Below are 57,671 nucleotides of genomic sequence, written 5' to 3'. Positions count from 1 at the left end.
TAACACCTTCAGCAATTACGTCACATTTCATAATTCCACCGAAAATGTTAACGAAAATTCCTTTAACTTGTGGATCAGATAAAATGATTTTAAATGCTTCTGTTACTTTTTCAGTTGTTGCACCGCCTCCAACGTCTAGGAAGTTAGCGGGTTGTCCACCATAGTAACTAATTGTGTCCATAGTTGCCATTGCAAGACCAGCACCATTAACCATACAACCAATATTGCCATCTAAAGAAATATAACTTAAGTCGTATTTCGATGCTTCAATTTCTTTTGGATCTTCTTCATCAAAGTCTCTTAATTCAATAATATCTTTGTGACGATAAAGGGCATTTGAATCAAAATTAAACTTCGCATCAAGTGCCATAACTTCACCATTACCCGTTACAACTAAAGGATTGATTTCTAAAATTGATGCATCTTTATCAATAAATGCTTCATATAAACCTAGCATCAATTTTGCAGCTTTATTTACTAGTTTTGATGGAATATTCATATTAAAAGCCATACGACGTGCTTGGAATGGTAATAGTCCTGTAACTGGGTCAATTACTTCTTTAAAGATTTTTTCAGGAGTTTTTTCTGCAACCTCCTCAATATCCATTCCGCCTTCTTCTGAACCCATTAATGTTACTCTAGATGTTGCTCTATCTAGAATGAAACTTAAATAATATTCTTTTTCAATATCTGATCCTTCTTCTATGTAAAGGCGTTTTACTTCTTTACCTTCTGGACCTGTTTGATGTGTTACTAGTATTTTCCCTAACAATTCTTTTGCGTAAGTTCGAACTTCTTCAAGATTTTTGGCAATTTTCACACCACCAGCTTTACCGCGTCCACCTGCGTGGATTTGAGCTTTCACTACAGTAACATTAGAACCTAATTCTTTTGCTACCTTTACAGCTTCTTCTGGTGAAAATGCAACTCTACCATTTGGTACAGCTACGCCATACTTTCTTAAGATTTCCTTACCTTGGTATTCATGGATATTCATGAAATACATCCTCCAATCAGCATTCGGAAATTATTTTATTAACACATTATATTCTAAACAAATATTCTGACAAAGTCTATAATTGTTATAAAATCATTTTTTTCATTGTATTATGACAATTTTATCTAGTTTTAATAGAAAAACCTCTATTTATTTAATTGTTATACAATACTATTTTTTAGAATTTTCTGTACTGTAACTGCGATCTAACCTATAAATAAAGGCGAATACTTCTGCAACAGCTTGATATAATTCTTCGGGTATTGACTCATTTAAATCTAAATTTCCCAATAACTCAACTAAATTTCTATCTTCATAAATAGGCACATTATGAAGCGTTGCTTGTTCTAAAATGTTGTCTGCTATTTTTCCTTTTCCTTTAGCAACAACTCTTGGACTACTCGATTTTTCTTGATTATACGATAGTGCAATTGCTTCTTTTCGAATATACTTTTTATCGCTCATATGCGGATATCAACTCCACTTTGCGATTTATGATTATCTTTCACTTTATTTATCATTTCTGCTTTTTGAGGAACTACTTTTTCAAATTGCTTAAAAAATAAACCAGAAAGATGATAATCTCTTTCTAATAGTCCGTTTTTCAACGCTTCTTTAAGATGTTCAGCATAGTTTTCTAAATAAGGATCTTCATTAAATACATTGATAGTTACAATTCGATTTTGAACCTGCATATCTACCATTGTTTCCTTTAAAGCTTCCATATTTAAATAAAATAAAATTCTTACAAAATCCGAACTAATCTTACCATCTTTGCCCATTCTACCATTCCACTGAACTGTTGCATCTGTATTTTTTCCGAAGAAATGTAGTGGAATATGCATCACAATTTGATGTTGATGGCCATTTTCGACTGAATGTAACTGCATTCCATTCAACCTTGATAAAATACCTTCTGCTGCTTCTTTTACTGTTGCAGAAACTGCCGAATCTTGAATTAATGATAACAACTGTGGTTTTAATGAATGGATTTGATCTTGTAAATTCTGAGATTTAGTATTTAATAATGCTTCATAACTTAACCCTAAGCTTTTTAATATCGTTTTTACTGCATGCTCCATTGATTTCCCATCAATTGAAGAACGTATTTCATCATCTACTTGAGCAACTATTTGTTGTATAAATGGCTCTTGTGATTCATTTGCAGTTTTTAGTAAGTGAGAAAATGTAGTATTTACATTCATTTGAGATTCTGGTTTTAACAGGAAGAGTAAATTATCATTTTTAGAATACCCGGGTTCACTTAGTTCAAACTTATTAATACTCTCTGAAAATGCTTTTATTAATTGCTCATGCAGTTGCTTCACAAAAAGCTCAATCGTTTGAGGTGTTTTAGGCAATACTTCAAATCTATTTAATAATTGATGTAGTTGCTCTTTATGGTTTGCTGATAGTGGTTGTTCTTGTAGCCATGTTTTTAAATCAGTTAGCATTTTCGGAATACTTTCTACGTTTGCATTTGCAATCGCGTGTACAATGTCACTAGAAACTCCTTTAAGAAAAGCAGTCGAATTTCCTAATTGGCCTTGTAGTTGTTTAACAAACTGTTGTATTGAAGTGTCATTCTTCGGTACATTTTCAAATTCGTTAATTAATTGAAGAATTTGTTGTTTATTATTTATGTTACCCTCTATAGATTTTATCTGTTGAAGAATATTCGGTATTTCTTCTACCTTTGCTGTAGATAGTGATCGAATTAATTCATTTAACTGTGCATTCTCTAAACCTTTATTCGCTACTATTTTTTGAAACGATTGTGATAACCAATTATTCACATTTGCATCTTTGGGTAATATATTTGCTTCTTTTAAGAGATTAAGAGCATCAACACGACTTTGTTGATTTGCATTTTTGTCCATTAATTCCTGTACTGCCTTCGATAAAATCATTCCACTTGATTCACTTTCAAAAGGTTGTGCAATCCTTTGTAATGAAGCAAGAATATTTGATTTCATTTGAGGTAAAATTGTTGAATCATCATTTAATAGTTTAGATAAATTTAATAATTCTCCAGTAAATCCACTTGTTTTAGCCCCATTTAACAATCCATTAAAAATTTCCTTCGTGAATGGCATTTTTGTTTCAACCATCTTTTGAATAATTGCCAATGCCTCTTGTTTCATTGCATTGTCGGGAATATTTTTTAAAAAAGCTTCTGTTTGTACTATAGTTTCTTTATTAATTGGTAGTTGATTTTTTACAAAATACGCTAATATTTTTTGCATCTCCGCAGTTTTCGGCAAATTCATTGATTCAAGCAATTGATTTAATTGTTGAGTGGTTTGTGCTTGTTGCATTGGCCCTGTAACAACTTTTAATTCAGCTTGGGGGTTCATGTTTGTTACTTGAAAAAAATGCGAATCTCCTGCTTTTAAGGGTGTTTCTAGCTTAGCATATAATTTATGACTTCCCACTTGTATTTCAGCCATCTGATCAGGATAAAGTTTTTTTACTGTACCATGAAAAACCTGTCCTTGCTTTAATGTTAGAGGTTGATTTGACTGTAGTGTTGCTTGTTGTGATTGAATAGGATTAAAGGATGTGGATGTCATAGGAGTAATTCCTCCTTCTTATTCATCATTGATTTTATTGGTTCAAAACTTTTGCGATGTTCTGCTATTGGTCCGAATTGACGTAAAGCATCAAGATGTTGCTTTGTTCCATAGCCAGCATTTTTATCAAACCCATACATAGGGTATTGTTCGTGTAATCGATCCATAAATTCATCCCGGGCACATTTTGCTAAAATAGAGGCGGCAGCAATGGTTAAGCTTTTTGCATCACCTTTAATAATAGACTTTTGTGGTATAGAAATATCTAACTCTAGTGCATCTAAAATACAAAAATTCGGACGAACACTTAAAGATTCAATACAACTTTTCATCGATTGTTTTGTCGCTTCATATATGTTAATCTCATCGATTACTTCAACGCTTTGAAAATGGATTGAATAAGCAATTGCATAGTCTTTAATTATTTTTGCAAAATTTTCTCTCGCTTTACGAGTTAATTGTTTCGAGTCATTAATACCGACCAATTCTTTACAATCCTTTGGTAATATGACAGCTGCTGTTACAACAGGTCCAGCTAATGGTCCTCTTCCAGCTTCATCTGCACCGGCAAGCAATGCTTCTTCAAAAGGTAAAAATGACTGGTCGAATTTTAATTTTTGCTCATGTTCTTCCATCACAATCCGTTGTTTGGCTCTTCTCTTTTCCCATTGTTGAAATGCTTTCTGGACTCCAGCACGAGAATCTGCTTTTACTTCGTCCATCCAACTTTCATACTCTGTAGCCATATTTAAAGCATTTGTAATTTCTTTTATTGTTTTTACCATCTATTACACTTCCCTAAACTTACTATTCTTTTTATCGGCTATTTAAATGTACTATGTATTTTTGATGCAAAAAAGGGCACCACTTTCCTATTACATGGTACCCAAAAATATATTATAAAGATTCTTTTTCAATTTGTTCATCAACAATGTCAAAAGTTAATTTACCAAAGTTTTGATTTCTAATATCTCTCACGATAATTAAAGCAACTTGTTCATAATCTATTTCTCCACCTGGTCCATAAACTTTTCTTTTTTCACCAATAAGATCAAAGGTTTCAACTAAATTCTCATGAACAAAAGAAATTCCATAACGTTCTTCCATTCGCTGTGGATAATGGAGTGATAGAAACTTTAAACCGTATACAGCTAAGTCTTCCATATTAATGATTGTATCTTTTATAGCACCTGTTAAAGCTAGTTTTAAACCAACTTCTTGGTCCTCAAATTTCGGCCAAAGAATTCCTGGTGTATCTAGCAATTCTATGTCTTTCCCAACTTTAATCCATTGTTGTGACTTTGTTACACCTGGAGTATTCCCTGTCTTTGCAATATTCTTCTTAGCAAGACGATTAATTAACGTTGATTTCCCTACATTCGGTATTCCTACAATCATTGCACGAATAGCACGTGGTTTCATACCTTTTAACTTCATGCGTTCCCATTTTGGAGCAAGAATCTCTTGAGCGGCTTTTGTTACTTTTTGCAGACCTTTACCCTCTAATGAGTTAATAGCAATGGCAGTTTGTCCTTTTTCCGCAAAATAGTCTACCCATTTACGTGTTTCAGATTCATCTGCCATATCCGCCTTATTTAATATTAATAATCTCGGTTTTTGATGTATTACTTCGTCAATCATTGGATTTCTTGAAGACAAAGGCAATCGTGCATCAATTAATTCGAATATAATGTCAACAAGTTTTAATTTCTCAGAAACTTCCCTTCTAGCTTTTGCCATATGTCCTGGAAACCATTGTATAGTCATTGAAACTTCCTCCTTGTTGTTGCAAAAAGAAAAGGAGATTATCAAAACCTCCCCTTAAAATGCTACGTTTTATTTTACAATTTTTATTTCATCAAATGGCCAAAATACAATACTTGTACTACCAATAATTTTTTCTTCACTTACAATCCCGATATGACGGCTGTCCTTACTGTAACGGCGGTTATCCCCCATTACAAAAACATAGCCCTCTGGAATGACTTCTAAAGTCGGATCAACATCCTGTAATGTAAAATCTTGAGTAAGGGTACCCTCAGTTAATTCTGATTTATATTGATCTAGATATGGTTCATCATAAGGTTTACCATTTATATATAATTGATCATCTTTATACTCAATATAGTCACCTGGAAGCCCTATTACACGTTTAATATAATCTTTTCCTTCTGGAGCGTGGAAAACAACAATATCAAACCGTTTAGGCTCTCCTATTGTATAGCCAATTTTATTAACAATCATACGATCCCCATCAACTAAAGTGGGCATCATTGAATCACCATCAACTACAATTGGGGTAAATAAAAAGTATCGAATTATAACTGCGATTCCAAATGCTATTAGAAGTGCTTTAATCCATTCCCATAATTCATTTTTCTCTTTCTTAGCTTTTTCCATAAGAAAAAAATCCCCCCTTAATAATCATATTAATGAAAAAGGAGCATATGCTCAAATTTTAGCGATATATTAGATAATATTCAAAAAAGTTTATGCTTATAAATCTTCAAAAAGAAAGGGAGCTTGCCTTACAAGCCCCCATTCTAAATCGATTATCGAATTTCTTTAATACGAGCTGCTTTACCACGTAGGTTACGTAAATAGTAAAGTTTAGCACGACGTACTTTACCACGACGAGTAACTTCTAACTTAGCGATTTTTGGAGTGTGTACAGGGAATGTACGTTCAACACCAACACCGTAAGATACTTTACGAACTGTGAATGTTTCGCTAATACCGCCACCACGACGTTTAATTACAACACCTTCGAATACTTGGATACGCTCACGAGTACCCTCTACAACTTTCACGTGTACTTTTACAGTATCACCAGGACGGAAAGTTGGTAAATCTGTACGAAGTTGTTCTTTTGTAATTTCTGCGATAATGTTTGACATAATTTTCTCTCCTCTTAACAGATGCTCTTATAGTCATTATTTGGCTACAGCGGAACACCGTAATATGAGCGCTTCACATAGAAGCACAGAATGTATAATATCATAATTGCTTTGGTTTTTGCAAGTTATTTTCATTCTTTAATTTATCAAGAAAGCTCTGTTGCCTTTTGGTTAATTCAATGTGTTCAAATAGGTCTGGTCTTCTCTCGAATGTACGCTTTATCGATTGTTCTTCACGCCATTCTTCAATTTTACCATGGTTTCCAGACGTTAATACTTCAGGTACTTTCATCCCTCTAAAATCAGCTGGACGAGTATAATGTGGATGTTCTAATAAACCTGTTGAAAAAGAATCGTGGATATGAGAATCTTCTTGTCCTAAAACACCTGGTAGGAGTCGAACTACCGCATCAATAACCGTCATAGCTGGTAACTCACCACCAGTTAAAACAAAATCACCAATCGAGATCTCATCCGTCACTAAAAATTCGCGTATGCGTTCATCATATCCTTCATAATGACCACATAAAAAAATTAACTCTTCTTCTTTCGCAAGTTCTTCTGCTTTTTTCTGAGTGAATCGTTCGCCTTGTGGACACATTAGAATAATTCTCGGTTTTCGCCCTTGCGTGATTTGTTCAACAGCTTGGAACATTGGCTCTGGTTTTAATACCATACCAGCTCCACCACCATATGGATAATCGTCTACTTGTTTATGTTTATTATCACTAAAATCTCGAATATCTGAGACGTTTAATGTGACTAATTCTTTTTCTTGAGCTTTTTTTAAAATTGAGGATCCAAATACACCAGTAAACATATCCGGAAATAAACTTAAAACATGAATATTCATTACAATAATCCTTCCATGACATGAATCGTAATTTTTTTCTCTTCCACATCAATGTTTTTAACAACATCCTCAATATAAGGGATATAGTGTTTTTTGCCATTAGATGCTTTTATTTCCCATACATCATTGGCACCGGTTTCTAAGATGTCACTTACCGTACCAATAAGATCCCCTACTTCAGAAAACACTTCACAGCCAATAATTTCGAAGTAGTAATATTCGTTTTCTTCAAGTTCATCATCTTCAAGTTGATCTTTTGTAACTTTTAGCATACCTTCTTTAAACGGCTCAACTAAATTAATATTATTGTATCCTTCAAAGGTAAGTAAAATAAAGTTTTTATGTTTTCTTGAGCTTTCTACAGTTACCCAAATTGGTTTTTTCTCATCTTTTTTAAATACTGCTAATTTACTTCCGGGTGCAAAGCGTATTTCTTCAAAATCCGTTGATGAAAGTACACGTACTTCTCCACGTATCCCATGTGTATTTACAATTCTACCTACATTAAACCATTCCATATAAAATCCACCTTTGTTAAAGTCAAAATAATTGATTGACATAATCATACTAAAATGAGTAATAAAAAAGAAGGGAAAGCCTATTAAAGGTCCCCTTCTAGTTTGAAAAGCTTTAAGCTAATTTGCCTAAGCAAGTGCCTTCCACTTTTCTATTAATCCAATATATCGACGTACGTCTTTTTCTTATGGTGACCACCAGCAGCTGAGTAAACAATTGTACGAATCGCTTTAGCAACGCGCCCTTGTTTGCCTATTACTTTTCCTCGATCTTGTGGATGTACAGAAAGTTTATAAACAATTCGACTTGAATTTTCGTCCGTCTCAATACGAACTTCTTCAGGAAAATCGACTAGTGGTTTTACGATTGTTTCAATCAGCAACTGCATAGTGGCACCTCCGATTATTTACTGAATTTTTGGTTGTGGAATTTTTCCATGATACCTTTTTCTGAGAAAAGGTTACGTACAGTGTCAGATGGTTTTGCACCATTAGCTAACCATTGAAGAGCTTTCTCTTCATCGATTGTTAAAGTAGCTGGTGTAGTTAGTGGGTTGTAAGTACCTACTGTTTCGATTTGACGTCCGTCACGTGGTGAACGAGAGTCAGCTACAACGATACGATAGAAAGGAGATTTTTTAGCTCCCATACGTTTTAAACGAATTTTTACTGCCATGTTTATTTGCACCTCCGAATAAGTTTCACACAAGATAGAATATTATCAAGTTTCTTGTTGTTTGTAAAGTGTTTTTTCTTAACACCTAATAATTTAACATAAAAATGTTATTTAAACAATGAATCTAGCCCAGGTAATTTCATTTTTTTCTTACCTTTTCCTTGGGCCATACCTGTCATTTGCTTCATCATTTTTTTCATATCTTCAAATTGCTTTAGTAATCTGTTTACTTCTTGAATCGTTGTCCCTGATCCAGTTGCAATACGCTTTTTACGGCTAGAATTAATAATTTCTGGATTCGTTTTTTCAGCAGGTGTCATTGAATAAATAATTGCTTCAATACGCCCCATTTGTTTCTCATCCACTTTTACATTATCTAACCCTTTAATTTTATTGGCACCAGGAAGCATCTTTAATAATTCGTCAAGAGGTCCCATTTTTTTCAATGCTTGTAATTGTTCTACAAAGTCATCAAATGTAAAGCTTTGCGACATGAATTTTTCTTCCAGCTCTTTCGCCTTTTCCATGTCCACATTCGCTTGCGCTTTTTCAATAAGCGAAAGAACATCACCCATACCTAAAATACGGGAAGCCATTCGATCTGGGTGGAAAGGTTCTAATGCATCCATTTTTTCACCCATACCAACATATTTAATTGGCTTATCCGTTACAGCACGAATTGATAATGCAGCACCACCACGAGTATCACCATCTAATTTTGTTAGTACAACACCCGTGATGCCAACAGTTTCATTGAAGCTTTGCGCTACATTAACAGCATCTTGCCCTGTCATTGCGTCTACTACTAAAAATACTTCATCTGGTTCTTTTAGCGCTTTAATATTTTTTAGTTCATCCATCAATTGTTCGTCAATATGAAGTCGACCAGCTGTATCGATAATCACTACATCATGATGTTCTTCTTTCGCTTGTTCAAGGGCTTGACGAGCAATTTCCACTGGTGAAACATCATTACCTAATGCAAAAACAGGAATCGATAATTGTTTCCCTAATGTTTGCAATTGTTGAATGGCTGCAGGGCGGTAAACATCGGCTGCAACAAGCAATGGCTTACGATTGTATTTCTTCCGTAAAACATTCGCTAATTTCCCAGTTGTCGTTGTTTTACCAGCACCTTGTAAACCAACCATCATGATGACTGTAGGTGGTTTGTTATTGAAATTGATAGGGCTTTGTTCTCCACCCATTAATGCAACTAATTCGTCTTGCACAATTTTAATAACCTGTTGGCCTGGTGTTAAACTTTTCATTACCTCTACGCCAACTGCACGTTCACTTACTTTTTTAACAAAGTCTTTTACAACTTTTAAGTTAACGTCGGCTTCAATTAATGCAAGTCGCACTTCTCGCATCATTTCTTTTACATCTTGTTCGGAAACTTTTCCTTTACCTTTAATCTTTTGGATTGTATTTTGGAGTCGTTCCGCTAATCCTTCAAATGCCATGTCTAGCCTCCTAATCCGTTTCCTTTAATTGTAATATCAATGCAAGACGTTCTTCCATAGTTGAAGATTCATCTTTGATTGCTTCAGTCAATTTTTCAAGGATTTGCTGACGTTGCCCGAATTTTTCAAATAGCTTTAATTTATCTTCATATTCCTCAAGCATCGACTCTGTACGACGAATATTATCGTATACAGCTTGGCGTGAAACTTTATAACTTTCTGCAATTTCCCCTAGGGAAAGATCATCTAAGTAATAAAGTTCCATATAACTACGTTGTTTATCTGTTAATAATGCTTGATAAAAGTCGAAGAGAAAGTTCATGCGTGTTGTTTTTTCAAGTAGCATCAATATCTCTCCAATCATAATTAGTCTACTGTATCATATATGCTTTCCCCAGTGTCTGTCAAGGGAATTCCCTTGTCCAATAACTATGTCAAGACTCATTTCGTTTACTCGCCTTTGATAATTGGAAACCAAAATAACCTCAATAGTGAGTGCATCAACTGTTTTTTAGGAAAAAGCCGCGCAATAACTACTATACAAGCTTAGCTTTTTATCCAGAATGCCCAATCACAAACTGAGAGAAGGTTTCTAGCAAACTATAAATATACAATATCAACAAAATGCCTTTTAAATTCACCAAAATTTTGCAGAAAAATCAAAATTATATACTAAGCTATTATAATCACTTCAAAATAAAAACTACTTCAGTATTATTTTACACATACTGAAGTAGCTTATTTTTTAATCTTCTATATTCTTAAGTTCTTTTTCTAAGCCTTCTGCGAATAATCCATAAACATAACGTTCAGCATCAAATGGTTGCAAATCGTCCATTTTTTCACCAAGTCCAACAAATTTTACTGGAATATGAAGTTTGTTACGAATTGCTAGTACAATACCACCTTTTGCAGTACCATCTAGTTTCGTTAAGACAATACCCGTTACATTTGTTGCTTCTTTAAATGTCTGTGCTTGAACAAGTGCATTTTGACCCGTTGTTGCATCAAGTGCTAGTAATACTTCATGGGGAGCATTTGGAATTTCACGAGATATTACACGATGTACTTTTTCTAATTCTTTCATTAAATTCACTTTATTTTGTAAACGTCCAGCAGTATCACAAATTAATACATCAGCTCCGCGTTTTTTCGCTGCAGCAATTGCATCATAGATTACTGCTGCTGGATCGGAACCTTCTGATTGCTTAATAACTTCACAACCTACACGGTCTCCCCATACTTGAAGTTGATCAATTGCACCTGCACGGAATGTATCACCCGCAGCAAGTACTACTGATTTACCTTGAGATTTCAGACGGTGTGCTAATTTACCAATTGTAGTAGTTTTACCAACACCATTTACCCCTACGAAAAGAATAACAGTTAACTCGCCATCTGGTTGCATATTTAACTCTGCAATATTTTCTTCGCCTGCTTCGTAAATTTCAACAAGCTTTTCTGAAATTATTGCTTGAATGCCTTCTGTGTCTTTTATGTTTTTTCGTTGTACTTCAAAACGTAATTTGTCCATTAGTTCCATCACAGTTTCAAATCCAACGTCAGCTTGTAATAATACTTCTTCTAACTCTTCAAAGAAATCTTCGTCAACTTTACGATAACGAGCAACTAAATCGTTTACCTTTGAAGTGAAAGAATCTCGTGTTTTCGCTAAGCCCAATTTGAATTTTTGTGTGATTGACCAAGCTGATGGTTTCTTTTCAACAACAGGTTCTGGCATTGTCTCTTCAACATCTGTAGAAAGGGCTGTAGATTCCTCTTGTGGTTGCTCTACTTCTTCAACTACTTCTTCTACAATTTCCTCTACCGGTTCTGTTACTTGATCTTGCTTAGCATCTTCTAAATCCGCATCAGATTCAGCTTCGTTCGTCAGGTCCGTTTCCTGAACCTTTTCTTCCTCCGAGCTACCACCAATTAGTTTTTCTTTTAAACGTTTAAAAAAGCTCATAATTCTCGCTCCTTTGATATTAAACAGAATATACACCAGTTCTATACGACTACCTATCTGCTAAGAAGGGCTTCTTCTTCAAGTTTTACTGACACAAGTTTTGAAACCCCAGACTCTTGCATCGTGATACCGTATAAAACATCTGCCCCTTCCATCGTTCCTTTTCGATGAGTGATGACAATAAACTGTGTATCATTACTTAATTTTCTTAAATATTCACTGTAACGTTGAACGTTTGCTTCATCCAGTGCAGCTTCCACCTCATCCAAAATAACGAATGGGACTGGGCGTGTATTTAGTATCGCAAATAACAAAGCGATTGCCGTTAATGCTCTTTCTCCCCCTGACAATAAACTTAAACTTTGAAGTTTTTTACCAGGTGGTTGCGCAACAATTTCGATACCTGTCTCTAAAAGATTGTCAGGATCCAGCAATACTAAATCAGCTTGTCCTCCACCGAATAACTCACGGAAAACAACTTTAAATTGCGATTGAATCATAGAGAACGTTTCGCCAAATCGAATTGACATCTCTTCATCCATTTCTTTAATCGCCTCATGTAAAGTTTCCTGTGCTTCCAGTAAATCATTGCGCTGTTCTGATAAAAACGTATGTCTTTCTAATACGCGTTCATATTCATCTATCGCTGTAAGATTAACAGGGCCGAGTTCTTCTATAGATTGTTTTAGTAGTTTTACTTTACGTCTTAATTGTTCCACATCAGTTATTTCTACTGCTATTTCTTGAGCCTCTTCGAAATCAAGTTCATATTGCTCATCTAACTGTACATGTAGACGATTCATTTCATACTCTATTCGACTTTTGCTCACTTCAATGGAGCGTAGACTTTCTAAAAAGCCTTTATGAATTCGTTGTAATTCTTTTAATTCGTTTTCAAGCTTAGACAACTTTAGCTGATGATTCGAACGGGCTTCTCTACTAGTTTGAATTTTATTTGTTAATTCTTCTTTTCTTTTTGTCCATTCTATCATCGTTTTTTCAATTTCTTCTTCAGATGGACTATTTAATTCACTATTTTCAATCCATTGAATTTCTTGAAGAATTGAATCAACTTGTTGCTTTGCTTTTGTACGTTTTAAAGCAATATCTGCTGTAGCAATTTGAATTTGACTCAATTGCTCTTGAACTACTGCAAGTTCTGCACGTTTTGAAGCCGACTGTTCACGTAAACTATCTTTTTCTGTTTCCGTTTGTACTTTTAATTTAGTCAATTGTTCAACTTTATCATTTAGTTCATGAAGTTCAAGCTTTAATTGTTGGAGTCGAATTTCCGATTGCTCCTTTTGCTGTAACAGTGTAGTTTTTCTTGATGTTACGGAGGATTGTTCGGAAGTTGCAACATTAACTGTCGCTTGTAGGCTCTTTTCCTCTACTTCTAATTCAACAATTTTTGAGCGGTGTTCTAACTCCTCTTTTCGAAGGGCTTCACCTTCTAGCTTAAGAATCTCTAGTTGTTCTCGTAGGGTGGAGATGCTTTCCTTTTCAACAGACAACGTTTTTTCTGCTTGGACTATGGAAACTTCCATTTGCTGAAGTTTAATTGTTAAATCATCAAGTTCAGCTTTACGAGTAAACAATGATGATTGTTGCTTCGAAGCCCCCCCTGTTAAAGAACCGCCAGCATTCACTATATCACCATCAAGAGTTACAACTCGATATCTGTATCCACAACTTCTAGCAATTTCACTAGCTCCTTCAAGATTTGAAGCAACTAGTACATTCCCTAATAAATTTTCAGCAATGGTTTGATTCGAATCCTCAAAACTTACTAAATCAACTGCAAGGCTAATAAATGCAGGGTGACTTTTGACTGTTGCATATTGATGAGGTTGGAGTAAGCGTGATTTCATAACTGTTTTCGGTAAAAAAGTAGCTCGTCCAGCACGTTTTACTTTTAACCACCCAATTGCTTTTTGTGCATGTTGTTCTGTTTCTGTAACAATATGCTGAGATGCTGCCCCAAGAGCTGTTTCAATTGCTTTTGAATATTTTCCTTCAACTTGGATTAATTCTGCAACGGCACCTTCAATTCCTAATAACTCGCCTCGATCACGGGCATGTAGAATATCCTTTACCCCTTGAAAGAAACCTGAAAAATCAGCTTCTAACTCGGCTAAAGTATCTTTACGACTTTTTAGTTGCTGTTGGTGCTGATAAGCTTGATACAACATCTTTTGTTTCTCTTCAAATGAATCTGTTTTTGACTTCAGCTTCATTTGAAGTATTTCATGTTGCTCTAAGCGGTCTTTTAATTTGTTTTCAATATCTAGTAAGATTGATTGAAGCTTTTTCTTTGTTTCTACGACAATTTCTAATTTTTTAACCATCTCTGAGGAACGGTCATTCATCCGCTCAGTCGTTTCTTGATATTGAGTTAGTTGTTGATCAATATGCTTCAATTCATTTTTGACTGTCGCTTCTTCATTTAATAAATCGATATATTTATTTTTCGATTGCTCAATTTCTTGTTCAATTTCAAGTGCTGATGAATTTAAAGTTAGCTCTAATTGCTTAAGTTCACTTTTAAGTGTTTGAACTTCTTTTTGTTTTTCAGCAAATAGTTGTTTATTCTGTTCCTCGTTGGTTGCAAGTTCAACCTGTTCTTCTTGAGCTTGCTTTAAAGAAAGTTGAAGTTGATTTAATTGCTTTTGTGCATTTAAACGTTTTTCTTTCATTAAAGCTTTTCGACCATCCCAACGTTCTACCTCAGAACTAGCTTCTACAAGTTGTTCTTGGGTAATGTCCAGGTCACTATCAAGTTTCTTTAATTGGCCGCGAATGTCAGATACTAGCGCTTCAATCTTATTGATTTCCAAATGATGTTGTTGTTCAGTTTGTTGCAAGTGTACAAATTCAGAATTAACTTGCTTTAAATTCTCACTATAATGTGATAAATCGTTAACAATTAAAGCTATATCAAATTCCCTTAGTTCTTCGGTCATTTTGACATAATCTTTTGCAGCAGATGCTTGAATTTTTAAAGGTTCGAGACGACTATCTAATTCATGTAAAATATCTAAAACACGATGTAAATTTTCATCTGTTTCGACTAGTTTATGCTCTGCTTTTTTCTTACGAATTTTATATTTTAATACCCCTGCCGCTTCTTCAAAAATGGTTCTACGGTCATCTGGGCGGCTATTTAAAATTTCATCAACACGGCCTTGCGAAATAATCGAAAATGCTTCTTTACCTAATCCCGAATCTAAAAATAAATCTGTAATATCTTTGAGGCGACATTGCTGATTATTAAGTAAATATTCACTATCGCCCGAACGATATACTCGTCTTGTTACACTTATTTCAGAAAAGGGTATTGATATTTTTTCATCTTCATTATCTAAAACTAATGTTACTTCCGCAAAGTTTAGCGGTTTTCGAGATTCACTTCCAGCAAAGATGACATCCTCCATTTTAGAGCCACGCAAACTTTTTGCGGATTGTTCTCCTAAAACCCAACGAATCGCATCCGTTACATTACTCTTCCCACTACCATTGGGGCCGACAACAGCCGTTACACCAGGTACAAAATCTATTCCAATCCGATCTGCAAACGATTTAAAGCCTATTACTTCAAGTCGTTTAAGGAACATATTATTCCTCCTTAATCGCGGACTGATTTAGTGTAATCATTGCATTTTGGGCAGCTTGTTGTTCAGCCTCTTTTTTCGATTTACCTCGACCAATCCCTAGTTCTTGATCGTTTAATAATACGCGAGAAACAAAAGTACGATTATGTGCAGGTCCTTTTTCATCTACAATTTCATAATGTAATACGCCATTGTTAGATTGTTGAACCATTTCTTGTAGTTGACTTTTAAAATCCATCACATGCGAAAAAGCACCGACTTCTACTTTAGGGAACACAATTCTTTCTAAGAAGGAAACGACAACCTCTAAACCTTGATCTAAATATAGTGCACCAATGAATGATTCAAACACGTCTGCAAGTAGTGCTGGACGCTCACGACCACCCGTAAGTTCCTCACCCTTACCTAACAAAACATATTTGCCGAAATTTAATTCATTAGCAAAAATAACGAGAGAAGGTTCACATACAATTGATGCACGTAACTTAGTTAATTCTCCCTCACTCATATGTGGATATCTTTCAAAAAGATATTTAGATACAGAAAGTTCAAGTACTGCGTCTCCTAAAAACTCTAGTCGTTCGTTGTCGGTAAATAGTTTTCGACGATGCTCATTCACATAAGATGAATGGGTAAATGCTTGGTATAACAATGTTTTATTACGAAAATATATATTTAATTCCTCTTGTAAAAATTCAAATTGATGTTTTACTTTCTCTGGTAAAACACCCACTTTTTGAATGTTACCTTTTTTTCTTATTGTCATGAACAATCTGCCTTCCTAATAGATTCTACCGTTTAGTTTACCTTGTTCAACTGTAGAAATTCAACTTTTCTTTCCAAATTAAAAATACTGTAATATGAAAAGAGGCACTTCTTGGTATTTTTTCAAATGCCAATGTGCCTCTTATAAAAGATTAGCCTAATTTACTTTCAATATAACTGATAGCATCGCCAACAGTTCCGATTTTTTCAGCATCTTCATCTGAAATTTCCATATCAAACTCATCTTCTAGTTCCATTACTAATTCAACAACATCTAATGAGTCTGCTCCTAAATCTTCACGGAATGAAGCTTCAACTTTCACTTCGCTTTCGTCAACACCTAAACGGTCAACTACTACTTTTGTTACACGCTCTAATACTGTAGCCAAGATGGTCACCTCCCCTCAATAGTATACATAAAAAACATAATTGTTCAAAGATTGACAGCAATATTATTCAATAAATAATATTTTTTTAAGGATTACATATACATTCCGCCATCAATATGCAATGTTTGTCCAGTCATATAACTAGAATCATCTGATGATAAGAATACTACTGCTTTCGCAATATGTTCTGGTTGTCCTAATGTTCCTAGTGGAATTTGGGCTAACATCGCCCCTTTAACATCCTCTGGTAAGGCATCTGTCATTTCTGTCGTAATGAATCCAGGAGCGATGGCATTTACTAATATATTTCGCGACGCAAGTTCTCTTGCAGTCGTTTTTGTTAAACCAATCACACCCGCTTTGGCTGCAACATAGTTTGCTTGTCCAGCATTACCTATAGTTCCAACAATTGATGAAATATTAATAATACGGCCAGCTCGTTGTTTCATCATTTGACGTGTCACAGCTTTTGTACAAAGGAAAACACCTTTTAAGTTCGTGTTAATTACATCGTCCCATTCTTCTTCCTTCATACGCATTAAGAGATTATCTCTTGTAATTCCAGCATTGTTTACTAAGATGTCTATAGAACCGAATTGTTCGATCGCAGCAGACATTAAATTTTGTACAGCATCAGCGTCACCAACATTACCTTGAACAGCGATGGCATTTGTACCAATTGTTTTTATCTCTTCTACAACTTCTAGTGCTTTTCCTTCACTTCCGCTATAGTTTACGACAACATTTGCACCTTCTCTAGCTAACTCTAAAGCAATTGCACGTCCAATCCCTCTAGAGGCTCCCGTTACGACTGCAGTTTTACCATCTAATTTCCCCAAATTATTCACCCCTTAATGCTTCGATCACTTCATTTAATGAAGTTTCGTCAAATACACAATAAGTGCTAACTGAACGGTCGATTTTCTTTACTAATCCTGATAGAACTTTACCTGGACCGCATTCAATAAATGTTGTAACACCTTGCTCAAGCATATAACGTACAGAATTTTCCCATTGAACTGGTGAATAAACTTGTTCAACAAGTTCATGTTGAATAGCAGATACATCTTCAATTTCTTTTGCCCATACATTTCCGATAACCGGAATGTCTGGTTGTGAAATTTCAATGTTCTTTAATGCATCACCTAATTTTTCTGATGCTGCTCGCATTAATTCTGAATGGAATGGGCCACTAACAACTAGAGGTATTGCTCGTTTTGCTCCTGCTTGTTTTGCTTCGACGCAAGCCTTTTCAACTCCTGCTTTTGTTCCAGAAATTACGATTTGTCCAGGACAATTTAAGTTTGCAATCTGAACAACATCGCCTTCATTTGTTACTTTATCAGTTACTTCCTTTAATGCATCAGCAGGCATTCCTAAAATAGCTGCCATTGCACCTTGTCCAGCAGGCACAGCTTCATCCATATATAGACCACGTTTATGAACAATTTGAACTGCATCTTCAAATGAAATGGAATTAGAAGCAACTAACGCACTATATTCACCTAAAGAATGTCCGGCAGTAAAATCCGGTACGATGCCCGCTTCTTTTAATTTTGCTGCTACCATTACCCCAGTAGTTAATAACGCTGGTTGTGCATTGTAAGTTAACGTTAATTCTTCTTGAGGACCCTCAAGCATTAATTTTGAAAGAGAAAAACCTAAAACATCATCAGCTTTATCATAAAATGTTTTACTATTAACATCATTTTGGACAAACTCTGCCCCCATACCTACTTGTTGAGAACCTTGCCCCGGAAAAATAAATGCAATTTTCGTCATGTCTATCCCCTTTTCAATATCCCTTATTGTTGAACTGGATTATCAGCAATTGTTGTTTTAATCACATCTGTAACATTATGTTCAACCATGATTGATGCCTGGCGAATCGCATTATAAATCGCCCTAGCATTGGAAGAACCATGTGCTTTTACAACAGGTGCTTGGAGACCAAATAATGCAGCTCCTCCATGTTCAGAATAGTCTAGTTTTGACTTTAAACCTTTCATTTCACCTTTTACTAATAGTGCTCCAATTTTCGTTTTCCCTGAAGCCATGAACACATCTTTTATCATGGACATTAATGCTCCAGCAGTTCCTTCGATTGTTTTTAGAACCATATTACCTGTAAATCCATCTGTTACAACAACATCAGCAACATTATCTAATAAATCTCTGGCTTCTACATTCCCAACAAAGTTTAGATCTGCTTCTTTTAATAAACCGAAAACAGATTTTGTAAGGTCATTACCTTTCTTTTCTTCCGTTCCAATATTTAATAAACCGATACGTGGATTATCAATACCACGTACTTTTTTGGCATAAATATTTCCCATAATTGCATATTGGACAAGATTTTCTGGCTTTGCATCAGCATTTGCCCCAAGATCAAGCATTAAAAATCCTTTACCATCAATTGTTGGTAAAGTTGTAGCTAATGCTGGACGTGAAACACCTTCTATACGTCCCACTTTGAATAAACCGCCAGCCATCAATGCTCCCGTATTTCCTGCAGATAAACAAGCATCTGCACGCCCCTCATTGACTGCTTCTAACATACGGGCCATTGAAGAATCCTTTTTTCGACGTACTGCACGAGCTGGATCATCCTCTGCTTCGACTACTTCTTCACAATGAATTACTTGTAGACGGCTATGTTCTTTTAACAATGGCTGTAATTCTCGTTGATTTCCATAGAGTTGTATTTCGATATTTGGAAACTCGTCTAATGCAAGCAGTACACCTTCTACTACCGCTTTAGGCGCATTGTCTCCACCCATGCCATCAATTGCTAATTTCATTATTGTACACTACCTTTCGTGCGATACATCTCAAATTCACCTTTAAACACTTTATCATTATTGACAGTTGATACGACATCTATATATGTTCTATTTTTTTCATCATCTTGACCACGAACAATTGCTTTTGTAATTACTCTATCACCAGCTTTTACTGGTCTAATAAAAGAAACATTCGCTTTTACTGTTAAGGCAAGTTCGTCATCAATAACAGCAACAGCAAGAGAGTTTGCTTGTGCAAATAAATGATGTCCCCTAGCAATCCCGTTACGTTGGAAAACATGCTCTTGGCCAACGTCAAAAATAGAAATTGCACGATTATCTAATTCGATATCAATAATTTCACCAATTACTTCATCTATCGGTAGAGATTTAACTTCATTTTCATAATTTTTTGCAGCAACATCTTTAATTCTTTCGCGTAATTCCGGAATGGCTAATTCCATTCGGTCAAGGCGAATCGTTTGTACACTAACATTAAATTGGGAAGCTAGTTGTTCATCAGTGACGAATGGATTTTCTGCAATTGTTTCTGTTAGAAGACGTTGCCTTTCTTTTTTCGTCCTTTTCATTCAATCGTCACCTACTTCCGAATTATTTAGCACTTGGTACTAATACCAGTATACATTTCCAAAAAAAAGAACGCAACATAAAGTTACGTCCATTTTAAGTTAATCCATTCGTTCACCTGAGAGTACTCCAGATTCTTCTAACATTTCTCTTAAAGATCTATACTCTTCATTTTCCCAAAAGTTCTTATCATAGATTATTTTTTCGGCATCTTGTCGAGCAACTTCTAGTGTTCTATAGTCATGTACTAAATCTGCCATTTTAAATTCAGGGAGACCACTTTGCTTTTTACCGAAAAAGTCGCCTGGTCCTCGTAATTCCAAATCTTTTTCAGCTAAACGGAAGCCATCATTCGTTTGAGTCATAGACATCATCCGCTCTTTTCCTTCATCAGATTTAGGATCGGCTAATAATACGCAATAAGACTGGTGTTGTCCTCGTCCAACTCGGCCGCGCAATTGATGTAACTGAGCTAGTCCAAATCGATCCGCATCGTATATTAACATGTATGATGCATTTGGAACGTTTACCCCTACTTCAACGACTGTCGTTGACACTAATACATGGATCTCTCCTTCAGAATAGGCACGCATCACTTGCTCCTTCTCATCAGGATGTAATCGCCCATGCATTAGTCCGACTTTATATCTTCCGTGGAATATGGTTGCAAGCTGCTCATACACTTCAACAGCATTTTGAACATCTAATTTATCAGATTCCTCAATTAAAGGACAAATTACATATGCTTGTCTACCTTGACTAAGTTCTATTTCCATTTTCGAAATAGCCGAATTCAATTGTTCCTTTTTTAGCCAGTGTGTTTCGATTTGCTTTCTACCTGCTGGCAATTCATCAATAATCGAAACATCCATTTCACCAAAAGCCGTTATAGCCAATGTTCTCGGTATTGGAGTTGCTGTCATAAAAAGAACATCAGGATTAATTCCCTTATCCCTTAATATACGTCTTTGCTCTACTCCAAATCGATGTTGTTCATCGGTAATAACAAATCCTAAGTTCGAAAAGACAACATCAGGTTGAATTAACGCATGGGTACCAATTAAAATATCTATTTCCCCATTATGTAATTGCTCTAAAATGACTTTTCGTTCTTTACTTTTTGTAGAACCCGATAGTAGAGCGACACGAACCCCAATTGGATCAAACCAACTTTTCAAACTTTCCGCATGTTGTTCCGCTAAAATTTCGGTCGGTGCCATTAAAGCGCCTTGAAAACCAGCTGTTACTGCTGCATAAAGTCCGATAGCTGCTACAATAGTTTTACCTGACCCTACATCTCCTTGCAAAAGTCGATTCATTCGATGAGGTTCTTTTAAATCTTTACAAATATCATTTACAACCCTTTTCTGAGCATTTGTTAATTCAAATGGAATTGTACTTATAAACTTTTTTAATTTCTTAAGATCATACTGTATTATCGTACCTTGTTCATCACTTTTACGAGCTTTACGCAATGCTTGAATTCTCAATTGAAAATGCAATAATTCTTCATAAACAAATCGTCTTCTAGCTTGTTTTGCATGCTCTGCATCTTTAGGGAAATGAACGCCTTCTAATGCTTCTAAAAGTGAAGGCAGTTTATATTTCTGTATTAAATGCAAAGGGAGAGTCTCCGCTAAGTTCTCTCCCGCTACATCTAACGCTTGGCGCATATACTTTCTAAATCTATTTTGACGAAGTGATCCACGTAAACTATAAACTGGTTCAAAATCTGTATTATCTGTTTTTGGACCAAAATGAATAGACGTACCATTGATAACTTGTCTACCTCGATCCCATTTGCCTGAAACCGTAATAATTGAACCTGGAGTTAATTTCGTTCGTAAATACGCTTGATTAAAAAAAACAACTTTCACTAAATGTCTTCCAGCAAGTACTGTTACTTGTATTCTCGTTTTATTTTTTCCAAGGTAAAGAACAGAAGGCACACTTTCAACTCTTGCTTCCACCGTCACTTTTTCATTGTGAGGTGTTTCAGCTAAATCCTTTAGTCGTTGATCTTCGTGACGAAAAGGAAATGTCCAAATCAAATCTTGAACTGTAAATATTCCCATCTCTGCTAAATGTTCTGCTGTTTCTTTTCCAATCCCTTTTAGTTCAGTTACTGCTTCAAACTCTTTAATTGTCAATTTACTGCACTCCCAAAAATCTTAGCAGCAATTTCCTTACCTGTCGGAGTAGCCGCCAAACCACCGCGAGCTGTTTCTTTTAAATTTGGATTCATTGTCTGGCCAATTCTAAACATTGCACCAATTACTTCATCACAAGGGATACGACTTGAAATTCCTGCTAATGCCATATCTGCAGCAACAAGAGCATTTGCAGCACCCATTGCATTTCGTTTCACACAAGGTACTTCAACAAGTCCTGCTACAGGATCACAAACTAAGCCAAGCATATTTTTTAAAGTAATTGCAAACGCTTCCGCACATTGAGCAGGTGTCCCTCCAGCCATTTCAACAATGGATGCTGCCGCCATACCAGCAGCAGAACCGACCTCTGCTTGGCATCCCCCAGCTGCACCAGAAATAGATGCATTATTTGCGACGATAAAACCAAAGGCACCTGCAGTAAATAGATAACGAATCATTTGTTCACGTGTTGGGTTTAATTTATTTTTCACTGCGAAAAGTGTGCCTGGTACAACACCAGCAGAACCAGCTGTTGGCGTTGCACAAATTGTACCCATTGCAGCATTTACTTCATTTGTTGCAACAGCTTTACTAACTGCATCTAAAAGTAAATCACCGGATAAACTATTTCCGGTCGCAATATAATTCTGTAGTAAAACCGCATCACCACCTGTAAGTCCTGATACAGAACGAACCCCTTTTAGTCCCCGTTCAACTGCTTGCTCCATCACAGTTAAATTTTTATCCATTTGTTCAAATATTTCTTGTCTTGACCGACCACTAATTTTCATTTCTTGCTCGATCATGATTTCAGAGATGAGCTTATTTTCTTTATCCGCCAATTCTACTAATTCTCGTACATTATGAAATAATACGTCCAATTCGCCCACTCCTTAATTGTTTATTTTAGATACCTTTGTAATATTAGGAATTAAAGAAATTTGTTGAATCACTTTCTCATCAATATTTTGATCGACTTCAATAACCATTAAAGCAGTCAATCCACGTTCAATTCGAGAAACTTCCATATGACCAATATTTATATTATGCATTGCTAAACAGTTCGCAACATTCGCAATACATCCTGCACGGTCATCATGTACAACGAGTAAAGCAGGCATTCCACCTGTTAAACGTAATTTGAAACCGTTTACTTCACTTACCTCAATTTTCCCTCCACCGATGGAAATCCCTTCAATAGACATTTCACCAGTGTCATCTCCCAAAACAATTCGTGCCGTATTAGGATGCTCTTTGTTTGCTGTTTCTGCAATAAATTCAAAGGATAATCCTATTTTCTTTGCATGTTCAAAAGATGTTTTTATTCGTTCGTCAAACGTATCAAAATCTAATAACCCACCAATAATCGCCACATCTGTTCCATGACCTTTATAAGTTTCCGCAAAAGAACCATAAAGATGGATTTTTGCCCATTTAGGCGTACGTCCGAATAAATCTCGTGCAACTCGTCCAATTCGTGCCGCACCTGCTGTATGTGAAGAAGAGGGGCCAATCATAACGGGTCCGATAATGTCAAAAACTGAAGTAAATTTCAACCTACTCTCTCCTTTAAAAAATATTTTACGAAATTATCATTATAGTACATTGTAAGCCTAGTTTAACATGAACATTCTTTAACAATCAAAATAAATAGAATTCAAAAAATAAAGACAGTACATGTAATTAAATACACAAGTACTGTCTTAAAGTTTTATTCAATTGATAAGATAAATGGATATAGTGATTGTTTACCTTCTACTATTTCAACTTCAGCATCTGGATAATTTTCCTCAATAAATTGTGATAGCTCTTCTGCTTCCTTTTCTGAAGCATCTTCACCATAAAGTACCGTGATGATCTCAGTATCTTCATCTACAAGGTGAGAGACTACTTTTTGAGCAGCATCCATTTTATTCGGCGTAGAAAGTACGATTTTACCTTCAGCTAGTGCCATATAATCATCTTTGTGAATTTCTACACCATCAATAGATGTATCGCGAACTGCATATGTTACTTGACCAGTTTTCACATGTGAGAATGCGTTCGTCATATTTGTTTTATTTTCCTCAACAGATGCTTCTGGATTAAAGGCTAAAATTGCCGCCATCCCTTGAGGAATTGTTTTCGTAGGAACTACTGCAGCTTCGATATCTAATAATTCAACCGCTTGTTCCGCAGCCATAACGATATTTTTATTATTCGGCAAGATTAATACACGTTCAGCATTAATAGCTTTGACTGCCTTCACAATATCTTCAGTAGATGGATTCATCGTTTGTCCGCCTTCAATCACATATGAAGCACCAATGCTACGTAATAAGTTTGCAACACCTTCCCCCATTGCAATCGTTACAACAGCATACGGATGTTTTTCAACTTTGTTTGAAGTGTTTGAAGTAGATTGATTAGAATCATCATTTACAATTGCTGAATGTTGTTCACGCATATTGTCTACTTTAATTTTAATTAGGCTACCATATTTTTGACCTGCAGTAAGTACAGCACCAGGTGTTTCAGAATGGATATGTACTTTTGCAATTTCATCATCAGAAACAACTAATAGGGAATCTCCCATTACATTTAGTTCTTCTCTGAATTTTGCTTCATCAAATGGTTCTTTGCCTTCTTCAAAACGAACCATAATTTCAGTACAATATCCAAATACAATATCTTCTGTACTCATGAAATCTTGAGCACGATGATGTTCCGCACTAATTAGATCATCTAATGAAGCTGTATTTTTTTCTGGTAATGCTTCACCTTTTAAAGAAGCAAGGAAACCTTCGTAGATGAATAGTAAGCCTTGTCCACCACTATCGACTACCCCAACTTCTTTTAATACAGGGAGTAATTCAGGAGTTCGGTCTAAGGAATTTTTCGCTTCCTTAACGACAACTTCCATCACAGAAATAACGCTTGTTTCCGTTTGAGCAGCTTCCACAGCTTTTGCAGCAGCTTCACGGGCAACAGTTAAAATTGTACCTTCAACCGGTTTCATAACTGCTTTATAAGCAGTATCAACCCCAGCTTGGAATGCACCAGCGAATTTTTGTGCATCAATCTCTTGTTCTTTTTCAATGAATTTCCCAAAACCACGGAATAGTTGAGACAAGATAACACCTGAATTTCCTCGTGCCCCCATTAATAATCCTTTAGATAAGCTTTGGGCAGTTTTCCCGATATGTTGATCTGCATTACTTTGCGTTTCCTTTGCACCGGAAGTCATGGAAAGGTTCATATTCGTTCCAGTATCTCCATCTGGTACAGGGAATACATTTAATGAATCAACGTAACTTGCATTTTGCGATAGATGGTGAGCTCCCATCTGCACCATTTCAGCAAATTTGATTCCGTCTAGTGACTTCATCCGATTTAAATCCTCCTCTTACACATTCATAACACGAACGCCTTGAACAAATATGTTAACTGAATTTACGCTCATACCTAATGTTTTATTTATAGTGTATTTCACTTTTGATTGGACCTGATAAGCTACTTCCGAAATTTTTGTTCCATAGCTTACAATGATATACATATCGATATTAAGGTCTTGTCCATTTTGACGAATAATTACGCCCTTTGCGAAGTTCTCTTTTCGTAGAATGTCTGTTAATCCATCACGAATTTGATGTTTTGATGCCATACCGACAACTCCGTAACATTCGATTGCCGCTCCACCAGCAATTTGAGCAATTACATCATTTGCAATATCAATTTGGCCAAAATCATTTTTAATTTCTAGTGACATAAATTTTTGCCTCCTTGGCTAATTTGGGATAAAAAGTTCTGTAGTTATCCGCTACTGTAACAAACATGTATCTCGATTTTAACGACAAACTTAGAGACTAAACTAAACTAAACTATATTGTACTACACAAAAATTGATTATAAAAGAAAACGTTGGTATTCGTCTACTTATTGTGCATTTGATTAACATCATTATGCAAGTATTGTTAATTTTGTTGGTATCATATTTATTGTAAAAATAACGAAATATATTTTTTGTTGTGTAAAGTATTTTTTCTTGAAAGGTTATGCGAAAATTGTTGCATAGAATCACGAGCTATGTTAAATTATTAAAGTATGTGAAATAACGAACTGAAAAACAAGCTTTCAGATTCATCTGTAAGGAGGGAATATACATGCCTAAACAATGTGCAGTAACTGGTCGTAAAGCTCGTTCAGGCAATAGCCGTTCACACGCTATGAACGCTAACAAACGTACTTGGGGTGCTAACTTACAAAAAGTTCGTATCTTAGTTAACGGTAAACCAAAACGTGTATGGGTATCTGCTCGTGCTTTAAAATCTGGTAAAGTTGAACGCGTTTAATACGACTCAATACCATTAAAAAACATCGATTTTTACATCATGTAAAAGTCGATGTTTTTTTATTTTATTATGAAGTGAAACAAGTATATTAATTTGCCCCCTAGTCACAACTTGCTTTAAAGTAAAAAGATTTATATAAATACAATACAACTTTGTGGCAAAAAAGTGATACAAAATTTCTTTCATATTTCAAAAATAATTCACAACTTCATAGAGAAACACATAAAGTTACTAGGATTATCTTAGAAAAAAGGAAAATATCAAATATTAAGAAGGAGGCGTCTCAATATAATATGAGACGCCTCCTTCTTCAGCTGAAAGTTTTAGTTTGTGCATCCAATAAAAATGACCGGCGTAATAAAATAACGAATAAAAAATATTATTATTCCTTGCGTTTTTTCTTCTTTCCGCCGCCGGTAAATAAATTGATGCAACTACGTGTAAGGCTACTAACAAACTTAGGTAACTGAAATGTATAAACTCGCAAAATTGGGCCCTCCTTTTTAATCACTGCTTCTTATCATTAAACATATGCCTGATGAAAAAGAGATATACCCCTGCTCGAGAATCAATTCATTACTTGTGAATCTAGAAGTTCCAATTTCAATTGTTTCATTTGTAGTCTCGTATTTTACCCCACGTAATGTTACATCTTCTACTGTTTTTTCAAAAGCAAAAAACGAAATATATCGAAACTTTTCATCTCGTAATATATTATGTTTGCCAGGCAATAGTATGCGAATTTCATTATGGGAGTTTATAATTTTTATTACAATATGAGGATTTTCCAATTGTAATCTATAAATTGAACGTATTGCCGCTTCAAAATGGTCAAGACGCCCTCCAGTAACCCCTGTTAAATAAATTTCAGTAGGTTGATAAGCAATTGCTCTTAATAAAGCTAGGTCAGTATCCGTTTCGTCTTTTTCTGCTTTTGCCTTATCAATATGTTTCACTACTTTTGTAACACGTGCCCAATCTTCATCAGATAATGAATCAAAATCACCAAGGATTTCTGTCGGGATGATTCCTGCATCTAATAAATGTATAGATCCGTAATCAGCGCCAATGAATACTACATCCTCAATGCTTTTAAAACGTTCTAATGGGTAAATATCTTCGTAGGGGCCGCCCGAGCAAATGACTACGATTGACATTACACTAATGCTGCCTCGCCAGCAGCTTTAATTTGTTGTAAGGCAGTAGCACGATCTTCTTGATTATAGATAGCTGATCCAGCAACAAAAATGTTCGCACCTGCTTTTGCACACGGAACAATTGTTTCTGCGTTTATGCCACCATCAATTTCAATTTCAATGTTTAACCCACGCTCTTTAATGATTCTAGATAGTGCTTCAATTTTAGGCACAACAGATGAGATGAATTTTTGACCCCCAAAACCAGGGTTTACTGTCATGAATAAAACAAAATCAACATCTTCTAAAATGTGTTGAATCGATTCAATTGGAGTATGAGGATTTAATACAACACCAGGCTTTATATTATATGAACGAATTAATTGAATTGTACGGTGTAAGTGTCTACAGGCTTCGACGTGAACAGAAATATAATCTGCTCCTGCTTTTGCAAATTGTTCAATATAGCTATCAGGATTTTCAATCATTAAATGAACATCAAGTGGTAATGTCGTAAGTGGACGTAATGCCTCCACTACGATTGGTCCCATTGTAATATTAGGAACAAAATGTCCATCCATTACATCAATATGAATAAGCTCTGCCCCTGCTTCTTCTACTTCTTTTACTTCCTGTCCTAGTTTTGCAAAATTTGCTGCTAGGATCGATGGTGCAATTTTAATCATTGTTAGTACCTCGGCTTTCGATCAATTATTTCTTGTAAAAATTGTTGGTAATGTTCGTAACGATGTGGCTGGATGTCCCCAGTTTCTAAGGCATCTTTAATTGCACATTTCGGTTCTTTTATGTGTAAACACCCTCGAAATTTACAACCTTCCCTTAATTCGGCAAATTCAGGGAAGCATAATGTTAGTTCTTCTTTCTCAATTGTGTCGAAATCGAAGGAACTAAACCCTGGTGTATCTGCTAATAACCCATTATTTACTTCAATCAGTTCCACGTGGCGTGTCGTATGCTTTCCTCGACCAAGACTTTGTGAAATAACCCCTGTTTGTAAATTTAAGTTTGGTAAGAGTGTATTTAATAATGTAGATTTCCCTACACCAGATTGACCTGCCAATACAGATGTTTTTCCTTCTAAAACAGGTTGTAATCTTTCTAATAATGTTGGGTCATTTTTATAAGTTTCAATGATTTCATATCCAATTGATTTGTATTGTTGGATATACGTTTGAATCGTTTCTTGATCTGTTTCAGTCAATAAATCCGTTTTTGTTAACACAATAATTGGAGTTACTTGAAATGATTCTAATACAACCAAGAAGCGATCTAATAAAATCGTATTAAAATCAGGTTCCTTTACTGAAAACACAAGTAAGGCTTGATCAATATTCGCAATAGGTGGGCGAACTAATTCATTTTTTCTTGGATGGATTTTCACAATCACTCCATCCGAGTCACCTTCTTTAGTAAAATCAACAAAATCACCGACAAGGGGAGATTCTCCGCGATTGCGAAAAACCCCTCGTCCGCGACATTGAATTAGTTCTCCGTTTTGCTCAACATAATAATATCCACTTAAAGCTTTACGAATTTGGCCTTGCGCCATCCTTTCACCCCTAGTTTACAGTCTCATATGGGATTGTTTCTTCTACGATATTAATGGAATCTCGTTCAATTCGATAAACCGCTTTAGAGCCTTCTTCAATTTCTAATGAAATTCGATACTTACGGTCTTCTGTAATTGTGAATTCATCAGTCGGTTCTCCCATTGATTGGTTTTTATCTTGAATAAATATGCGAATTTTTTGTTCTTCCCCTAGATTTATTGGTTCATACGGAATAACAATATCTTTATAATATACTTTTGATTGTTTTGCTGCTGGGCCCTTTGAAATATCAACTTCTATTGTTCCACCAGCTTCTATTTTGGCATTTGGTGCTGGATTTTGTGAAATAACTGTTCCCGCTTGTGCAGTATCATGATGTACAGTATTTTTCACTTTTACTTTTAACCCTGAAGTACGTTCAAATTCTTTTAATGCAGCTTCATTATAACCAATTAAATTTGAAACTGTTACAAAATTCTTTCCTTTACTTATCGTTAATTTAACAATTGTTTCCTTTGGATTAACTTCTTCCCCAGCTTTAGGTTCCTGTTCAAGGATAGTACCTGCTGCTTCAGGAGAATAAATTTCAGTAATTTCGTAATCTGCAAATTCAGCATTCTCAAGTATAGAAGTCACTTGGTTAATTGACTGACCTACATAATCACTCATCTCAATCTTTTCACTACCGATACTTTGAATTAAATTAATTTCAGTACCTTTAACACGAGTTAAGCCTGCTTTAGGATTTGTTTCAATGATGAGTCCCTCTTCAATTTCATCTGAGTTTTTCTCCCTTATATCACCAACAACAAAGCCTGCATCTTCTAACTTCTTCGTTGCCTCTTCAACATCTAGATTTGAAACATCTGGAATTTCAAATTTAGAAGGAGTGATTAAATTGATTACTAAAAAAGCGGAAAGAGCTATAATTGCAATAATAGCTAGAATAATGCTAACGATTTTCCCTTTATTATTTTTCTTTTTGGGCTTCGTTTTCGTCTTTGATTTATTTTTTGACTTCGTTTTTACTTCATCAACTACAGGTTCTTTCTCCTTTATCTCATGTGACAATACTTTGGTATTCGCAATTTCCGTTAATGGCATACGCTCTTTTATAATTGGAATTGCTTTCGTTTCATCATCATCAATTGGAGGAGTAAATTTCAGTTCATTTAGACGATCTGGTGATAAAACCGTTTGTAAGTCTTCTCCCATTTCTTCAACAGAAGCGTAACGATGATCTGGGTTTTTAGCTGTTGCTTTTAAAACGACATTTTCTAGACTTTGCGGTATTGATGCATCAAAAGCACGTAAGGAAGGAGTTTCTGTTTGCAAATGTTTTAATGCAATGGACACAGCAGACTCTCCCGAAAAAGGTAATTCTCCTGTTAGTAATTCATAGAGAACTATCCCTAAAGCATAGATATCTGATTTTTTTGTAGCTGAGCCTCCCCTTGCTTGCTCGGGAGATAAGTAATGTACCGTTCCAATTACTGAATTCGTCTTTGTATAACTAGTGGCACTTAATGACGTTGCAATTCCAAAATCCGTTACTTTAATATTTCCATCTTGGTCCATTAAAATATTTTGTGGCTTAATGTCTCGATGAATAATTTGATTTTCATGGGCATGGGCAATTGCAGAAGTTAACTGTTTCATAATCTGCACACTACGGGAAGGCGACAAAGGCGAAAACTCATTTATGTATTGCTTTAACGTTTTGCCTTTCACATATTCCATGACAATATAATGCATATCTCCATCTTCACCAACATCATAAATACTTACAATATTCGGATGAAGGAGACTCGTTGCAGATAATGCTTCCCTTTGGAAACGGCGGTGAAATTCTTCCTCATTGGATGCATCATAACGTAAAATTTTTACAGCAACTTCTCGATTTAAGATAATATCATGAGCTAGATAGACGTTAGACATTCCTCCGCCACCAATTAGTTGCAAAATTTTATATCGATCATTTATTCGTTTACCAATTAACATCGTTACACCTCCTCATCGCCTAAGGATAATAAAATGACAGAAATGTTGTCTTCTCCACCTGATTCATTTGCTAACTGAACAAGTTTTTTTCCTTTTTCCTTTAATGACATTGGCAAGGTTAAAATTGCTGCCATCTCATCTGTGGAAAGTTTATTACTTAGACCGTCAGAACAAATTAAAACATAGGATGGATTTTCCAACATCAGTTCATAAAAATCTGGTTCTATCGTGCTTTCTGTTCCTAGTGATTTTACGATAAAGTTTTTTTGTGGATGATTTTCTGCTTCTTCTTCACTAATTTCACCGTAATCAACTAAAATATTGACAAAGGAATGGTCTCTTGTCACAAGAGTAACAGCTTCAGGTGTAAAATAATACACTCTACTATCACCAATATGGGCAATAAAACAATTATTACCATCTATTAAAACAGCAATTAATGTAGAACCCATTCCCTTACAGCTTTCATGTGATAAAGAATGATTGTAAATTTTTGTATTTAGTTCTGAGATAACTTCATAAAGCCAGCGTTTTTTTGCTTCTGAGGAATTTATGTCTTCTGCTTTAATTTGCAAAAAACTTTTTTCCATCTCTTTGATAGCCATTTCACTTGCAACATCGCCTGCATTATGACCACCCATTCCATCAGCTAAGATAGCCAGCTTTAAATGATCAGGGCGCTCGAAAAAAGCAACCCGATCTTCATTTACTTTACGTTTGCGCCCTATATCACTTTCGACTGTATATTTCACAGTTGTCACCTCGTCTCTTGCGCTCTCTCTTTCGCTCTTAATTGTCCGCAAGCAGCATCTATATCTGAACCATGTTCACGACGAATTGTTACGTTAATCCCATTTTTCTTTAAAGTTTTTTCAAAGGCAAAAATTTGATTTCTTGGTGTTCTTACATAATCTCTTTCTGGTACATAGTTTACAGGAATTAAGTTAACATGGCATTTAATTCCTTTAATTAATTTTGACAATTCTTCTGCATGTTCAACCGAATCATTTTCTCCACCAAATAAACCATACTCAAAACTTACTCGTCTACCTGTTTTATTTGTGTAATATCGAATGGCTTCCATTAATTCTTCTAACTTATATGCACGAGCAATTGGCATTAATTTTTGACGTAATTCTTGATTCGGTGCGTGTAAAGATAGGGCAAAATTAATTTGTAATTGTTCATCAGCGAATTGATAAATCTTTGGTACAATTCCTGAAGTTGAAACAGTTATGTGACGTGCACCAATATTTAAACCTTTATCGTCATTAATTACTTTTAAGAAATTCATCATTGCATCGTAATTATCAAATGGTTCACCAATACCCATAATTACGATATGTGAAACTCGTTCATTCACTTCATCCAAGGCTTGTTGAACTTTTACTACTTGTTCAACAATTTCACCTGCTAATAAGTGACGTTTTAATCCACCTAAAGTTGATGCACAAAACGTACAACCAATTCGACAACCTACCTGCGTTGTTACACAAACAGAATTTCCATAATCATGACGCATTAACACGGTTTCAATAGAGTATCCATCTTGTAATTGGAACAGAAATTTAATTGTTCCATCTTTTGATTCTTGCTTAATAATTGTTGAAAGTGTTGTTAATGCAAAATTCGCTTCTAATTTTTCACGTAACGATTTTGACAGGTTTGACATTTCATCGAAGGTTTTTACTCGTTTTTCGTATAACCATTCGTAGATTTGGGTAGCTCTAAATGCTTTTTCCCCATTGTCTTTTAACCATTGTTGTAATTGATCTAATCGTAAAGAATAAATTGATTCTTTTAGTTGAGGTTTTTCCTTTTTCTCACGACGACGGGGCTTTTGTTCAGCCTCTTCTACTAAGTCTTGAATACGTTCGTTAAATTTATTTTCATCCATTTTTAATTGGATTCTCCTTTTGTTTATCTAAGTAGTTTTTTGAAAAGCTGCTACAAAAAATCCATCACTTCCAAAGTCTTGAGGAAATACTTGGATCATGCCATGCTGTCCACGTTGTAAAAGTTGTTCCGGTAAATTTTCGATTTCAACTAATTTCATCTCTGGATGAGACGCTAAAAACACTTGAACAGTTTCTTCGTTTTCACTAGTATTCACTGTGCATGTACTATAAACAAGTCGTCCACCAGGCTTTAATACTTTTACAGCATTATCTAATAACGCTAGTTGAATGTTATGCAGACTTTCAAAATCTTCTTCTCGTTTTGTATATTTAATATCTGGTTTTCGACGCATAACACCAAGACCTGAACAAGGTGCATCCACTAAAACTGCATCGAAGGATTCGTGTTGTAAATATTCTGCTGCTTTTCGCCCATCAATCGGTGCTGTTTGGATAATATCTAACCCTAAACGTTTACATGTTGCATCAACTAAATCCAGCTTATGTGGATGTAAGTCCGTTGCTAAAATTGACCCTTCATTATCCATCTTCTCTGCGATATGTGTTGTTTTACCACCAGGTGCAGCACACATATCGAGAATACGCCAACCTTTTTGTGGATTTAAAACATTGGCTGGCATCATTGAGCTTTCATCTTGAATTGTAATGTATCCTTCTTTAAACGCATTCGTTCTAGAAGCTTGCCCATTAACCAAGTGTATACATTCAGGAATCACACTACTTTGTTTTGCAGTAATCCCTTCATTCTCTAATAGTTGAAGTACTTCTTCTACTGATGCCTTTGTTTTATTTATTCGTACGGTTTGAGTAGGTGGAACATTATTTTCATGTAACATTTCAGTTGTTTTCTCTAAACCATAAGAATCAATAAATCGTTCAACTAACCATTCTGGATGACTTGTTTCAATGGCTAAACGTTTAATTGGGTCCTTAATTTCTTCGATAGATGGCGTACCTTGACGAAGTATTGAGCGTAAAATGCCATTTACTGTTGAAGAAATCCCTTTATGTCCTCTTCTTTTAGCGATTTCTACCGCTTCATTGACAGCTGCATGGTCTGGAACACGATCTAAGTAAACAATCTGATATACAGAAAGGCGCAGTAGCCATCTTACCCAAAGATCTAGTTTTCCACGAATAAATGGTTCTAAGTAATAATCAAGAGTGTACTTATGCTGTAAAGTACCATAAGTAATTTCAGTTAGTAAGGCTCTATCCTTTGAATCAATTTTATACTTATTGATTGTTTGGTTTAATAGTAAATTACTATAGGCTTGGTTCTTATCTACAGCTAAAAGTATAGTTAAAGCTGCATCTCTCACATTACCATCCCAAATAGTCGCTTTCTTTTTTGTCATTCAAATTGGTCCCCTATCGATAATTTCATTCCTGTGCCGCGCAAATAATCCTCTGAAGTCATTCGTTTCTTTCCTGCAGGCTGCAATTCGAGAATTTCAACTGTTTCACCATTTCCAGCCACAATTTCAAAACTTTCTTTATGGATTTTTACGACTTTGCCAGCTTGTTCTTTAGATGAAGTATTCCCCATTTTTGCTGACCATATTTTGATATTTTCGCCATTAAGAGTCGTATAAGCTACCGGCCAAGGAGAAAGACCACGTATTTGGTTAAATACCACTCTCGCATCTTTCGACCAATCAATTCTTTCTTGTTCACGTGAAATATTATGGGCAAAAGTTGCTTTTGAGTGATCTTGTTCAATTCGTTCATTGGTTCCATTAATAATTAATGGAAGTGTATCCTTTAATAAATCTCTTCCTAAAACGCTTAATTTATCAAACAGGATACCCGTATTATCTGAATCTTCAATTGTGATTTCTCGTTGGGAAATAATATCTCCTGCATCTAATTTTTCTGCCATATACATAATCGTTACACCTGTTTTTTCTTCTCCATCAATAATCGCTTGATGAATTGGTGCACCACCACGGTATTTTGGTAATAGTGAAGCATGAACATTCACACAACCTAAAGGAGGTGTGTCGAGTAAATTTTTCGGCAAAATTTGACCATATGCAGCTGTCACAATTAAATCTGGTTTAAGTGCAATGATTTCTTGTAATTCTTGAGAATCTCTTAATTTTTCTGGTTGTAAAACTGGTAGACCTAATTTCATCGCTTCTTCTTTTACAGGAGGAGGAGTTAAAACTCTTTTACGCCCAACTGGACGGTCTGGCTGAGTAACTACTGCTGCTACTACATAACCTTCTTCATGTATCATTCTTAAAATTGGTACACTAAAATCGGGTGTGCCCATAAAAACTATTTTCGTCAAGATTATTCCTCCTCTTCACCGTACATTTCAGCTAATTCTTCTTCTGTTACTATTCGAATTAATTTTGAATTAAATAATACGCCGTCTAAATGATCAATTTCATGAAGTATTGCACGGGCATCGAAACCACCCGCTTCTAGTTCATATACTCGGCCTTCTCGGTCACATGCTTCAATTTTTACGTATGTAGGTCTTTCTACTTCTCCAAAAAGATTTGGGAAACTTAGACATCCTTCTATATCAACTTCAGCACCATCTGTTTCGATTACTGTAGGATTAATCATTTCTAAAATGTCACGTTCTTCACCGATTTCTACTATTGCAACTCGTAATGGTACATTAATTTGAGGAGCTGCAATTCCAACACCATCATGTTCAACCATTGTGTCGTATAAATCATCAAGAAGTGTAATAATCTCTTCATTAATTTCCGTAACTTCTTTACATTTTTCCGTTAGTACCGTTGCAGGGTATTTTACTACATCTTTAATTGCCATAATTTTTTACCTCTTTCTACACTTCTATAATAAATTAAAGGAGTTGGAACTTTATATCGTTCCAACTTCAAATTAAATCATTGTTGGATCTAAATCGATGGATAACAATATGCCTTTTTTAATCCATTCTGAACGATAAAGTTTAATAAGTTGCATTAGTGTTGGAATCAACTCAGGTTCTATTTTGTATTTTATCAAACATTGATATCGATATCTATTTTGGAGGCGACTAATGCCAGCTGCAGTAGGACCGATAATCGATACGTTAAACGAAAGATTTGATCGTAACCACTCCACACATTTTTGAGCATAATCTGCAGCCATCATTACATCTTCATGGGATACTTGAACTAATGCTAAATAGTAATATGGAGGATATCCTGCTTGATGACGCATCATCATTTCGCGTTCATAAAAAGGTTCATAAAACTGGTCTTTAGATAATTCAATCGCATAATGTTCCGGTGTATAGGTTTGAATAACTACTTCACCTTTTTTCTCATGCCTACCAGCGCGGCCACTTACCTGTGTTAATAGTTGAAAGGTTTTTTCAGCTGAGCGGAAGTCTGGTAAATGTAGTGATGTATCCGCACTAAGAACCCCTACCAAAGTTATGTTTGGATAATCTAGACCTTTTGCAATCATTTGGGTACCTAACAAAATATCTGCCTTTCCTTCACCAAAAGCTTCTAATATTTGTTCATGGGAACCCTTTGTTTTCGTTGTGTCAACATCCATCCTTAATACCCGTGCGTGTGGGAAAAACTTATACAATTCTTCTTCAACTTTTTGTGTTCCAGTACCAAAAAATCTTATATGCTCACTTTGGCATTGTGGGCAAGTCTTCGGTACATATATTTCATAGCCACAGTAATGACATTTACATTTTTCATTTGAACGGTGGTAAGTTAATGAAATATCACAGTTTTGGCATTGCAATACAGTACCGCAATCCCGACAAAGAACAAAGGAAGAGTAGCCACGACGATTTAAAAATAATACAGTTTGTTCTTTTTTATTTAATCGACTTTCGATGGATTCTAATAATTCTTGTGAAAACATCGAACGATTCCCTTTTTTCAATTCTTCCCTTAAATCAACAATGTGGACAGTAGGTAAGGCTTGTTTCATCGCCCTTTCTTTTAAGGTAAGAAGTGAATAGACATTTTTCTTTGCCCGCGCATAAGACTCTAAAGATGGCGTTGCACTACCTAAAATTACTGGACACTTATGGTATTCTCCACGCCAAATCGCAACATCCCGCGCATGATATCTTGGGTTATCTTCTTGTTTATATGTTGATTCATGTTCCTCATCCAAAATGATAATACCTACATTTTCAAAAGGAGCGAAAATAGCAGATCTTGCCCCAACAACCACTTTTACTTTACCTTGATGCACTTTTCGCCATTCATCATATTTCTCTCCAACAGATAAGCCACTATGCATAACAGCGACAAGTTCACCAAATCTTGAGCGAAATCGTTCCGTCATTTGTGGTGTAAGGGAAATTTCCGGTACCAGTACAATCGCTTCTTTTCCATCATTTAAACACTTTGAAATCGCCTGCAAGTATACTTCTGTTTTCCCACTACCAGTAATTCCGTGGAGTAAAAAGGTCTCTGTTTGATGGTTTTCCATTGCAGTAGTAATTTTTTGAAGGGCTGTGGATTGTTCTTCCGTTAAATTTAACGACTTTGTATGACCCACTTCTTTTGAAAACGGGTCTCGATATACTTCTTCTTGAATAAATTTTGCAGCCCCAAGTTCTATTAATGCTTGTAACACTGCTGAAGAAGTATTCGTTTCTTTGTAAAGAGTATCAGGATCCATTGTTTCCCCAACGTGTTGCATCATCCATTCAATAAGTACTTTTTGCTTTTTTGCTCGATTAGAAATTTGATTTGAGATGTCTCTTAAAATCTCAGTGTTATCTGCAATTTGTACTTTCCGAACTTCCTTTATTTGTCCTTTTTGTTTCACCACATTTTCTAACACAACTAACTTTTGTTTTAGCGCCGTTTTTAAAGGATGCAATAAATTATTTTTCTCAAAATCTTTATAGTTCACCTTAGAAGTTTGACTAAAAAAAGGTTTAAGTACTTCTGGTAAGTTGTCGATATCCGTTTCAAGAGAAATGAATTTTTCGTATTTTGCCCGTAATGCGGAAGGTAACATAACTTGTAATGCATCTATCTCAAAACATATCGTTTCATGTTTTAACCATTTCGCAAGTTGTAGCATTTCACTTGTTAAAACAGGTTCAATATCAAGAAGCTGTGAAATAGGTTTAATTTTTTCGCTTGGAATATCTGTCTCTTCTTTTAATGCAACAACAAATCCTAACACATTTCGAGGACCAAATTGAACTTTCACACGGCTTCCTAACTCAATTAACGAAACCATCTCGTCTGGTATTAAATAATCAAAGGACCGATCTACAGGATAAGCTGCCACATCGACAATCACTTCTGCAACGGAAATTGTCATTGTGCATTCGCTTCCTCTTTAAAGTAATTCTCCACGATTTGCGTAATTTTTTCTGGTTCCTCTAAACGACCTTTCCCTACATAGCCACATGCTAAAAATCCTTCTGAAGGTTCAATAAAAGAACAACCGTCTTCCGCTAATTGGGCAATATTTCTTTTTACTGCAGGGTGATCATACATATGTACATTCATTGCAGGTGCTAACCAAACCGGACAAGTAGCAGCAAGACATGTAGTTGTGATCATATCGTCGGCAATCCCGTTTGCTAGTTTACCGATTACATTTGCTGTTGCAGGGGCAATGAGGATTAAATCTGCCCAATCAGCAAGATCGATATGTGCAATGACACTCGAATCTTTTTCATCGAATGTATCGTAATAAACATCATTTTTTGACATCACTTGAAAACTTAAAGGCGTTACAAATTTGCGTGCTGATTCCGTCATCATTACTTTTACATTAAAATTTGCTTGAGATAATTTACTCACGAGGGCAACTGCTTTATATACAGCAATTCCTCCAGAAACACATAGTAAAATATTTTTTTTCATGATGAATTCATCCTTTCAAATGACAAGCTCCCAAAGAAAAATTCTCCGGGAGCTACAAATTTTGTCATATCAACAAATATAAACTAATAAAACATACCGCATTTTACGAAAGATTAAACTTCATCTTCGTATACAGTTGATTCATCTTGCTTTTCTTTCTTCAGTACACCGACAGCAACTTCTTCTAATGCTCTTCCTACAGGTTTGTGTGAAACATAAACTTGTAGTTTTTCGTCACCTTGTTCTTGCATTTGGCGAGCACGTTTAGCAGCAAGGCTCACTAAAGAATATTTTGAGTCAATTTTACTTTTTAAAGCATCGATAGATGGGTATAACATAATAATTTATTCTCCTCTCAACATAGACAAATATTGTTTTTCAACGCGTTCACGTCTGCAATGTTCAGCAACGATTATAGCATTAATTTTGTCACACGCATTTTGAATTTCATCATTTTCAACAACGTAGTCATACAAACTCATCATTTCAAGTTCTGCACGAGCAGTTTCAATTCTCTTTTTAATAATCTCTTCCGTTTCTGTACCTCGACCTACTAAACGTTTTTGTAATTCCGAAATACTAGGTGGAGCTAAGAAAATAAATAAAGCTTCTGGTGCTTTCTCGCGAATTTGAGCAGCACCTTGCACTTCAATTTCTAAAAAAACATCACGGCCAGCATCTAGTGTTTGATTTACATATGCAAGAGGTGTACCGTAATAGTTTCCTACAAATTCAGCATGTTCTAATAATCCGCCTTCTTTAATTAGCGCTTCAAATTCTTCTCGAGTTTTAAAAAAATAATCCACACCATCTACTTCGCCTTCCCTAGGCGCACGTGTTGTCATAGAAATGGAATATTCATAATTTGTGCCGGCCTTTGAAAAAAGCTCTTTGCGTACTGTTCCTTTACCGACACCAGATGGGCCTGATAGAACAATTAACAAACCTCTTTCTTTTCTCATTGTTCTCTACTTCTCCCTCACTTACTGCTATTAAACAATATTTTTTGTTAATTAATAGTAACACAACTACACCTGATTAAAGTAAGCTTTTTACTTTATTAACTCGTAAAATGAGTCAATGATAATTTTTGATATTAGTTTATTCTATATTTTGTACTTGTTCACGCATTTTTTCTAAGATAGTTTTTGCTTGAACTACAGCAACAGAGACTTCCGATGATTGATTTTTTGAACCGATTGTATTAATTTCTCGATGCATCTCTTGCAATAAGAAGTCTAACTTTCTTCCTATAGAATTAGATTCCTCTAGGGTTCCTTCAAGTTGTCTAAAATGACTACTAAGGCGATCGAGCTCTTCCGAAATATCCACACGCTCTGCAAATATTGCAACTTCCGCAAGAATTCGTTCCTCAACCAATTCTCCACTAGCAAATTGCTTAATTCTATCTATTAACTTTTCACGATATTTTTCTACAGCAGTTTGAGAATGACTTCGGATAAACTCCACTTGTAACATCATTTCGTCTTTATATTGAAGAAGTGTTTGCTTTAATTGCTGCCCTTCTTTTTCTCGCATTTCAATTAAATGTGTTGCAGCTTCGATAACTGCATTTTCAATCGAACGCTGTAATTCTTCAGGTAAAATTTCTTGTTTTTCATAAATAAGAGCATTTTCAAGTGAAAATATTTCATCCATTGTCCACTTTTCTTCAATGGGCAACACTTCAATAAGCTGATTTTTTGCCTTTTTATAGCTTTCTATAAGTGGCCAATTAATTTGAAAAGTTTCAGCATCGTTTCCTATTGATTTTAGATTCACTGTGACATCTAGCTTCCCACGATGTACATATTGAGACAAGAGTTTTTTTGTTCCCATCTCAACTTCTGACCATTCTTTTGGAAATTTCGTATATATTTCGAGGAATCTATGGTTAACTGAACGAATTTCAACAGTTAGTTGATAATTTTCTGTCGTTGTGACACCCCTGCCAAAACCAGTCATACTTCGTACCAAGGTTCGTCACACCTTTCTTTGCATACTATTTTCGATTATAACACAAATTTTTCAACTTATTACCTATGAAGCACATAAAAGTTAATTTGGAGGGCAACTAAAAAAATGTGTAGTATAATTAAGATAAGATAGTTATTTATGAAGAAAATACAATAACTTCTTCCTTAATATAAAGAATTAGAATCTACAATAATAAAAATTAGTACTTTAAGTATAGTCATTCGTAATAACAATTAACAAAAAGAAATTATAACATCATATCGGAATTGATTTTAGAAAAGAGGAATACACATGGCTTTTGATGGATTATTTACATATGCAATGGCAAATGAGTTACAAAAACTTGTAACCGGTAGAATTACAAAAATTCACCAGCCAAACGCCTTAGAAATTGTACTGCATATACGTGCAAACGGGGAAAATGTTAGGCTACTAAGTTCTATTCACCCATCATACGCCCGAGTTCATTTAACCGAACACTCCATTGATAACCCTTCAGAACCACCAATGTTCTGTATGTTATTACGTAAACATGTAGAAGGTGGGTTTATTTCAGGAATTCAATTTGAACCTTTTGAACGGATGATTACGTTAGAAATTGAAAGTAAAAATGAAATTGGAGACTCTGTTACTCGTAAACTTACCATTGAAATAATGGGTCGTCATAGTAATATCATTTTAATTGATAGTGAAACAAACAAAATTATTGATAGTTTAAAACACCTTCCACCATCAATAAATAGTTATAGAACTGTTTTGCCAGGTCAAACATACATTGGTCCACCACCGCAAGATAAACTAAATCCATTAGAAATTTCTGATGCAGATATTATACAATTTTTCTCTGAAGAAAGAACACCAAAAGAAGTTGTTTCAGCGTTTAAAGGTTTTTCACCAATCCATGCTACAGAACTATTGCATCGAATGAAAGATGGAAATTTAGTAGAAGTATTTAGGACATTTATTAATGAAACTTTAACGAGCGCCTATCCATCTTATTGTGAAGTAGAATCGAAAAGTTATTTTTCTCCAACCAAGCTCACTCATTTGACAGGTCAAGAAACTACCTTTGAAAACTTAAGTAGCCTTTTAGACCGTGTATTTTATGCAAGAGCTGAACGAGATCGCGTTAAACAACAAGCGGGTGACCTTGAAAATTGGCTACAAAATGAAATTAATAAACTTAAATTAAAATTAAAAAAACTTCAAAAAGATTTAGAAAACGCATCAAAACTAGACAAATATCAATTATACGGTGAATTGTTAATGGCAAACCTTTACCAATTTGAAAAAGGAATGAAAGAAGTGACTGTTATTAATTATTACAGTGAAACTTCTGAACAAATAACAATTCCTTTAAGTGAACGAAAAACGCCTGTTGAAAATGCACAGAGCTATTACACGAAATATAATAAAGCGAAAAATGCATTAATCATGGTAAATGAACAAATTGAAAAAACCAAAAATGATATTCGTTATTTTGAAATGTTAATGGCGCAAGTGGAACAAGCTTCCCCAGCGGACATTGAAGAAATTCGTGAGGAACTTGCTGAACAAGGCTACCTACGCATGCGAGCAAGCAAAAAGAAAAAGAAACCGAAAAAACCTTTTCCAGAACAATATGTTTCTTCTACTGGTATTCAAATATCAGTTGGGAAAAATAATAAACAAAATGATTATTTAACCTTTAAGTTGGCTAATAGATTCGATATTTGGCTTCATACAAAGGATATTCCTGGTTCTCATGTAGTCATCCATTCAAATGAACCAGATGAAACGACACTATTTGAAGCAGCAACATTAAGTGCATATTTTAGTAAAGCACGTGAATCCTCTTCTGTCCCTGTAGATTATACGGAAATTCGCCATGTGAAAAAACCTAATGGCTCAAAACCTGGTTTCGTTATCTATTTCGAACAGAAGACACTATTTGTTACTCCTGATGAAGATATCGTATTAAAATTAAAGAAATAAATTAGTAAAACGTCCTTTTTTGGGCGTTTTTTCTTTATTTTTCAATTAAAGCCATTAGTTACTCGTAATTTAGTATAAATCCTTGAAAAATAACAAATTTTCTTTCAATTCAAAAAATCACTATTGACCGTACTAATAAATAGGAATAAAGTAGTTACATCCTAACTAAATATAGGAAATTTGATAATCCAATCAGGAGTGGAAATATGTCGATAGGGAAGAAAATTGGAATTGGTTTTGTAACTATTATAGTTGTAATTATCGCTTCACTAAGTATCATCCTGAATCAAATACATAATATTAATAAAAAAGTGGAAAAAGCAATTGATGAACAAGTGTATCAAGTAGAATTAGCTGAGGAGATTAAATTCGGTCTTGCAATGCAGGGAATCTATGTTCGTGAAGTTGCGATTGATAACACTCAAAAAACTCGTGAAAATCTTGAATATTATCAAAAGTATTTAGATGATAAAATTCAGGAACTTTCAAATGTAGCAAATACGAATGAACTAAAAGAATACACAGATGAAATTATTAAAAATAATAATCAATTTAATGCCGATGTAGAAACAATGTGGCAATACTATAATGCTGGTGATGAAGAAAGAGCATTTGAAGTAATTAATGTAGACGCAGAAAAATCAAATATTGGGATTTTAGAAAATGCAGAAAAGATTTTAAGTTATCAACTTGAAGAATTGGATAAAGTTACAGCTAGTGCGAAAAGTACGGTTTCTTTAACTCAAACAATTACGATTTCTGCAATTATTTTAGCAACGATTATTGCGATTATTATTCTTATCTATGTACGTAGAGCAATAACTAATCCTTTAGTAAAAGTCGTTGAAGCTGCAAATCTTATTGCAGAAGGTGACTTAACTCATGAAGATATGAAAACTCGTTCCAAAGATGAAATTGGACAACTTTCTCTTGCTTTTAATAAAATGAAAACCAATCTACATGTATTAATAAAGAATGTACAATCGAATGCAGAACATTTAACAATGGCTGCAGAAGAATTATCTGCTAGTACAGAGGAAATGACAGCAACTTCAGAAGATATAGCATACCGAATAAGCGAAACTGCAGAAACTGCTGCTACTTCTGCATCTGCTTCAAATGAAAGTGCTAAAGCAATGGATGAAACAGCAGCAGGTATTCAAAGAATAGCAGAATCAACTCAAGCATTAAATCAAAATGCTGAAGAATCAGCAACAACTGCATTAAATGGTAGTAAAACTGTTGAAAAAGCACAAAGTCAAATGAAAGTTATTAAAGATTCAACAACATTAGTAAATGATTTAGTGCAAAAACTTAGTAAACAATCCGAAGAAATCGGGAATATTACTCAAGTAATTACAAACATCACAGATCAAACTAACTTACTTGCGTTAAATGCCGCTATTGAAGCTGCTAGAGCGGGTGAACATGGTAAAGGTTTTGCCGTTGTAGCAGATGAAGTAAGGAAATTAGCTGAGGAATCAAAAGTTTCAGCTAGTAAAATAGTTGAATTAACAAATATTATTAAAGCAGATACTGAAAATGTAGAAAAGGCAGTTTCAAATTCCTTATCCTCAGTAAGTGAGGGTGTCGAGATTATTACTGAATCAGGCATTGCTTTTAATACAATCCAAGATGCAATCCACTCCATGAATGACCAAATTAGCGATATTTCTGCTGCTTCTCAACAAATCTCTGCAAGTGCAGAACAAGTAGCAGCATCCATTGTAGAAATTTCAAATGGTTCAACTAGTGCTTCTGATAATGTTCAAATGGTTGCAGCAGCAGTACAAGAACAAACTGCTACAATGGTAGGTGTAAACGATGTTGCTGTTGATTTGGCGGATAAATCCATTGAATTACAGGAACTTATAAAGAAATTTAAAGTTTAAGTAAAAAAGATGTCTAGTAGTAATAAACGCTACTAAGACATCTTTTTATTATACCTATCAATAGTATTATCTAGCCTCTTAAAATTTGAAATATGAAAAACGTAAGAATGATTATTAAATCACTCTTACGTCTTAATACTTTAAGGAAATTAATTATTCATATAGATTCTAATATATTAGTTTCGCGGTGTGGCTGTCGCTACGCTTTCGCCACAGCTCTAGTTTAGAATAAACTTAAAATCCCCGCAATTTGATTTTCACTAAGAAATTATAACTCTCCCGCTTTAAGTTTCGCGTGCCACTCTTTTAGGAATGGGATGTGTTTTTCGTCAATTGCGCCTGATTCTGTTGCAGCTTCTACTAAGAAATCAAAATTTGTTAAGCTTACGTATTTAACGCCTGCTTCTTCAAATGCTTGTTCTGCTCTTGGTAGGTTATATGTATAGACACACACAACGCCAACTACTTCACAACCAGCTGCACGTAAAGCTTCTACAGCAGTAATTGAAGAGCCACCCGTTGATACGATATCCTCAACAACTACTACTTTTTGACCTTCTTTATATTTTCCCTCAATTTGGTTGCCACGTCCATGGCCTTTTGCTTTTGAACGTACATATACCATTGGTAATTCTAAAATATCAGAAACCCATGCGGCGTGCGGAATACCAGCAGTCGCTGTACCAGCAACAACTTCTGTTTCTGGGAAGAATTCTTTAATATTTTGTGCTAAGCCATTTGCAATTTGTTTACGAATTTTCACATCTGAAATTGTTAAGCGTGTATCGCAATATATTGGCGATTTAATGCCTGATGCCCATGTAAATAAATCTGTTGGGTTTAATTCTACTGCACCTACTTGTAACATTCCTAATGCGATTTCTTTTTGTAATGACATCTTATTGTTCCTCCCATAATTCACGTACTATTTTATAAGCTGCTACTGGATCCTCTGCATTTGTAATCGCGCGTCCTACTACGATTAATGAAGAACCATCTTTTCTTGCTCCATCAGGTGTTGCGATTCGCTTTTGATCGTGAGTTTCTCCACCTGCTAAGCGGATTCCAGGTGTTACTCGTAGAAACTCTTCTCCACAAACTTCTCGAATCGCTCCTGCTTCATGGACAGAACAAACTACCCCATCTAACCCTGCTTGTTTCGTAATACTTGCATAATGTAAGACGGAATCAAGCAACGATAAATTGATTTTTTGTTCATTTTGCATTTGTTGTTCCGTTGTCGACGTTAATTGGGTAACAGCAATTAATGCCGCTCTTTTTTTCCCTGCTAGCGTTCCTGCTTCTAGCCCTTCAAGAGCACCCTCCATCATATTAATACCACCTGCTGCATGAACATTTACTAAGTCAACACCTAACTTTGCTAACCCCTTCATTGCAGATTTTACAGTATTCGGAATGTCATGAAGTTTTAAATCTAAGAAAATATCGTGACCTTGCTCTTTTACTTTGCGAACAATGTCAGGACCTTCCTGCATATAAAGCTCCATGCCAATTTTAACGAATAACGGTTCGCTAAATTTGTTTAGAAAATTGAATACTTCCACTTCACTAGGAAAATCTAGTGCAATGATCGGTTTATTGTTCATTTAACGGTGGCTCCTTCCAATAATTTCTTTAATATGAGTAACACCTAAAGCTTCTAATTTTGCCGGTAATTCTTCAATAATGTTTGGACAAACAAAATGATCCACAAAGTTTGCAGTTCCAACCGCTACTGCAGATGCTCCTGCCGACATAAAATCGATAACATCTTGAGCATTTGTTACGCCACCCATCCCAATAATAGGAATTTCTACCGCCTTATACACTTCATATACCATACGAATCGCAACTGGTTTCACTGCAGGACCAGAAAGACCACCTGTACCATTTGCAATGACTGGTTTTCCTGTGCGTTCATCTAAACGCATTCCTACTAGCGTATTGATCATCGTAATACCATCTGCTCCACCAATTTCAACAGCTTGAGCAATTTCTACGATATTTGTTACGTTTGGTGACAATTTCACATAAACAGGCACCTTTGAAACTGCCTTTACTGCTTCCACTAATTCGCGAGCAATGACTGGGTCTGTACCAAAAGTAATTCCTCCATGTTTTACATTTGGACAGGAAATATTTAATTCAAGAGCCTTCACGTTAGGTGCAGTTGAAATACGGCGTGCAACTTCAACATAATCTTCCGTTAAAGTACCAGCAACATTGGCGATAATTGGTACATCATAACGTTCTAACCATGGAAGCTCTTCACTCATTACTTTATCTAAACCAGGATTTTGTAATCCAATTGCATTTAACATACCAGCCGGAGTTTCCGCAACACGTGGAGTTGGATTTCCTAAACGTTTTTCAACTGTTGTTGCTTTAATCATAATTGCACCAAGCTTAGATAAATCATAAAGCTGTGCATACTCACGACCAAATCCAAAACAGCCAGATGCAGGCATAATTGGATTTTTCAATTCAAGACCTGGAAGTTGAATATTTAATTTACTCATAGTTGTACCACTCCTTTCGGGAATACTGGTCCATCTGAGCAAACTTTTACATAGTCTTTTTCTTGTTGTTCAGTTGTTTTACAAATACAAGCAAAACATGCACCAATGCCACAACCCATTCGCTCTTCAAAAGAAAGGTATCCAGGTTTGTCTGGATAGAAATTTTCTAATGCACGTAGCATTGGTAGTGGTCCACAGCTATAAAACACATCGAACTCAGGATTTAGTTCTTCTAATAAATCTGTTACAAAACCTTTTGTTCCCTTTGTTCCATCAACTGTCACAAAATGAGTATCACCTAATGTAGAGAACTGATCTTCATAAAACGTTACATTTTCAGTTGCAAAACCAAAAACATGTATTGTTCGTACACCACGAGCATTTAATTGTTTAGATAATTCATATAGCGGTGGTACACCAATCCCCCCACCAACTAGTAAAGCAGTACCTTTTTCTGGAGTGGCTTCAACTGGGAACCCATTACCGATTGGACCAAGAACATCTACCTCATCACCAACTTGTTTTGTTGATAAAATCGACGTTCCTCTACCTTCTGCACGATAAATAACTGTAACTTCCCCTGCTTCTTTGTCGATATTTGCTATACTGATTGGTCGTCTAAGGAGTGGCTCAAATGAATCAGACACACGGATGTGGACAAATTGTCCAGGATTCATTTCCTGAACAATTTGACCTTGTAATGTAAGTTCAAAAATATGATGAGCAATTTCACTTTGACGAACGACAATCATTCGTTCTTGTTGAATCATTAGTGAAATACCTCCGCTTTTGGCATCTCTTCTGCCGTAAATGTCATAGACTCAATTACTTCTAACATTGCTTCTGCAGTATCAAGTGATGTTAAACATGGTACACCATTTTCTACAGATTCACGACGAATACGGAATCCATCACGAGCTGGTTGTTTACCTTTTGTTAATGTATTCACAACAAGTTGAGCTTCGCCATTTTGGATTACATCTAATAATGTTTTTCCTTTTGAGCCGATTTTCTCAACGATATCAGTTTCGATGCCTGCTTCTGCGAAAGCTTTTGCAGTTCCTTCTGTTGCCATCACACGATAGCCAACTGTATTGAAACGTTTTGCCAATCCAATTGCTTCTTCTTTATCTTTATCAGATACAGTAAACAATACTGTTCCGTGAGTTTTAATTTCCATTCCAGCTGCAACAAAGCCTTTGTATAACGCTTTTTCGAATGTTGCATCTTTACCCATTACTTCACCAGTTGATTTCATTTCAGGTCCTAATGTAATATCCACACGGCGTAATTTTGCAAAACTGAATACTGGTACTTTAACAAATACACCTTTTTGTTCTTTTGCAAGACCTGTTGGGTATCCTTGTTCAACAATCGATTGTCCTAGAATAGCTTTCGTTGCAATATTTGCCATAGGAATATTCGTAATTTTACTTAGGAATGGTACAGTACGACTTGAACGTGGGTTTACTTCAATTACGTAAATTTGACCTTGTGAAAGTACATATTGAATATTCATTAATCCCACAATGTTTAAGCCTCTTGCTAAACGAGTTGTGTAATCTACTAAAGTTGCTTTTTGTTCTTCAGTTAATTTTTGTGGTGGGTATACAGAGATAGAGTCACCAGAGTGAACACCCGCGCGCTCAACATGTTCCATAATACCTGGGATTAACACATTTTCACCGTCACAAATTGCATCTACTTCAATTTCTTGACCAGTTAAATAACGGTCAACTAAAACTGGATGATCTGGTGATGCTTCTACTGCATTTTCCATATAGTGTTTTAATTCTTGCTCATTATAAACAATTTCCATTGCACGTCCACCAAGTACATAAGAAGGACGAACTAATACTGGGAAGCCTAATCGTTTACCAATTTCTAATGCTTCTTCAGCAGATACTGCAGTCTCACCAGCTGGTTGTGGAATATCTAATTCGTGTAAAGCCTGTTCAAATTTATCACGGTTTTCTGCACGGTCGATATCTTCTAAGCTTGTTCCTAGAATTTTCACACCATTAGCTGCTAATTTATCTGCTAAGTTAATTGCTGTTTGACCACCAAATTGAACTACAACGCCTATTGGTTTTTCTAAATCAATAATGTGCATAACATCTTCAATTGTTAGTGGTTCAAAGTAAAGCTTATCTGAAATTGAGAAGTCAGTTGAAACTGTTTCTGGATTTGAGTTAATGATAATCGCTTCATAACCAGCTTCTTGGATTGCCCATACTGAGTGAACTGTTGCATAGTCGAACTCAACACCTTGTCCAATACGGATTGGACCAGAGCCAAGTACAATAACAGATGGTTTATCAGAAACGATTGACTCGTTTTCTTCTTCATACGTACCGTAGAAGTATGGTGTTGCAGATTCGAATTCAGCAGCACATGTATCAACCATTTTATATACTGGTACAATACCATGTGCTTTACGTGTTTCGTAAATTTCTTGTGCTGTTGTATTCCAAAGTTCCGCAATTTTTTGGTCCGCAAAGCCCATACGTTTTGCTTGGTGTAGAACTTCCATATCATTAACATTTTGAGCTAATGTATCTTCCATTTTGATAATGTTTTGAAGTTTATTTAAGAACCATAAGTCAATTTCAGACCATTCGTGGATTTGTTCAATTGTCACGCCACGACGTAATGCTTCAGCGATGAAGAATAAACGTTCATCACCAGCTTTTTTAATTCGTTTTTCAATCCAGTTATCTGAATTATCTTCTGCGTGTTTTAATTCGATATGAATATGACCAGTTTCTAATGAACGAACTGCTTTTAAAATTGCTTCTTCAAACGTACGACCTAAAGCCATAACTTCCCCAGTCGCCTTCATTTGTGTTCCAAGGTTACGTTTTGCTGATTCAAATTTATCGAATGGCCAACGTGGAATTTTCGCCACGATGTAGTCAAGAGCTGGCTCGAAGTCTGCAAATGTTGAACCAGTTACTGGGTTTTTAATTTCATCTAAAGTTAAACCTACTGCGATTTTAGCCGCTAATTTTGCGATCGGATATCCTGTTGCTTTTGAAGCAAGGGCAGATGAACGTGATACACGTGGGTTTACTTCGATTACATAATAGTTAAAGCTATGTGGGTCAAGTGCTAATTGTACGTTACATCCACCTTCAATTTTAAGTGCACGGATAATATCTAATGAGATGTTACGTAACATTTGATATTCACGGTCTGATAAAGTTTGAGATGGTGCTACTACAATTGAATCCCCTGTATGGATACCAACTGGATCAAAGTTTTCCATGTTACAAACCACGATGGCATTATCCTTTGAGTCACGCATTACTTCATATTCAATCTCTTTATAACCAGCGATTGATTTCTCTAATAAACATTGTGTTACAGGACTATACTTTAATCCACTAGCAACGATTTCTTCTAATTCTTGTTCGTTATTACAAATACCGCCACCAGTACCTCCTAAAGTGAATGCAGGACGTACGATTACTGGGTAACCAATTTTAGCTACGAAATTTTTCGCTTCTTCAATAGTATGAATAATGTCTGATTCAGGAACTGGTGCTCCTAATTCATACATTAAATTACGGAATAAATCACGGTCTTCAGCTTTATGGATGGCATCAAGTTTTGTACCTAAAATTTCAATTCCTAATTCATCTAAAATCCCAGATTCTTGTAACTCAATTGCCATGTTTAATCCTGTTTGACCACCTAATGTTGGAAGGATTGCATCTGGACGTTCTTTACGTAAAATACGAGAAACAAATTCTAATGAAATTGGCTCGATGTATACTTTATCTGCAATTTCTGTGTCCGTCATAATTGTTGCAGGGTTTGAGTTGATTAAAATTACTCGGTAACCTTCTTCTTTTAATGAAAGACAAGCTTGTGTACCTGCATAGTCAAATTCTGCTGCTTGTCCAATGATGATAGGACCTGATCCGATTACTAAAATAGTTTCTATATCTGTACGTTTAGGCATGTTGTTTCTCCTTCCCTGCTTCTACTTCCATTAATTCAATAAATTCATCAAATAAGTGATTTGAATCTTCTGGCCCAGGTGAAGCTTCTGGGTGATATTGCACTGTAAATATTGGATATTTTTTATGACGTAACCCTTCTACAGTACCGTCATTTAATGCGACATGTGTTACTTCTAAATCTGTACCTTCTAATGAATCTGCATCAATTGCATAGCCATGGTTTTGTGATGTTAATTCAGTACGGCCTGTACGTAAATCTTTAACTGGGTGATTTCCTCCACGGTGTCCAAAAGGTAATTTAAAGCTTTTTGCACCACAAGCTAACGCAAATAATTGGTGTCCTAAGCAAATACCGAAGATTGGCACTTTTCCTACTAAATTGCGAATTGTTTCAATTCCTTCTGCAACATCTGTTGGGTCCCCAGGTCCATTTGAAAGCATAATGCCATCTGGATGCCAAGCTAAAATTTGTTCCGCTGATGTATTGTAAGGTACAACCAGTACATCACAATCACGTTTATTAAGTTCACGTAAAATTCCGTGCTTCATACCGAAGTCGATCAGAACAACGCGTTTTCCACGTCCTGGGCTTGGATATGCCGCTTTCGGTGATACTTCTTTTACGTGATTTGTAATAAGTGGCGTTGCAACTAACTTTTCTACTACTTCTTCAACATTTACTTCTTCATCTGCTGCAGTAAGAATCGCTTTTACAGCACCTTTTGAACGAATAATTCTTGTTAATTTACGTGTATCAATTCCTTCGATACCAGGAATATCTTGTGAAATTAGATAGTCATTTAATGAAAGGTCTGAACGGAAGTTAGATGGTTCTTTTGCTAATTCACGACAAACCATTCCACGAATTGCTGGTGTGATGGATTCAAAATCATCACGGTTAATACCGTAGTTACCAATCAATGGATATGTAAATGTTACAATTTGTCCATAGAATGAAGGGTCTGAAAGTGTTTCTTGATAACCAGTCATACCTGTAGTAAATACAACCTCACCTTGTGATGCACGCTCACTACCAAATGCTATTCCATTAAATACTGTACCGTCTTCTAAAATTAATTGTCTTTTCTTCATTATTGTGCCTCCTCATAGACGATGTTGCCTTCAAATATTGTCATTACTGGCCATCCTTTTGCTGTCCAACCATTGAATGGTGTGTTACGACCTTTCGAAACAAATTCTTCAGCATTTACTGTTTGTTCTTTATTCAAATCAATTAATACTAAATCAGCTGATGCACCCACTTCGATTGTTCCATACGGTAAATCGAAAATTTTTGCAGGTTTTACACTCATCCAGTCAACTAATTGCTTTAAAGTCCATTTCCCTGTTTCTACAAATTGTGTGTATAACAGTGGGAAAGCTGTTTCAAATCCGACAATACCAAATGGTGCTCCTACCATACCACAACATTTTTCTTCTACAGTGTGTGGTGCATGGTCTGTTGCGATACAATCAATTGTTCCATCTAGTAATGCTTGGTGTAATGAATCTTTGTCATCACTTGCACGTAATGGTGGATTCATTTTCCAATTTGCATCATCACTTGGAATATCCATTTCTTCTAATAATAAATGGTGTGGACAAACTTCAGCGGTAACGCGGATTCCTGCAGCTTTTGCATCTCTAACTGCTCGTACAGATTCTTTTGTTGATACGTGACATACATGGTAGCGAGCTCCTGCTGCTTCAGCTAGTAATACATCGCGCGCAATTTGAACCGATTCACAAATTGATGGGATACCTGGTAATCCAAGTTCTTTATTTCGTTTTCCTTCGTGCATTACACCATCATAGATTAAAGAATTATCTTCACAGTGAGCAACGACTACTGCATCTATTTTAGCTGCGTCTTTCATTTGCTCATACATTGTTGAAGCTAGTTGAATTCCTACTCCATCATCTGAAAAGGCTACTGCACCAAGTTCTTTTAATTCTTGAATATTTGTACGTTCTTCACCAGCTTCGGCTACCGTTAAAGATCCGTACGGTAATACACGTACAATTGCACTTTCTTTTATTAATCCTTTGATTAATTTCATATTTTCTGCTGAATCTGGTACAGGTTTCGTATTCGGCATTGCACAAATTGTTGTGAAACCACCCTTTGCTGCTGAACCTGAACCAGTTGCAATCGTTTCTTTATGTTCGAAACCAGGTTCACGTAAATGTACATGTAAATCTACAAAACCTGGTGCTAATAGATTGCCTTTTCCGTCAATCACTTCTGCACCTTCTGGAAGTTCAGCTCCAATTGCAACGATTTTTCCATCTTCTATTGTTACTGATGATTCAATTAATTCACTGTTTTCATTCAGTATTTTGACATTTTTCAAATATTTCATCATGTTTATCTTCCTTTCAAAATCGTTTCAATGATAGCCATTCTTACAAAAACACCATTTCGAACTTGACTAAATATTCTTGAACGTTCGCACTCTACTAGTTCCGATGCAATTTCTACATCACGGTTAACAGGTGCTGGGTGCATTATGATTGCATTTTTCTTCATTTTTGCTTCACGCTCGAAAGTTAAACCATATTGTTCGTGATAACTTTCTTTTGAGAAACTTTTATTTACAATATGTCGTTCATGCTGAATACGTAGTAACATCACGACATCACTGTCTTCTAACAGCCCATCCCAAGAATGATGTGCCTCAAAATCTCCTGCCCATTCTGGTGGACATAGGAAACGAACATTTACACCAAGTTTTCTTAACGCCGTAGCATTTGATTTTGCAACGCGACTATGTGAGATGTCACCGACAATCGTAACATTTAATCCTTCAAATGATCCGAACTCTTTATAGATTGTGTATAAATCTAACAAACTTTGCGACGGGTGTTGTCCTGCTCCATCACCGGCATTAATAACTGCTACATTAATTCCCTCAAGAAGTTCGTTGTAGTATTCATCCTCCTTCGCACGAATAACTACAGCATCCATCCCAATCATTTCTAATGTCTTCACAGTATCGTACATTGTTTCACCTTTTAATGCACTTGAAAATCCTGCATCAAAAGGAATCACTGTACAACCTACTTTTCTTTCTGCCATTTCAAAACTTGTTTTCGTCCTTGTACTTGGCTCGAAAAATAAGTTTGCAACATGATAAGTTCGATTTAAAACACTTTGTTCACCAGCTTCAAATTGAGCTGCTCGTTCAATAATCTTCATTACTTGGTCATTTGTTAAATGTTCCATTGAAAGTAAATTTCTCATTGTCTCTTCCTCCTTGTAAGAAAAGCATTCGCTATTTATGAAAAATGCCTCGTGACTATCACGAGGCTCTAGGAGGTATGACAAAATTAGTACGTCAACGTACGGCTGTCATATTTCCCCTTTTTTGCCTCTCTGGACAACTTTTAAAAGGTTATATTATTTTATTCAATATCTTTCACTTCTTTATCTCTTCCTGGTAATAGAAGGTTTAATAATACACCAACAATTGCAGCTAAAGCCATACCTTCGATTGCAAAGCTGTCAGTAAATCTTAAAGCTGCACCACCAATACCGATAACTAAAATTACAGATGAGATAACCATGTTGCGGTTGTTACCGAAATCAATGTTGTTTTCAACAAGCATTCTTAGTCCACTTGAAGCAATAATCCCGAATAGTAGTATTGAAATACCACCAAGTACTGCAGTTGGAATTGTTTGAACTAATGCCATTGCTTTTCCAAAGAAGGAAAATAAGATGGCAAGTACTGCTGCACCTAAAATTACATACACCGAGAAAACTCTTGTGATTGCTAAAACCCCAATATTTTCACCATATGTTGTTTTTGGCGGTCCACCAATAAAAGCACTAACAAGTGTTCCTAATCCATCACCAAGTAACGATCTATGTAAACCTGGGTCTTTCACATAGTTACGATTTACTACTTTACCTAATACTAATTGATGCCCAATATGTTCTGAGATTGTTACGATTACGATTGGCACCATCGCTAATAAGATTGCTGATGTTACTTTAAATTCGTAATGTACACCTGGAATTAAGAAGTCAGGGAAAGCAAACCAAGATGCTTCTTTAACTGGTGTAAAATCGACAATCCCAACGATAGCAGAATATATGTACCCAACAATTAACCCTAAAAGAATAGGCATTGTACTTAAAACATTTTTAAAATATACATTAAAGATAATTGCTGCAAATAATGTAACTAGCGCAGCTGTGAAATGTAAGAAGCTATATTCACCATTTACATTCATTGCCATATTAACGGCTGTTCCTGCTAACCCTAATCCAATAACCATAATAACTGGAGCTACAACAATCGGTGGTAATAGACTCATTAACCATTTGTAACCTGTTTTCCAAATTAATAAGGAAACAATTCCGTATACTAATCCGACTGCCATTGCACCAATCATTGCATTACCAGGGTTTACACTTTGACCATTTTCGTTTAAGCCGCCAGCTGCTAAAAGTATTGGCGCGATAAAGGCGAAGGATGAACCTAAATAAGCTGGTACTTTAAATTGTGTAATTAACAAGAAAACAATTGTTGCTAGTCCACTTGTTAAAAGTGCGATTGCAGGACTTAATCCTACTAATTGAGGTACTAATATTGTTGAACCAAACATTGCAAACATGTGTTGGAAACTTAATGTAATCAACTGTCCTGTGGTAGGTTTATCGTTAATGTCTAAAATCGCTTTGGACATATTTATTTTCCTCTCTCATCTGATGAATTAATCTATTTTGTGTAATGTAACATTATCTTCGCCATCTACTTCTTGTAAGCGAACAACAATTCTTTCTGTTCCTGCTGTTGGAATGTTCTTCCCAACATAATCAGCTCTAATTGGTAATTCTCGATGACCCCGGTCTACTAATACTGCTAGTTGAATTTGCGATGGCCTTCCTAAATCCATGACTGCGTCTAAACCAGCTCTTACTGTTCTACCTGTATAAAGAACATCATCAACTAATACGATTTTTTGATTTGTTACTACGTAGTCGATATCTACTTGTTGTACAAGTGCTTCATCATTATCGTTTTTTGAAGATAAGTCATCACGATACAATGTAATATCAAGTTCCCCTGTACGGATTGGTTTGCCTTCAATTCTTTCGATTTTTTCTGCTAGACGCTTTGCTAAGAATGCCCCTCGAGTTTTAATACCAACTAAAATACATTCATCAATCCCTTTATTACGTTCAATGATTTCATGAGCGATTCTTGTTAGAGCACGATTCATTGAAGGTCCATCTAATAATTCGGTAATATTCGACATACCATTTCCTCCTCCCCTGAATATTTATTGTTTTGTTCACAGTCCCATGAGGTATAACTTTTTCAAAATAAAAAACCTCCTAAGCACCAGCTTAAGAGGTTGGGATATACAAGTTGAAAAAGCATGTTTGGTCGTGTTTTCATTTCATAGGCATACCTAAATAAGCGTTTTATCGTGCAAAGGACACAATAAGCCTATGTTAGAAACGCATGAAAACTCCGTTACAATTCATCTTATACCTTCTCAGCCTCTCTGGACTGCCATTAAAGGTGAATATTTAATTTTTTTACTATTCCCTATCACAGTAGGTTTTATTCACTGTTGTCAGTATAGTCTTATCTATAACTCAAGTCAACACTGTTTTAATAAAATAATTTTTTTAAATTTCTTCTGTTCTTAATTGTTCAAGCAATTGTCGAAAATCGTCAGGTAATGGCACTTCAAACTCTAAGTATTCATTACTCGTTGGATGGTTAAAACCAAGAACACCAGCATGTAGCACTTGTCCACCAAAATCAATTGTTTTCTTTGGTCCATATTTTGGATCTCCCACTAAAGGAAAACCGATGTAATTCATATGCACACGAATTTGGTGTGTACGACCTGTTTCAAGTCGACATTCCACCAATGTATACTTCCCGATTCTTTCTTTCACATGAAAATGAGTTACCGCATGCTTCCCATTATCGACAACAGCTTGTTTCTGACGATCTTTTGGATCTCTTCCAATCGGTGCATCAATTGTCCCTTTATCATGGGCAATATGGCCATGAACTAATGCAGTATACTTACGTGTTACTGTTTTATTCACCAATTGTTCTACAAGTGAATGATGGGCGTGGTCATTTTTTGCAACCATAAGTAAGCCAGAAGTATCTTTATCGATTCGATGGACAATTCCTGGTCTTAATACACCATTTATTCCAGATAGATCCTTACAATGGTACATTAAGCCATTAACTAAAGTTCCTGTCATATGTCCAGGCGCAGGGTGAACAACCATTCCTTTAGGCTTATTTACTACGATTACATCTGCATCTTCATAG

53 protein-coding genes and 1 pseudogene (2 of these 54 cut by a window edge) are annotated in these 57,671 nt (G+C 35.5%); 3 read left to right on the top strand and 51 right to left on the bottom strand.

The features are described 5' to 3' along the window. The 26 genes from sucC to D8M03_RS01665 form a co-directional block, all read right to left on the bottom strand. Window positions 1-997 carry the 5' portion of an ADP-forming succinate--CoA ligase subunit beta gene (gene sucC / locus D8M03_RS01790; RefSeq protein WP_121212964.1) on the bottom strand. The gene continues 164 nt to the left of window position 1, outside the view, so the window shows 997 of its 1,161 coding nt (coding positions 1-997); the start codon lies at window positions 995-997; the stop codon falls past the left edge of the window. A gap of 171 nt (window positions 998-1,168) precedes the next feature. Beyond that, entirely contained in the window at window positions 1,169-1,462 is a 294-nt protein-coding gene (locus tag D8M03_RS01785) for an EscU/YscU/HrcU family type III secretion system export apparatus switch protein (protein ID WP_121212963.1), read from the bottom strand. Further along, the gene (locus tag D8M03_RS01780) at window positions 1,459-3,570 is read right to left on the bottom strand and encodes a hypothetical protein (protein WP_121212962.1); all 2,112 of its coding nucleotides are present in this window, start codon (window positions 3,568-3,570) and stop codon (window positions 1,459-1,461) included. Before D8M03_RS01780 ends, D8M03_RS01785 begins: the two co-directional genes overlap by 4 nt. Next, on the bottom strand, window positions 3,567-4,355 hold the full coding sequence (locus tag D8M03_RS01775; protein WP_121212961.1) for a ribonuclease HII: 789 nt from the start codon (window positions 4,353-4,355) through the stop codon (window positions 3,567-3,569). The genes D8M03_RS01780 and D8M03_RS01775 overlap by 4 nt, the downstream gene beginning before the upstream one ends. Before the next feature lie 112 nt (window positions 4,356-4,467). Further along, the gene (ylqF, locus tag D8M03_RS01770) at window positions 4,468-5,337 is read right to left on the bottom strand and encodes a ribosome biogenesis GTPase YlqF (protein ID WP_121212960.1); all 870 of its coding nucleotides are present in this window, start codon (window positions 5,335-5,337) and stop codon (window positions 4,468-4,470) included. Between the two features lie 69 nt (window positions 5,338-5,406). Beyond that, window positions 5,407-5,970 (bottom strand): signal peptidase I, encoded by a 564-nt coding sequence (gene lepB / locus D8M03_RS01765; RefSeq protein ID WP_121212959.1) that lies wholly within the window; start codon window positions 5,968-5,970, stop codon window positions 5,407-5,409. Between the two features lie 152 nt (window positions 5,971-6,122). Continuing rightward, the gene (gene rplS / locus D8M03_RS01760; protein WP_121212958.1) at window positions 6,123-6,467 is read right to left on the bottom strand and encodes a 50S ribosomal protein L19; all 345 of its coding nucleotides are present in this window, start codon (window positions 6,465-6,467) and stop codon (window positions 6,123-6,125) included. A gap of 100 nt (window positions 6,468-6,567) precedes the next feature. Next, entirely contained in the window at window positions 6,568-7,320 is a 753-nt protein-coding gene (gene trmD / locus D8M03_RS01755; RefSeq protein ID WP_121212957.1) for a tRNA (guanosine(37)-N1)-methyltransferase TrmD, read from the bottom strand. Continuing rightward, window positions 7,320-7,838, bottom strand: coding sequence for a ribosome maturation factor RimM (rimM, locus tag D8M03_RS01750; RefSeq protein ID WP_121212956.1), 519 nt, complete (start codon window positions 7,836-7,838; stop codon window positions 7,320-7,322). Before rimM ends, trmD begins: the two co-directional genes overlap by 1 nt. A gap of 152 nt (window positions 7,839-7,990) precedes the next feature. Then, window positions 7,991-8,224, bottom strand: a complete 234-nt coding sequence (locus D8M03_RS01745) for a KH domain-containing protein (protein ID WP_121212955.1) — start codon at window positions 8,222-8,224, stop codon at window positions 7,991-7,993. A 14-nt stretch (window positions 8,225-8,238) separates the two neighbouring features. Then, on the bottom strand, window positions 8,239-8,511 hold the full coding sequence (rpsP, locus tag D8M03_RS01740) for a 30S ribosomal protein S16 (RefSeq protein WP_097072112.1): 273 nt from the start codon (window positions 8,509-8,511) through the stop codon (window positions 8,239-8,241). 107 nt (window positions 8,512-8,618) lie between these two features. Further along, the gene (gene ffh / locus D8M03_RS01735; RefSeq protein WP_121212954.1) at window positions 8,619-9,977 is read right to left on the bottom strand and encodes a signal recognition particle protein; all 1,359 of its coding nucleotides are present in this window, start codon (window positions 9,975-9,977) and stop codon (window positions 8,619-8,621) included. 10 nt (window positions 9,978-9,987) lie between these two features. Further along, window positions 9,988-10,323 (bottom strand): putative DNA-binding protein, encoded by a 336-nt coding sequence (locus D8M03_RS01730; RefSeq protein WP_121212953.1) that lies wholly within the window; start codon window positions 10,321-10,323, stop codon window positions 9,988-9,990. Window positions 10,324-10,722: 399 nt separating this feature from the next. Beyond that, entirely contained in the window at window positions 10,723-11,946 is a 1,224-nt protein-coding gene (ftsY, locus tag D8M03_RS01725) for a signal recognition particle-docking protein FtsY (RefSeq protein ID WP_121212952.1), read from the bottom strand. A gap of 53 nt (window positions 11,947-11,999) precedes the next feature. Next, the gene (gene smc, locus D8M03_RS01720) at window positions 12,000-15,560 is read right to left on the bottom strand and encodes a chromosome segregation protein SMC (RefSeq protein ID WP_121212951.1); all 3,561 of its coding nucleotides are present in this window, start codon (window positions 15,558-15,560) and stop codon (window positions 12,000-12,002) included. Window position 15,561: 1 nt separating this feature from the next. Continuing rightward, complete coding sequence (rnc, locus tag D8M03_RS01715) at window positions 15,562-16,323, bottom strand: ribonuclease III (protein ID WP_121212950.1); 762 nt, start codon at window positions 16,321-16,323, stop codon at window positions 15,562-15,564. Between the two features lie 151 nt (window positions 16,324-16,474). Further along, entirely contained in the window at window positions 16,475-16,711 is a 237-nt protein-coding gene (acpP, locus tag D8M03_RS01710; RefSeq protein WP_097072105.1) for an acyl carrier protein, read from the bottom strand. 92 nt (window positions 16,712-16,803) lie between these two features. Then, entirely contained in the window at window positions 16,804-17,550 is a 747-nt protein-coding gene (gene fabG / locus D8M03_RS01705; protein WP_121212949.1) for a 3-oxoacyl-[acyl-carrier-protein] reductase, read from the bottom strand. 1 nt (window position 17,551) lies between these two features. Then, window positions 17,552-18,493: an ACP S-malonyltransferase gene (gene fabD, locus D8M03_RS01700; protein WP_121212948.1), complete on the bottom strand. Its 942-nt coding sequence runs from the start codon at window positions 18,491-18,493 to the stop codon at window positions 17,552-17,554. A 23-nt stretch (window positions 18,494-18,516) separates the two neighbouring features. Continuing rightward, a complete protein-coding gene (gene plsX / locus D8M03_RS01695) occupies window positions 18,517-19,512 on the bottom strand; it encodes a phosphate acyltransferase PlsX (protein WP_121212947.1) in 996 nt (331 codons plus the stop codon). Beyond that, the gene (gene fapR / locus D8M03_RS01690) at window positions 19,512-20,084 is read right to left on the bottom strand and encodes a transcription factor FapR (RefSeq protein ID WP_121212946.1); all 573 of its coding nucleotides are present in this window, start codon (window positions 20,082-20,084) and stop codon (window positions 19,512-19,514) included. The genes plsX and fapR overlap by 1 nt, the downstream gene beginning before the upstream one ends. Before the next feature lie 99 nt (window positions 20,085-20,183). Further along, entirely contained in the window at window positions 20,184-22,232 is a 2,049-nt protein-coding gene (gene recG / locus D8M03_RS01685) for an ATP-dependent DNA helicase RecG (protein WP_121212945.1), read from the bottom strand. Further along, window positions 22,229-23,116 (bottom strand): L-serine ammonia-lyase, iron-sulfur-dependent, subunit alpha, encoded by an 888-nt coding sequence (gene sdaAA, locus D8M03_RS01680; protein WP_121212944.1) that lies wholly within the window; start codon window positions 23,114-23,116, stop codon window positions 22,229-22,231. Before sdaAA ends, recG begins: the two co-directional genes overlap by 4 nt. Window positions 23,117-23,128: 12 nt before the next feature. After that, on the bottom strand, window positions 23,129-23,791 hold the full coding sequence (gene sdaAB / locus D8M03_RS01675) for an L-serine ammonia-lyase, iron-sulfur-dependent subunit beta (protein ID WP_121212943.1): 663 nt from the start codon (window positions 23,789-23,791) through the stop codon (window positions 23,129-23,131). Window positions 23,792-23,946: 155 nt separating this feature from the next. Next, a complete protein-coding gene (locus D8M03_RS01670) occupies window positions 23,947-25,602 on the bottom strand; it encodes a DAK2 domain-containing protein (protein WP_121212942.1) in 1,656 nt (551 codons plus the stop codon). Between the two features lie 18 nt (window positions 25,603-25,620). Further along, the gene (locus tag D8M03_RS01665; protein WP_121212941.1) at window positions 25,621-25,983 is read right to left on the bottom strand and encodes an Asp23/Gls24 family envelope stress response protein; all 363 of its coding nucleotides are present in this window, start codon (window positions 25,981-25,983) and stop codon (window positions 25,621-25,623) included. A gap of 394 nt (window positions 25,984-26,377) precedes the next feature. Here D8M03_RS01665 and rpmB point away from each other — a divergent pair, with 394 nt between their 5' ends. After that, window positions 26,378-26,566, top strand: a complete 189-nt coding sequence (gene rpmB / locus D8M03_RS01660) for a 50S ribosomal protein L28 (RefSeq protein ID WP_097072095.1) — start codon at window positions 26,378-26,380, stop codon at window positions 26,564-26,566. A gap of 503 nt (window positions 26,567-27,069) precedes the next feature. Here the strand turns inward: rpmB and D8M03_RS01650 are convergent. The 14 genes and pseudogenes from D8M03_RS01650 to D8M03_RS01585 all read right to left on the bottom strand — a co-directional run bounded on the left by D8M03_RS01650 (window position 27,070) and on the right by D8M03_RS01585 (window position 41,004). Beyond that, window positions 27,070-27,723 (bottom strand): thiamine diphosphokinase, encoded by a 654-nt coding sequence (locus tag D8M03_RS01650; protein ID WP_121212940.1) that lies wholly within the window; start codon window positions 27,721-27,723, stop codon window positions 27,070-27,072. Beyond that, the gene (gene rpe, locus D8M03_RS01645) at window positions 27,723-28,388 is read right to left on the bottom strand and encodes a ribulose-phosphate 3-epimerase (protein ID WP_121212939.1); all 666 of its coding nucleotides are present in this window, start codon (window positions 28,386-28,388) and stop codon (window positions 27,723-27,725) included. The genes D8M03_RS01650 and rpe overlap by 1 nt, the downstream gene beginning before the upstream one ends. A 2-nt stretch (window positions 28,389-28,390) precedes the next feature. After that, window positions 28,391-29,272, bottom strand: a complete 882-nt coding sequence (gene rsgA / locus D8M03_RS01640) for a ribosome small subunit-dependent GTPase A (RefSeq protein WP_121212938.1) — start codon at window positions 29,270-29,272, stop codon at window positions 28,391-28,393. A gap of 10 nt (window positions 29,273-29,282) precedes the next feature. After that, on the bottom strand, window positions 29,283-31,274 hold the full coding sequence (pknB, locus tag D8M03_RS01635; protein ID WP_121212937.1) for a Stk1 family PASTA domain-containing Ser/Thr kinase: 1,992 nt from the start codon (window positions 31,272-31,274) through the stop codon (window positions 29,283-29,285). Window positions 31,275-31,276: 2 nt separating this feature from the next. Then, the gene (locus D8M03_RS01630; protein ID WP_121212936.1) at window positions 31,277-32,026 is read right to left on the bottom strand and encodes a Stp1/IreP family PP2C-type Ser/Thr phosphatase; all 750 of its coding nucleotides are present in this window, start codon (window positions 32,024-32,026) and stop codon (window positions 31,277-31,279) included. A gap of 5 nt (window positions 32,027-32,031) precedes the next feature. After that, window positions 32,032-33,171 (bottom strand): dual-specificity RNA methyltransferase RlmN, encoded by a 1,140-nt coding sequence (rlmN, locus tag D8M03_RS01625; RefSeq protein WP_121212935.1) that lies wholly within the window; start codon window positions 33,169-33,171, stop codon window positions 32,032-32,034. Between the two features lie 27 nt (window positions 33,172-33,198). Further along, window positions 33,199-34,551: a 16S rRNA (cytosine(967)-C(5))-methyltransferase RsmB gene (gene rsmB, locus D8M03_RS01620; RefSeq protein ID WP_121212934.1), complete on the bottom strand. Its 1,353-nt coding sequence runs from the start codon at window positions 34,549-34,551 to the stop codon at window positions 33,199-33,201. Next, a complete protein-coding gene (gene fmt, locus D8M03_RS01615) occupies window positions 34,548-35,489 on the bottom strand; it encodes a methionyl-tRNA formyltransferase (protein WP_121212933.1) in 942 nt (313 codons plus the stop codon). The genes rsmB and fmt overlap by 4 nt, the downstream gene beginning before the upstream one ends. Window positions 35,490-35,491: 2 nt before the next feature. Further along, window positions 35,492-35,986 carry a peptide deformylase gene (gene def, locus D8M03_RS01610; protein ID WP_121212932.1) on the bottom strand — a complete coding sequence of 165 codons (495 nt, stop codon included), beginning with the start codon at window positions 35,984-35,986 and terminating at the stop codon, window positions 35,492-35,494. 72 nt (window positions 35,987-36,058) lie between these two features. After that, window positions 36,059-38,476: a primosomal protein N' gene (gene priA, locus D8M03_RS01605; RefSeq protein WP_121212931.1), complete on the bottom strand. Its 2,418-nt coding sequence runs from the start codon at window positions 38,474-38,476 to the stop codon at window positions 36,059-36,061. An 11-nt stretch (window positions 38,477-38,487) separates the two neighbouring features. Then, a pseudogene (gene coaBC, locus D8M03_RS01600) lies at window positions 38,488-39,027 on the bottom strand (bifunctional phosphopantothenoylcysteine decarboxylase/phosphopantothenate--cysteine ligase CoaBC); the annotation flags it as partial. Window positions 39,028-39,140: 113 nt separating this feature from the next. Further along, window positions 39,141-39,365: a DNA-directed RNA polymerase subunit omega gene (rpoZ, locus tag D8M03_RS01595; protein ID WP_121212929.1), complete on the bottom strand. Its 225-nt coding sequence runs from the start codon at window positions 39,363-39,365 to the stop codon at window positions 39,141-39,143. A gap of 6 nt (window positions 39,366-39,371) precedes the next feature. Then, window positions 39,372-39,989 carry a guanylate kinase gene (gene gmk / locus D8M03_RS01590; protein ID WP_121212928.1) on the bottom strand — a complete coding sequence of 206 codons (618 nt, stop codon included), beginning with the start codon at window positions 39,987-39,989 and terminating at the stop codon, window positions 39,372-39,374. 139 nt (window positions 39,990-40,128) lie between these two features. Next, window positions 40,129-41,004, bottom strand: a complete 876-nt coding sequence (locus D8M03_RS01585; protein WP_121212927.1) for a YicC/YloC family endoribonuclease — start codon at window positions 41,002-41,004, stop codon at window positions 40,129-40,131. 291 nt (window positions 41,005-41,295) lie between these two features. On the opposite strand from D8M03_RS01585, the gene D8M03_RS01580 reads away from it, so the two are divergent. Together D8M03_RS01580 and D8M03_RS01575 are read left to right on the top strand one after the other, a co-directional pair. Next, on the top strand, window positions 41,296-42,978 hold the full coding sequence (locus tag D8M03_RS01580) for an Rqc2 family fibronectin-binding protein (RefSeq protein ID WP_121212926.1): 1,683 nt from the start codon (window positions 41,296-41,298) through the stop codon (window positions 42,976-42,978). A gap of 206 nt (window positions 42,979-43,184) precedes the next feature. Then, complete coding sequence (locus D8M03_RS01575; protein WP_121212925.1) at window positions 43,185-44,870, top strand: methyl-accepting chemotaxis protein; 1,686 nt, start codon at window positions 43,185-43,187, stop codon at window positions 44,868-44,870. Between the two features lie 268 nt (window positions 44,871-45,138). On the opposite strand, the gene pyrE is transcribed toward D8M03_RS01575, so the two are convergent. The 11 genes from pyrE to D8M03_RS01520 all read right to left on the bottom strand — a co-directional run. Beyond that, window positions 45,139-45,768 carry an orotate phosphoribosyltransferase gene (gene pyrE, locus D8M03_RS01570; protein WP_121212924.1) on the bottom strand — a complete coding sequence of 210 codons (630 nt, stop codon included), beginning with the start codon at window positions 45,766-45,768 and terminating at the stop codon, window positions 45,139-45,141. 1 nt (window position 45,769) lies between these two features. Next, window positions 45,770-46,477 (bottom strand): orotidine-5'-phosphate decarboxylase, encoded by a 708-nt coding sequence (gene pyrF / locus D8M03_RS01565; RefSeq protein WP_121212923.1) that lies wholly within the window; start codon window positions 46,475-46,477, stop codon window positions 45,770-45,772. Next, window positions 46,478-47,389 carry a dihydroorotate dehydrogenase gene (locus tag D8M03_RS01560; protein ID WP_121212922.1) on the bottom strand — a complete coding sequence of 304 codons (912 nt, stop codon included), beginning with the start codon at window positions 47,387-47,389 and terminating at the stop codon, window positions 46,478-46,480. It abuts the gene before it with no gap. Then, window positions 47,386-48,159, bottom strand: coding sequence for a dihydroorotate dehydrogenase electron transfer subunit (locus tag D8M03_RS01555; RefSeq protein ID WP_121212921.1), 774 nt, complete (start codon window positions 48,157-48,159; stop codon window positions 47,386-47,388). The genes D8M03_RS01560 and D8M03_RS01555 overlap by 4 nt, the downstream gene beginning before the upstream one ends. Continuing rightward, window positions 48,159-51,356, bottom strand: coding sequence for a carbamoyl-phosphate synthase large subunit (gene carB, locus D8M03_RS01550; protein WP_121212920.1), 3,198 nt, complete (start codon window positions 51,354-51,356; stop codon window positions 48,159-48,161). The genes D8M03_RS01555 and carB overlap by 1 nt, the downstream gene beginning before the upstream one ends. Continuing rightward, window positions 51,349-52,449: a carbamoyl phosphate synthase small subunit gene (locus D8M03_RS01545; protein ID WP_121212919.1), complete on the bottom strand. Its 1,101-nt coding sequence runs from the start codon at window positions 52,447-52,449 to the stop codon at window positions 51,349-51,351. The genes carB and D8M03_RS01545 overlap by 8 nt, the downstream gene beginning before the upstream one ends. After that, the gene (locus tag D8M03_RS01540; RefSeq protein ID WP_121212918.1) at window positions 52,449-53,723 is read right to left on the bottom strand and encodes a dihydroorotase; all 1,275 of its coding nucleotides are present in this window, start codon (window positions 53,721-53,723) and stop codon (window positions 52,449-52,451) included. The genes D8M03_RS01545 and D8M03_RS01540 overlap by 1 nt, the downstream gene beginning before the upstream one ends. A gap of 2 nt (window positions 53,724-53,725) precedes the next feature. After that, on the bottom strand, window positions 53,726-54,601 hold the full coding sequence (locus D8M03_RS01535) for an aspartate carbamoyltransferase catalytic subunit (protein ID WP_121212917.1): 876 nt from the start codon (window positions 54,599-54,601) through the stop codon (window positions 53,726-53,728). A 161-nt stretch (window positions 54,602-54,762) separates the two neighbouring features. Further along, window positions 54,763-56,052, bottom strand: a complete 1,290-nt coding sequence (locus tag D8M03_RS01530; RefSeq protein WP_121212916.1) for a uracil-xanthine permease family protein — start codon at window positions 56,050-56,052, stop codon at window positions 54,763-54,765. A gap of 27 nt (window positions 56,053-56,079) precedes the next feature. Continuing rightward, on the bottom strand, window positions 56,080-56,625 hold the full coding sequence (gene pyrR, locus D8M03_RS01525) for a bifunctional pyr operon transcriptional regulator/uracil phosphoribosyltransferase PyrR (RefSeq protein WP_121212915.1): 546 nt from the start codon (window positions 56,623-56,625) through the stop codon (window positions 56,080-56,082). A gap of 379 nt (window positions 56,626-57,004) precedes the next feature. After that, window positions 57,005-57,671 carry the 3' portion of an RluA family pseudouridine synthase gene (locus D8M03_RS01520; RefSeq protein WP_121212914.1) on the bottom strand. It continues 248 nt past the right edge of the window, so only the last 667 of its 915 coding nucleotides appear in the window; its start codon lies beyond the right edge, outside the window; its stop codon occupies window positions 57,005-57,007.

It is taken from the genome of Ureibacillus endophyticus (assembly GCF_003628435.1).
Taxonomy (GTDB): Bacteria; Bacillota; Bacilli; order Bacillales_A; family Planococcaceae; genus Ureibacillus; species Ureibacillus endophyticus.
This window is presented reverse-complemented; position numbering and strand designations above follow the sequence as displayed.

Excerpts from the sequence above, each read along its gene's own strand:
- def (WP_121212932.1), bottom strand. The coding sequence starts at position 35,986 with ATGGCAATTAAAGATGTAGTAAAATACCCTGCAACGGTACTAACGGAA.
- rsgA (WP_121212938.1), bottom strand. The coding sequence starts at position 29,272 with ATGGCGCAAGGCCAAATTCGTAAAGCTTTAAGTGGATATTATTATGTT.
- ylqF (WP_121212960.1), bottom strand. The coding sequence starts at position 5,337 with ATGACTATACAATGGTTTCCAGGACATATGGCAAAAGCTAGAAGGGAA.
- lepB (WP_121212959.1), bottom strand. The coding sequence starts at position 5,970 with ATGGAAAAAGCTAAGAAAGAGAAAAATGAATTATGGGAATGGATTAAA.
- pyrE (WP_121212924.1), bottom strand. The coding sequence starts at position 45,768 with ATGTCATTACAAAAAGAAATCGCATTAGGAATGTTACAAGTAGGTGCA.
- rsmB (WP_121212934.1), bottom strand. The coding sequence starts at position 34,551 with ATGACAAAAAAGAAAGCGACTATTTGGGATGGTAATGTGAGAGATGCA.
- ffh (WP_121212954.1), bottom strand. The coding sequence starts at position 9,977 with ATGGCATTTGAAGGATTAGCGGAACGACTCCAAAATACAATCCAAAAG.
- D8M03_RS01780 (WP_121212962.1), bottom strand. The coding sequence starts at position 3,570 with ATGACATCCACATCCTTTAATCCTATTCAATCACAACAAGCAACACTA.
- rpoZ (WP_121212929.1), bottom strand. The coding sequence starts at position 39,365 with ATGTTATACCCATCTATCGATGCTTTAAAAAGTAAAATTGACTCAAAA.
- pyrF (WP_121212923.1), bottom strand. The coding sequence starts at position 46,477 with ATGAACAATAAACCGATCATTGCACTAGATTTTCCTAGTGAAGTGGAA.
- D8M03_RS01665 (WP_121212941.1), bottom strand. The coding sequence starts at position 25,983 with ATGTCACTAGAAATTAAAAATGATTTTGGCCAAATTGATATTGCAAAT.
- D8M03_RS01575 (WP_121212925.1), top strand. The coding sequence starts at position 43,185 with ATGTCGATAGGGAAGAAAATTGGAATTGGTTTTGTAACTATTATAGTT.
- rlmN (WP_121212935.1), bottom strand. The coding sequence starts at position 33,171 with ATGGATGAAAATAAATTTAACGAACGTATTCAAGACTTAGTAGAAGAG.
- ftsY (WP_121212952.1), bottom strand. The coding sequence starts at position 11,946 with ATGAGCTTTTTTAAACGTTTAAAAGAAAAACTAATTGGTGGTAGCTCG.
- gmk (WP_121212928.1), bottom strand. The coding sequence starts at position 39,989 with ATGAGAAAAGAAAGAGGTTTGTTAATTGTTCTATCAGGCCCATCTGGT.
- D8M03_RS01785 (WP_121212963.1), bottom strand. The coding sequence starts at position 1,462 with ATGAGCGATAAAAAGTATATTCGAAAAGAAGCAATTGCACTATCGTAT.
- pyrR (WP_121212915.1), bottom strand. The coding sequence starts at position 56,625 with ATGTCGAATATTACCGAATTATTAGATGGACCTTCAATGAATCGTGCT.
- D8M03_RS01670 (WP_121212942.1), bottom strand. The coding sequence starts at position 25,602 with ATGAAGTCACTAGACGGAATCAAATTTGCTGAAATGGTGCAGATGGGA.
- D8M03_RS01775 (WP_121212961.1), bottom strand. The coding sequence starts at position 4,355 with ATGGTAAAAACAATAAAAGAAATTACAAATGCTTTAAATATGGCTACA.
- rpsP (WP_097072112.1), bottom strand. The coding sequence starts at position 8,511 with ATGGCAGTAAAAATTCGTTTAAAACGTATGGGAGCTAAAAAATCTCCT.
- D8M03_RS01580 (WP_121212926.1), top strand. The coding sequence starts at position 41,296 with ATGGCTTTTGATGGATTATTTACATATGCAATGGCAAATGAGTTACAA.
- D8M03_RS01535 (WP_121212917.1), bottom strand. The coding sequence starts at position 54,601 with ATGAGAAATTTACTTTCAATGGAACATTTAACAAATGACCAAGTAATG.
- plsX (WP_121212947.1), bottom strand. The coding sequence starts at position 19,512 with ATGAAATTAGCAATTGATGGCATGGGTGGAGACAATGCGCCTAAAGCG.
- D8M03_RS01730 (WP_121212953.1), bottom strand. The coding sequence starts at position 10,323 with ATGCTACTTGAAAAAACAACACGCATGAACTTTCTCTTCGACTTTTAT.
- D8M03_RS01540 (WP_121212918.1), bottom strand. The coding sequence starts at position 53,723 with ATGATGAAATATTTGAAAAATGTCAAAATACTGAATGAAAACAGTGAA.
- smc (WP_121212951.1), bottom strand. The coding sequence starts at position 15,560 with ATGTTCCTTAAACGACTTGAAGTAATAGGCTTTAAATCGTTTGCAGAT.
- D8M03_RS01560 (WP_121212922.1), bottom strand. The coding sequence starts at position 47,389 with ATGAGTAAATTAAATATTCAACTTCCAGGTCTTGAATTGAAAAATCCA.
- rpmB (WP_097072095.1), top strand. The coding sequence starts at position 26,378 with ATGCCTAAACAATGTGCAGTAACTGGTCGTAAAGCTCGTTCAGGCAAT.
- D8M03_RS01650 (WP_121212940.1), bottom strand. The coding sequence starts at position 27,723 with ATGTCAATCGTAGTCATTTGCTCGGGCGGCCCCTACGAAGATATTTAC.
- D8M03_RS01745 (WP_121212955.1), bottom strand. The coding sequence starts at position 8,224 with ATGCAGTTGCTGATTGAAACAATCGTAAAACCACTAGTCGATTTTCCT.
- fabD (WP_121212948.1), bottom strand. The coding sequence starts at position 18,493 with ATGACGAAAATTGCATTTATTTTTCCGGGGCAAGGTTCTCAACAAGTA.
- trmD (WP_121212957.1), bottom strand. The coding sequence starts at position 7,320 with ATGAATATTCATGTTTTAAGTTTATTTCCGGATATGTTTACTGGTGTA.
- priA (WP_121212931.1), bottom strand. The coding sequence starts at position 38,476 with ATGACAATTTCCGTTGCAGAAGTGATTGTCGATGTGGCAGCTTATCCT.
- rnc (WP_121212950.1), bottom strand. The coding sequence starts at position 16,323 with ATGACAATAAGAAAAAAAGGTAACATTCAAAAAGTGGGTGTTTTACCA.
- pknB (WP_121212937.1), bottom strand. The coding sequence starts at position 31,274 with ATGTTAATTGGTAAACGAATAAATGATCGATATAAAATTTTGCAACTA.
- carB (WP_121212920.1), bottom strand. The coding sequence starts at position 51,356 with ATGCCTAAACGTACAGATATAGAAACTATTTTAGTAATCGGATCAGGT.
- rpe (WP_121212939.1), bottom strand. The coding sequence starts at position 28,388 with ATGATTAAAATTGCACCATCGATCCTAGCAGCAAATTTTGCAAAACTA.
- rimM (WP_121212956.1), bottom strand. The coding sequence starts at position 7,838 with ATGGAATGGTTTAATGTAGGTAGAATTGTAAATACACATGGGATACGT.
- D8M03_RS01530 (WP_121212916.1), bottom strand. The coding sequence starts at position 56,052 with ATGTCCAAAGCGATTTTAGACATTAACGATAAACCTACCACAGGACAG.
- fapR (WP_121212946.1), bottom strand. The coding sequence starts at position 20,084 with ATGAAAAGGACGAAAAAAGAAAGGCAACGTCTTCTAACAGAAACAATT.
- D8M03_RS01555 (WP_121212921.1), bottom strand. The coding sequence starts at position 48,159 with ATGATTCAACAAGAACGAATGATTGTCGTTCGTCAAAGTGAAATTGCT.
- rplS (WP_121212958.1), bottom strand. The coding sequence starts at position 6,467 with ATGTCAAACATTATCGCAGAAATTACAAAAGAACAACTTCGTACAGAT.
- D8M03_RS01545 (WP_121212919.1), bottom strand. The coding sequence starts at position 52,449 with ATGAAGAAAAGACAATTAATTTTAGAAGACGGTACAGTATTTAATGGA.